The following is a 57671-nucleotide window of genomic DNA, read 5'->3' as shown; positions in this document are numbered from 1 at the left end:
CACCTGCGCGTTCAGTTCGTGCGTGTTCATCGTGCTGCCCTTGCCGAGCAGGCCGACGTTCACCGGGAACTCGTCCAGCGCCTCGAAGACGCGGCGGATGTGCCAGGCGCCCGGGGTCACGGTGGTGGCCTTGCTGCCCTCCGCCGGACCCGTGCCGCCGCCGATGAGCGTGGTCACGCCCGAGGCCAGAGCCTCGTGGATCTCGCCGGGGCAGATGAAGTGGACGTGGGTGTCCACGCCGCCGGCGGTCAGGATCTTCCCGTTGCCGGAGATCGCCTCGGTGCTCGGCCCGATCACGAAGCTCGTCGGCGTCACCGGGATCGGCAGCGTGTTCCCGCGGGTGGTGCGGTCCGGCATCTCGAAGAGGTCGCTCGGGATGGGGTCCATGGTCTCGGGGTTGTATGCCTTGCCCAGGGCGACGATGCGTCCGTCCCGGATGCCGATGTCCGCCTTGACCACACCCCACCAGTCGAGGACCAGTGCGCCGGTGATGACGGTGTCCACGGGCCTGTGATCCGTGTCCTCGCCTGTGACGCTCTTGCCGTCGCGGGCCAGGTGCGACATGCCCATCGACTCGCGGATCACCTTGCCGCCGCCGAAGATCATCTCGTTGCCGCTGTAGGACGGGCCGCCGCTCCAGTCGGCCTCGATCTGCAGCGTGAGGTCGGTGTCGGCGAGCCGGACCCGGTCGCGCGTGGTGGGACCGTACAGGGCGGTGTACTCCGCACGCGTCAGCTCGTTGCTCGCCTTGGGCCTGCTCCCGGCCCCGGCTTCCTGGCTGCCGTCGTGCACCTGCGACGTGCTCATGGAACGATCCCTTCGCGCAGTCCGTGAATCTTGCTCAAGTCGCTGGTGCTGCCACCGCCGGCCGTGACGTCTCCGCGGATCTGCACCAGTTCCACGCAGCATTCGTCGCCCGGCTCGAACCGCACCGACGTACCCGCGGCGATGTTGAGCCGCCGGCCCCTCGCCGCCTCGCACTCCCACAGACTGCGATCCTCGGGCACCGCCTGGCCGGGCGGGACCTCGACGCTGACGACCTTCAACCCCGGGTTGACCTCGGCGAAGTGGTAGTGGGAGCCCACCTGCACCGGGCGGTCGGACTCGTTCTTCACCCTGATCCTCGTCCTGCCCGGTCCCGGCAGCACCGTGGCGTCCTGCTGCAGGCTGACACCCTCCGGATCTCCGTCGAGATGCACGTTGAAGCAGATCGGGTCGTAGCGGCGGACGATTTCGTCGGGGTCGCAGTCGCTGGACGGCGTGCCGTCGTCGTCGCAGTCGACGGGTGAGCCCGGCATGCGGGGCGGCTGGGGATGCTCCACCTTGCCCGGGTACACCTCGGGCTCCGCCGCGGCCTCGGGGAGAGGGTCGTGAAGGGTGACCAGCTTGGTGCCGTCGGGGAACGTGGCCTCCACCTGCACGTCCTTGATCATCTCCGGGACGCCGTCCATCACCTCCTCCCGGGTGAGCAGGTGCCGGCCCGAGTCCATGATGTCGCTGACCGTCTTGCCCTCCCGCGCCTGCTCGAAGACGTGCACGGTCAGCAGGGCCATCACTTCCGGATAGTTCAGACGCAGCCCGCGCTCGCGGCGGCGTCGTGCGACATCGGCCGCGACGTGGATCAGCAGGCGCTCCTGCTCATGCGGAGTCAAATGCACGATGTGCCCGTCTCTCTGTTGGTCGTGCAGGTGCAGCGGCCACGTCTGCCGACGCCTCTTCTCCCGTGACGGCAAACCGGGCGCTCTTCGAGCATCGCGGAGCCATCTCACACACAGAGCCAAACCGGGATCACACCACACCATCCGGTGAAAAACGTCGCCGGTTTCAAGTGCTCAGCCAGGACAGGTGCCTTCGCGCATCCGGCGCCGACCGGCCGACACGTTTCAGGCCACGCCCGCGCAGTTCGGCCCACACCTCGATGCTCCAAACGCTGCGGGCCTGCTGCCGATTCGAGGGCATCGGCTCGTCGGCCTACCGGAGGCCGTGCGGAACGGGCCCCCAAATCCGGACGAGTGAAGTGTTGTGCCGTGTCGGCGGCAGTGCCTTCTGCCAGAGTCGGGCATCGTGACCAGTCAGCCGCAGCAGCAGTTGCCCCCCGACGACGCCCCTGCCACCTGCCCCGCTCCCCTCGGGCAGGCGCCGGCGCTGTTGTCCGTGGGGGTGGAGGAGGAGTTCCTTCTCGTCGATCCCGTCAGCAGATCGGTGCGGCCCGAGGGTCCGCAGGTGGCCGCGGCGGCCGCGGCGGCTGCCGGTGGCCTCGAGCACCTCGTCGGCACCGAACTGACGCGCTATCAGCTCGAGGGCCGCACCGAGCCCCATACGCACCTGGGTGAAACGCTCACCGAACTGCGTTCGATACGCGCGGCGTTGGCACACGCGGCGGCCCGGCGGGGGCTGCGCATCGCCTCCAGCGGTTCACCCATCACCGGCCTGGTCGTACCGGTGCCCCTCACACCGGGCCCGAGGTACGCGGAGAGCCTGTCGCTCTTTCGCGCACTGGACGACGAGCAGAGCGCGTGCGCCTGCCACGTGCACGTCGGCGTGGCAGACCCGCGTGAAGCGATCGAGGTGAGCAACCACCTGCGCCCCTGGCTGGCGACACTGACCGCGCTGGCGGCGAACTCCCCGTACTGGGACGGCCGTGACACCGGCTACGCCAGCTGGCGCACCCTCACCTGGGGGCGATGGCCGGTGGCCGGCCCACCCCCCTACTTCGACTCCCTCGCCCACTTCCAGGAACTCGTCGAGGAACTCATCCTCACCCGCACCGTCCTGGACCACGGCGGCCTGTACTGGGACGTCCGCCCCTCTCACCACCTGCCCACCGTCGAGGTGCGCGTCGCCGACGCGGCCCTCACCCCCGAGGACACCATTCTGCTCGCCGCCGTCATCCGCGCCTTGGTCGCCACCGCGCTGAACGCCATCCGCGCCGGCGAACCGGCTCCCCGCCCGTCCCCCGAGATCCTGCGCGCCGCCTCCTGGCGGGCAGCACGCGACGGACTCGCCGGACACGCCCTCGACCCGCTCACCCGTCGCCTGGTCCCCGCGACGGCGCAGGCGGAGCGCATGCTGCGCACCCTGTCCCCCGCCCTGCAACACAGCGGTGACCTCGACCTCGTGCGCAGCCACTGGGAGCGCCTGCGCACGCAGGGAAGCGGAGCGGAGCGGCAGCGTGCCGCCTACCGCCACCGCTCCAGCCTGCATGACGTCGTCGATCACGTCATCGCGGCCACCTGCCCCTCACAGGCGCTCCCCGCATCCGCCTCACCCGGCGCGCCGACCGGACAGGCCGGACCGCAGTGAGTCCGAAGAATGCGCCGGCACGGGCGGGGGCGTGAGCGTGTGTGCCGCCATCGCGGGACCGACCCTCTACGGGGCCCTCGACGCGTTTCTGGAAAACTGCTGAGGGCTGGACCGGCGCCTGCGTCCCTGCGGACGGCGCCTGTCCAGCCCTCAAAGCAGCCAAGACAGCCCATAACCTGACGAAGCACTACCGAGGATCGCCGGCCGGTACAGCCGGCGATCTCTTAAAAGAAGTGCTTGCGTCCACCGACCGCGCGACCGGTCGCACCCAGGATCCACAGAATGGCACCCACCAGAATGAGGATTCCACCGATCGTCGTCAGCAGACCCATGCCGACAAGCAGGCCGATAATCAGCAGAATAAGCCCAAGAATAATCATCTCAACCCCATCGTTAATTCCGGCTCAAGCGCGTGTGCGTTTGAGCTTCGCAAGGGCCCGATTTCGTCCCTTGGCTAGTGGATCCTTACCAGCGCCGAGGGCCAGGACCTCGGTGCGATAGTCCTTGTGCCCGGCGACACCGGGTTCACGCACTGCTTCGAGATTTTGTTCAGTGCGCCATCCCCTCGGGTTCGGACGTTGATGATCGAGACACGGGGCAGTGGCGCGTTTGGGCAGGTCAGGGCCTCAAGGGGAGAGGCCCCCCCGGCCCACCAGCGCTGGGTGACGGCTCGCTTCGGACCTCCCTCTCCTCGTGACACCCCCGGCCCCTACTCGCGATTCGGCCTCACCGGCACCACACGATACGAGGCCTGACACCAGCGACATGCACGTTATGTCGGATGTCGACGGACTGTCCCTTCCGGTCGCGTCTCAACGCTGCGAAGTTCGACCGAGCCGAACCCCGGCTGCCGAGGAAACCAGTCTCGCTCGCAGGATGAGCTTCGGTGCCGTGCGGTAGATTGCGGGCGACGAGAGAAGAGCCCGCATGGGCACCCGCATCCCGCGGTTGCGACGCAAGCCGGCACGCATCCCCTACGCGCCCGACCGAAGCGATTCCTTCGGTGAGGAACGGCACGAGTTTCGGCTCGGCCCCCCGCTCACCAGAGCGTGCAGTGCTCCACTCCAGACCGGGCCCGGGCGGGACAACCGTGCCCTGGAGCTCATCTCACCCCGGCTTCGAGCTCACTCGGTCTCGGAGGAGCGGTGTCCTGCGTTGCGCGTCGGTGGGGATGCTGGTGGTGGCCATGGTCGATGCTGACGAGTAGCTGTGTCGTGTCCGCTGGCGGTGGAGGTGGCGTGTGGGTCGGGATCATGCGGGTCAGGCATCCACGCGGGTGGTGCGCATGCATCAGCGGATCCCGGCTCGGCGGGCACTGCACCGTGCGCGTCTGGTGATCGACGGTGCCTTCGACTTGGTCCGGCTGAAGCTGGACGCGCTGCCGGACGGCATCTATCAGCCGGTGCCGGGGCTGCCGGTGCGCACGGCGAAGCGGGCGGACGGCACCGCGTCGCGGTGGGCGGTGATGAAGCCGCTCGTCGACGATCTGGGCGTGCGGACGGCGCTGGATGTCGGTGCGAATGCCGGCTACTTCCCGATCATGCTCGCCCGCCGGGGGGTGGCGGCCGTGGCACTGGAATCGGAAGCCAAGTACGCGCGTACCGCGGCCACGGCAGTGCGTCGCAACCGGCTGACCAACGTGGCGGTCATGGAACTGGAGTTGCGGCCCGACACGGTCGGCCTGCTGCCGGCGACCGATTGCACGCTGGTGTTGTCGGTGTGGCACCACCTGGTGCGCGGGCAAGGGCTGGAGACGGCCACAGCTCTGCTGCGGGACGTGTGGGCGCGCACCGGGAAGGTGATGTTCTTCGACACCGGTGAAGATGAGATGCCTGCGGAGTTCGGGCTTCCCGCGATGGTGCCCAGCCCGGACGTCTGGCTCGGCACCTACCTGCGGGAGACCTGTTCCGGCAGCCGCGTCGAGCATCTCGGACGGCACCGTGCCTTCGACGCCGCCGGGCTCCCGACGGACCGGGCGCTCTTCGCCGTGACGCGCGAAAAGCTCTGATACGAGTGGCGCCGTGCCGTCACCGCTCGCACAGACCGCGGCTGTGACCCTTGCCGCTGTCGGTGTCGGTGCCGCTGTCGCTGTCCGTCAACCTGCGTCCTTCGGCCGGACGTTGTGCGTGTGCCGGAACAGGTTGTGCGGGTCGTACAGCGTCTTCACGCGGCGAAGTCGCTCGTAGTCCTCGGCCGAGAAGAGTTCCCGTACCTGCTCCTCCGGCACAGGGGCGCCGTCGTTGTAGACGGAGTTGAGGCTGCGGCCGACGGTCCAGGGCTTCAGGGCGTCGTACACCTGCTGGTGGACCGGCCGGGCGGACGTGGACGGCGCGGCCGTGCCGCCGGTCGTCACGCGCAGCATGTACGCGGCCGGTCTGGCGCCGACCGCCCCCCGGCAGGGATGCCGGCGGGTGAAGGCGCCGCCCAGATGGCGGATCTCGACACTGCAGGGGACCTTCGCGTCGGGCCCCGCCACGTCCACGACCGCCCGCAGGGCCGTGGGATCCAGCTCGCGCAGCAGGACGTTGTTGCCGAAGTAGGTGTGCGGGGTGTGCGGATCCTGGTAGATGGTGCCCACCTGCGTGTACGGCATCTCGCGGACGGTGTCGACGAGCCGCGGGCCGAGTGCCCGCAGCGGCGCCACCAGCCGTTCGCCCTCGTCGGCGGGTCCCGTGAACGCGATGCGGATGTGTGCGGCGTAGCGTCCGTGCAGCGGCTCGGGGACGTCGGCCCACGGCGGGCAGGTCATGAGGCAGATCGAGGAGGTCAGTTCCTCGGGGAGGGTCGTCGTCCACGCCCGGTAGGCGTGCAGCAGGTCGAGTGGACGGTCCGCGGCGAAGTGGAGGGCGCCGCCGTAGAGCCGCGTCACCGGTATCAGGGCGGTTTCGACGGCGGTGACGGCGCCGAAGTTGCCTCCGCCGCCGCGCAGGGCCCAGAACAGGTCGGGGTCGGAGTCGGCCGTGACGTGGCGCAGTTCACCGTCCGCGGTGACGATGTCGAGGGCCCGCACGTGGTCGCTGGCGTAACCGGTGCGGCGGCCGAGCAGGCCCACACCGCCCCCGAGGAGGTAGCCGACGACGCCGATGTGCAGGGCCGAGCCGTTGGCCGGGGCCAGGCCGTACGGGGCGGCCTGGTCGACGACCTCCCCCCACAGCACGCCGGCCTGGGCTGTGACCGTGGCGGCGTCGGCGTCCACGGTGACGGCCTTCATCCGATGGGTCGTGATGAGCAGGCCCTCACCGTTGAGGGCGGTGACGATGCCGTGTCCGGTGGACTGCACGGCGACGGGCAGCCTCCGTGCGGCGGCGAAGCGGACCGCGGCGCGTACGTCCTCGGGGCGGGTGGCGCCGACGACGAGAGCGGGACGGTGCCTGAACCCGGCCTGGAATCCGGTCCGTTCCTCGTCGTACTCCCTGCTGCCGGGGAGGAGGACGGGTCCTCTCACCTCGGCGGCCAGGGCGTCGATGTCACCGTTCATCCGTTGTTCCCCTTTCTCGGACGTCCCGGCCGCCGCACCGCCGGTGCCGCCCGGCGGTCCGCCATCGCGTCACCGCAGCGACGAGTTCTCCTGCATCCAGTGGAAGCCGCGGCTGAGCAGGGGGAAGGTGTGCGGGTCGCGGCGGCGCAGGTGCAGGCGGAGGTGGCGGCCGTCGGCCTTGCCCTCCAGGATCAGCACATCGTCGGCGGGGCGCTCGAAGGCGAACGTCACCCGCCAGGTGGGATCGGTCATCCTGGTCAGGGCGAGCGAGCGGGCGTTCATGTCGATCGCCGCCATGCAGGGGTCGAGCGAGTCGTCCATGTGCTGGATGGCCACGACGTCGGCGGAGTCCACGACGACGCGGCGCCAGCGACGGTCGTCGGTGGTCACGGGCGGGTGCTGCTCGCCGTCGACGGAGAAGTCGGTGACGTCCCAGACGCCGTGGAGTTCGGGCTTCTCACGTCCGCCGCCGTGGTTCTTCCAGAACGTGTAGTCGTTGCGCAGCTGGGCGCCGAGGAGCCAGAGGCCGGCCCCGGCCTGGAGGGCGGTGGCGATCCGGTTCGCCCGGCGGGAACGGAAGAGGTCTCCGGACGAGGCCGCGGGCAGCGGACGGCCTGTCAGCGCGGCCTCGGCCAGGCGAGGGGTGTGCGGCGCCAGCAGCAACAGGCTGAGCAGCAGCAACTGGAAGGAGTGCACCTTGACCGGGACGTCGAAGGTCATGTTGAGCAGGAGCACCTGGGCCATCTCCGCCGCGGACAGCAGTGCGCCCAGCGGCGCCGTGCGCGGCAGGACGAGCAGCAGCCCGCCCGCGATCTCGGCACAGCCGAGCACCATCTGATACGGCTTCGAGGATCCCGTCTGCGCCCACAGCAGGCTCATCGGGCTGAGCTCCCCGAGCGGCTCGACGAGCTTGGAGGGCGGCAGCTGGAACTGGAGCGGAACGGCCTTGGCCGCGCCGTAGGAGAACATCTGCCCCGCGAGGCAGAAGCGGGCGGCGAGGCGGAGCCACTCCTGCGGCGTCGCACTCCCCGCCCGGTGGCGCTCCAGCACGGACAAGGCGGGGGTGGCCACCGCGGCGCCGGCGAGCCAGCACAGCTGTCCCGCCCAGGTGTGCGGGTCGTCGCCGCCGTCGAAGCGGTCACCCAGCTCCTTGCCGAGGACCCGGACGGACATCCAGTTCCGCACCGGGCGTATCGCCCAGAGCTTCGCCCAGGCGTCGGCCGCTTCCTGCAGACGCCCCATGCCGCCGCCGCGCAGCGCCAGATAGACCTGCGGGGAGGTCAGGCAGTACAAGCCGGTGTAGACGCAACCGAACCGGTAGGCGGCGCGCGCGGCCCCGGACCGCTCCGGTCGGGCCGGGGAGGTGCCGGTCGACGCGAGCGCACGTCTGGCGGCCCGGCCGGTCGGTGAGGACGCGGCGGTCCGCAGCCACTTGCCTACTCGCACCTTCATCGTTCCTCGCCTTCTCGGGGCCGTCTTCGGTGGGCGCGTTCAGTTGCGGCGGAAACGCCCGAGCCAGGCGTGCACGTCGAGCAGTTCGGACGTGGTCGGGATGACGCCGCGCATGAGGGACTCGTCGATCGACTCGACCGTCCAGGCTTCGGCGAAGCCGTCGCGCAAGTGGTCGGCGGACCGCTTGAGGGTGGGCGACTCGTCGTCGTCCGGGAGCGGCGCCGGTATCTCCTCGATGGCCTCGGCGAGCCGCGCCTGCATCTCCGCGGATCCCCGGTCGCTGATCGAGAGGATGTGCGCCACCGCTCCCGGGCGGCAGGCCCGGTGCAGGGCTGTCGCGTAGGCGCGCAGCCTGTCGCCCTCGAAGGTGTGGGCGAGGCCGGAGTCGATCACGGTGTCGAAACGCTCTTCGTAGCCTGTGAGGTCGAGGGCGTCGGCGACCTCGAAGACGGCGCCGAGTCCGCGCGCTTCGGCCTTGTCCCGGGCGAGGGAGATCGCCGTCGGGGACAGGTCAAGCCCCGTCACTTCATAGCCCAGGCCGGCCAGGTGAAGGGCGTCCTCTCCGGTGCCGCAGCCCGCGTCGAGCACCGCGCCGCGGACGAGGCCCGCCTTCTCCAGTGCCACGTAGGCGGGTTGGGGCGCCCCGATGTCCCACGGCGGGCGCTTGCCGAACGGGCTCTCCCCGCGGTAGACGGCGTCGAACACTTCGGTCATCACCGCGGCTGCGTCGGGTGCGCCAGCAGGTTCAGTCATGGCTGCCATGATTGCGGCGCCTCCCGGCACCTCCCGGGTCTCTTGCGGACTTCTGTCACCGAGTGTTCGCCCGCCGGCGGATGGAGGGCGCGCGCCGGTCCGGCCCCTGAGGGCGACCCGCGTGATCAGGCCGTTAGCCGCGCCGAGGACCGCGCCACAGGGCCGGCCGTCGCCGCACCGAGGCCGCGCCACAGGGCCCGCCTCCGGGCCCACGGTGATCAGTGGGCAGGGCGGGAGTCCGTCTATGGGTGCACGGCACCCAGCAAGGCCGACATGTGGATGGCGTCGGCGGCTGCCGCGCCCGCCGCGGTCGACGCGGTGACCGACTGCTTCCAGCGACTGGTCAGATCCCCGGCGGCGTACAGACCTGGCACGCTGGTGCACTGGGAGTCGTCGACGCCGACGAAGCCGGCGTCGACGACGGTCAGCTTCAGCTCGTCGGCCACCCGCTGCACGACGGGTTGCTGGCGTTGGGGCGGCGTCCACACCAGGGTCTGGCGCTCCAGGACCCGCCCGTCGGCCAACTCGATTCCGTACAGGGCCCCTTGTCGGTGGTGGAGACGGCGTACGGTGCCCGTGACGACGTCTCCTCCCCCGCTGCGCGCGGTCGCGCGGGCGGTCTCCAGGCCGGGCATCGACTCCGGGCAGATCGCGATGGTGTCCTCGCTCCAGGCGCGGAAGGCCACGGCGGACAGTCCCGCGAGGTGCGCGTTGTCGGCGATCGTCGCCCAGCTCCCGCCCGCGTTCTCCTCACCGAGGCAGAACGGGCAGTGGATCACGCTGCGGCCCCAGCACTCCGCGAAGCCGTCCACGTCGGACGGATGGACGTCGACGACACCGGTGGCGAGCAGGACGCTCGCGGACGCGACGCTTCCACCACTGCCGAGGGCGACGCGGAAGCCCCCGCCGGGAGCGGTGGACACGTTGGCGACCTCGTCTTCCAGTCGTTCGACCGTCCTGTACCGGGAGAGTTCCCGCCAGGCGCGGGCGCGGAACTCGGCGGGAGTGACGCCGTCCATGCCGATGTGGCCGTGCACTCCCGCCGACGCGCTGTTGCGCGGTGCGCGCGGGCTGTCCACGACGATCACGGGGTGCCGGTACCTCGCCAGGCCGAGGGCCGCGGTGAGTCCTGCGGGGCCGGCTCCCACGATCACGGTGGTGTGGTCGGCGTGTGAGGACATCGCTCTGATCCCTTCCGTAGGGCGGCATGCGCGGGGTCAGCGCACCGCTCGAGTGGTCCGGCAGCTGCGCGGCGGGCACACCGCGCGGGCTGTCGGCGGGCGGACGCCGTGAGCCCGCATTGTGGTCGCCCGTGAGGTGGTGGAAGGGTGCAGGGAAAGAGGTGCGCCAGACAATCGTGCGGCTGCGCGTAGGCGCCGGCGGGCCGGAAGGGAGCGACTCGCCGCGGGGGAAACCCGGTCGTGCCCCCGCCGGGGTGGCCGGCGGGGGCGGGTGCGGGACCGCTCGGCGTCAGGCGCCGACGTACTGGGCGAGGTGTTCGCCCGTGAGGGTGGAGCGGGCGGCGACCAGGTCGGCCGAAGTGCCTTCGAAGACGACGCGGCCGCCGTCGTGGCCGGCACCGGGGCCGAGGTCGATGATCCAGTCGGCGTGCGCCATGACCGCCTGGTGGTGTTCCACGACGATGACCGTCTTGCCGGAGTCGACCAACCGGTCCAGCAGGCGCAGCAGTTGCTCGACGTCGGCCAGGTGCAGGCCGCTGGTCGGCTCGTCGAGGATGTAGACACTGCCCGTTCCGCCCATGTGCCCGGCGAGCTTCAGCCGTTGCCGCTCACCCCCGGAGAGGGTGGTGAGCGGCTGTCCGAGGCTGAGGTATCCGAGGCCGACCTCGGCGAGCCGGTCGAGCACGGTGCACGCGGCCGGCGTCCGCGCCTCACCGGTGCGGAAGAACTCGGCGGCCTCGGCCACCGGCATGGCGAACACCTCGCTGATGTCCCGGCCACCGACCCGGTACTGCAGCACCGAGGGCTGGAACCGCTTGCCCCCGCAGTCCTCGCAGGTCGTGGCGACACCGGCCATGATCGCCAGGTCGGTGTAGATGACACCGGCGCCCTTGCAGGTGGGGCAGGCTCCCTCGGAGTTGGGGCTGAACAAGGCGGGCTTGACCCCGTTGGCCTTGGCGAACGTCTTGCGGATCGGTTCGAGCATGCCCGTGTAGGTGGCCGGGTTGCTGCGGCGCGAGCCCTTGATGGGCGACTGGTCCACCGTGACGACGCCGTCCCGGCCCGCCACCGAACCGTGGATCAGGGAGCTCTTGCCGGAGCCCGCGACCCCGGTGACCACGGTGAGCACGCCGAGCGGGATGTCCACGTCGACGTCGCGCAGGTTGTGGGCGTCGGCGCCGCGCACCTGAAGCACCCCGGACCGCTCGCGCACGGCCGGCTTCAGCGAGGCCCGGTCGTCCAGATGCCGTCCGGTGACGGTGCCGCTGGCGCGCAGGCCCTCGACCGTGCCCTCGAAGACCACTTCGCCGCCCTTGGTGCCGGCGAGCGGCCCCAGGTCGACGACGTGGTCGGCGATCACGATCGTCTCCGGCTTGTGCTCCACGACCAGGACGGTGTTGCCCTTGTCCCGCAGCCGCAGCAGCAGTTCGTTCATCCGCTGGATGTCGTGCGGGTGCAGTCCGACGGTGGGTTCGTCGAAGACGTAGGTGACGTCGGTGAGCGCTGAGCCCAAGTGGCGGACCATCTTGACGCGTTGGGCCTCACCGCCCGACAGCGTGCTCGAGGAGCGGTCGAGCGAGAGGTAGCCCAGGCCGATCTGCACGAAGGATTCCAGGGTCTGGCCGAGCACCGTGAGCAGGGTCGTGACCGACGGGTCGGTCAGACCGCGGATCCACGCCGCGAGGTCGCTGATCTGCATGGCGCTGGCGTCGGCGATGCTCAGTCCGTCGATCTTCGCGGACCGGGCGGTCTCGCTGAGGCGGGTGCCGTGGCACTCGGCACAGGCGGAGAACGTCACCGCCCGGTCCACGAAGGCGCGGATGTGCGGCTGGAGCGTCTCCTTGTCCTTGGACAGGAACGACTTGCGCACCCGCGCGAGGAGGCCCTCGTAGGTGGTGTTGACGCCCTTGACCTTGACCTTGACCGGGTCTCCGTGCAGGAAGTCGTGCCGTTCCTGCTCCGTGTAGTCGCGGATCGGCTTGTGCGGGTCGAAGAAGCCGGACTCGGTGAACGACTGCACCACCCAGCCGTCGGGCTTCCAGCCGGGGACGATGATCGCCCCGTCCGCGAGGGACTTGGAGTCGTCGAACAACTGGGCGGGGTCGATGTCCGAGACGGAGCCGATGCCTTCGCACGCCAGGCACATGCCGCCGACGACGCTGAAGCCCTTCTCGATCTTCTTGCCGTTGACCACGAGAACACCGGACGCGTCGGCTGAGGCGACATTGAAGGCGAACGCCTTCTGCGTGCCGATGTACGGCTTGGCGAGCCGGCTGAACAGGATGCGCAGCAGGGTGCCCGCGTCGGTGGCGGTGCCGACCGTGGAGCGGAGGCTGGTGCCCATCGGCTGCTGGTCGACGAGGATCGCGGTGGTCAGCCCGTCGAGGACGTCGACCTCCGGCCGCGCCAGGGTGGGCATGAACCCCTGGATGAAGGCGCTGTAGGTCTCGTTGATCAGCCGCTGCGACTCCGCGGCGATCGTGTCGAACACCAGGGAGCTCTTGCCCGAGCCGGAGACTCCGGTGAACACCGTCAGCCGCCGTTTGGGAATCTCCACCTGCACGTTCTTGAGGTTGTTCTCACGTGCTCCGTGCACACGGATCATGTCGTGACTGTCGGCGGCGCACAGCTTCGCGGGCTGGGTCTCCGTCTCCGTACCGGCGGTCATGGTGTCCCTCCCGTTGGGTCGGACGCGGCACGCCTTCGTCATGTGACGTGGTGAGACGTTCCTGGGCGTCCCGGTCATGAGCTCAAGCGTATACCTGCAAATACGGTTGAGACTTTTCCGCCTTCCACCGCGACAATCTGCGTTAGAGTCTCAAACCGTGAAACACCTGCGTCCACACGACCTGGCCCGTGAGCACGGCATCTCCACCCAGGCGGTCCGCAACTACGAGCGGGACGGGTTCATCCCGCTCGCCCGGCGCACGCCGTCCGGCTACCGCACCTACACCGAGGTCCACGCCACGGCCCTGCGCGCCTATCTGGCGCTCGTCCAGGCCTACGGCTACGCCACGGGCGGCGAGATCATGCGGTCGCTCAACACCGGCGACCTCGACGGCGCGCTGACCGCCGTCGACCGCGGCCACGCTCAACTGCTGCGCGACCGCGGCACGCTGGACGCGGTCGGGCGGGCGGTGGAACACCTGACCCGCGACCCGGGGGTCGCCGCACGCGCGTCCGCCGACGGCGAGCCGCTCAGCATCGGCGAACTCGCGCGGCGCCTGGGGGTCACGGCGGCGACCCTGCGGAACTGGGAGGCGGTGGGCATCCTCTCCCCCGCCCGGGAGCCGGTCACCGGCCACCGCTCGTTCGGCGCCACGGACGTGCGCGACGCCGAACTGACCCATCTCCTGCGCCGCGGCGGTTATCCGCTGGAGCACATCCGCACGGTGGTCCGGCAGATCCGCACGGCCGGCGGCACCGAGGCACTGTCGGCCGCGCTCGACGACTGGCGGCGCCGGCTCACCGTCCGCGGTGTGTCCATGCTCGACGCGGCGGCCCGTCTCGGCGGATACGTGGCCCTGCTGGGCATCACCCCGGCGGGACCGGGACCCGCCGAGGAGCCCGCTCCCGGGCCGGAGTCCCCACCGACGGTTTGAGACCTCCCGGCTGCGCGAGTCCGGTCGCTGCACCGACGGCATCGCCACAAGCCTCAACAGGTCTTTCAATGATTCGATGGACAGACATGAGAAAGGACTTGCACGACCTTCCCCTGGCCTCATGCTCCCTGCTGGCGCTCGGCGAACCCACCCACCGCGAGCCCGCCTTCGGGTGGGTGCGCAACGAGCTGTTCGCCCGGCTGGCCGGCCTCGGCTTCCGTTCGATCGCGCTGGAGACCGACCGCGTGGCCGCGCTGCGCGTCGACGACTTCGTCAAGGGCGGTGCCGGGGACCTCGACGAGGTGACGCGGGAGGGCTTCTCGCACGGCTTCGGCAGCATGGAGACCAACCGGCGCCTCGTCGCCTGGATGCGCGACCACAACGCGGGCCTTCCCCCGCAGGAGCAGCTGACCTTCCACGGCTTCGACGTCCCGACCGAGACGACCAGCGCCCCCAGTCCGCGGCGGTGTCTCGAACACGCCCGGGACTATCTGGGGCTCGACCTGGACCTGACCGGGCTGTCCGGAGCGGACGAGCAGTGGAGCCGCACGGAGGCGGTGATGGACCCTGCCATGTCGGTCGGCGCCACTGCCGAGGCCGATCGGCTGCGGTCCCTCGCCGACGACATGCTCACCCTGCTCCACTCCCGTGCCGCCGAGCGGATCTCGCAGACGTCGCGCGCGGAGTGGCTGCGGGCCCGGACACACCTCACCGCGGGCCTCGGTCTGCTGCGCTACCACCGGCAGGCGGCCCTGCGCCTGGAGAAGAACGCCCGGCTGTCGCGGCTGTTCGCCACCCGGGACGCGCTCATGGCGCAGAACCTCCTCGACATCCGCAGCATCGAGGGCCGCCGGGGCGCCACGCTGGTCTTCGCCCACAACACGCACCTGCAGCGCACCCCGAGCAGCTGGAGCCTGGGAGACCTGCACGTCGACTGGCCGGGCGCCGGCACGGTAGTGGCACCGCTGCTGGGCGAGGAGTACGTCTTCGTCGCCGGCAGCCTGGGCCGCAGCGGGGCCCTCGGGCTGGGCGACCCGGAGCCGGGCACCCACGAGAGCGTCCTGCAGGACGGCGTCACCGACTGGGCCCTGTTCCCGACGGGTGCGGTCACCGCCGCGCGGAGCCGGACGGACGTCGGCCCGCAGCAGGGCTACTTCCCGCTCGAGCAGGCCGTCCTGGACACCGCGGACGCCGTCCTGCACGTCCGCGACGGCGACGCCGTCACCGGTCCGGCCGGCCTCCCGGGCGCCCTTGCCGGTGCCGGGAGCGAGCACTGACAGAGACGGGAAGGATTCGCCGGGCTCCCCGGACGCCGGAGACTAGATTCGCCGTCGGTCAGGGAGCCTCCCGAAGGAGCTGAGCGCGCTTGAACACGGTTCCTGCACTGTTCGAGTCGGTCGTCGCCCGACGGGGCCCGGAGCCGGCGCTCATCGACGCGGAGGGCACCCTCCGGTACGCGGAGCTGAACGCCCGGGTCAACCGGCTCGCCCGCAGGCTCATCGCGCACGGTGTCGGTCCCGACTCGCTCGTCGCGGTGGCGATGCCGAAGTCGCGGGAGCTGATCGTGTCGATCTTGGCGGTGCTCAAGGCCGGCGGCGCCTACCTCCCGCTCGACCCGGAGTATCCGGCGGAACGCCTGTCGTTCATGCTGTCCGACGCGCGGCCGGTGCTGCTGCTGCGGTCCTCCTCGGTGCCGCCCCTCGGCGAGGGCCCGGAGGAACTCGTCTGCGACGCCCCGGCGTTCCGTGCCGCGTGCGCGGAACTGCCGGCACACGACGTGGCGCAGCACGAGCGCCGTGCCGCACTGCGCCCCGAACACCTGATGTACGTCATCTACACCTCGGGGTCGACCGGGACGCCCAAGGGTGTCGCCGTGCCGCACAGCGGTGTGCGCGACATGGCGGCCACCCAGAGGGCCGTCCTGCGGGCCGGTCCGGGCGACCGGGTGCTCCAGTGGGCGTCCATCAGTTTCGACGCCGCCTTCTGGGACGTGTCCCTGGCGCTGCTGTCCGGGGCGGCTCTGGTGACGGTGCCCGCCGAAGAGCTGCTGCCGGGCCACCCGTTGGGGAGCACCCTGATCAAGTACGGCATCACCCACGCGGTCCTGCCCCCCGTCGCGCTCAGCGAGACCGACGCCGACGACGTGCTGCCCGGCGGGACGGTCATGTCCACGGGTGACAGCTGTACGCCGACCCTGGTGCGCAAGTGGTCGCGGACGCGGCGGATGTTCAACGGCTACGGTCCGACCGAGGTGACCGTCGGGGCGACGATCGCCGGGCCGGTGAGGGACACCGGTGACATCGCGATCGGCGCACCGTGGGTCGGCAAGGAGGTGCACGTGCTCGACGAGCGCCTGCGCCCGGTGCCGCCCGGCACGGAGGGCGAGTTGTACATCGCGGGCAGCGGGCTGGCGCGCGGCTATCTCAACCGGTCGCCCGCGACCGCGGCGAAGTTCGTGGCCGACCCGTTCGGGCCGCCGGGCACCCGGATGTACCGCACCGGCGACCGGGGCCGCAGAGAACCGGACGGTCAGTTGTTCTTCGCGGGCCGCGCGGACGGCCAGGTGAAGGTGCGCGGCTTCCGCGTCGAACTCGGCGAGATCGAGACGCGGCTCGCCGCCCATCCGGTAGTGGACGTCGCCGTCGCGGTGGTGCGCGGTGAGCTGGCCGACGCGCACGTCGTCGGTTACGTCACCACCACGGCGCCGGTCGACCCGGGCGAGCTGCGCGCCCATGTCGCCGCGTCGCTGCCCGCGCACATGGTGCCCGCGCGGGTCACCGTGCTGGAGCGGTTCCCGACCCTGGCCAACGGCAAGATCGACCGGGGGGCCCTGCCGCGGCCGGACGCGGACGCCGGGGCACCGGCGGACAGCGCGCGGGAGTTCGAGGCGGACGACCCTGCGGCCGTGGTCTGCGCGATCGTGCGGGACGTCCTGCGGGCCCCGGAGGCGACGGCCGCCGACAACTTCTTCGAGCTCGGCGGTCACTCCGTGCAGGCGACCAGGCTGGTGTCCCGGATCCGGGAGCGGTTCGGGATCGCACTGCCGATGCGGACCGTGCTGGAGGCGGCCTCGATCGGCGAGCTCGCGGCGGTCGTCGGGAGCCGCCTGCCCGCCTGACGGCCCGTCAGTGGAAGGCGACGGGCAGACTGGCGTGTCCGTTCAAAAAGTTCGAGTAGATGGGGGCGGGCTCGCCGCACATCTCGATCTCGGTGACGGACTCGGCGAGTGCGCTCAGCAGGGCGCGCAACTCCGCCCGGCCGAGGAACGCGCCGACGCAGAAGTGCGGGCCGTGGCCGAAGGAAAGGTGCTTGTTGGGTGAACGGGCCGGGTCGAACCGGCGGGGCCGGTCGAACACCTCCTCGTCGTTGTTGGCGGAGGTGTTCCACAGCGTGACGATGTCGCCCGCCCGCACCTGCCGGTCGCCTATCCGCAGGTCCCGGGTCGCGGTGCGGGCGAAGTGCATGGCGGGTGTGGCCCAGCGGAGCACCTCCTCGACCGCGGTGTCGAGCGCGGCCCTCCCCTGCCGCACCGCCTGCCACTGGGCGGGGTGTTCGGCGAAGGCCTTGATCGCGCAGATGGCGGAGACGCGGGAGGACTCGTCGCCGCCGAGCACGAGGCTGTAGCAGTTGAGCGCGACCTCTTCGAGCGTCAGCGGGCGGCCTCCCACCTCCGCCGTGGCGATCATGCTGATCACGTCGTCGCCCGGCTCGGCGCGGCGATGGCGGGCGACGTCCATGAAGTAGCCGATGATCTCGTTGCGGGCCTCCAGGGAGTCCAGCCGGTTGGCGTCGGCGTCGTCCGAGGAGAGGGCCAGCTTGTTCCAGCGCAGCAGCTTCTCGCGGTCCGCCTCCGGAACGGACAGCAGATCGCAGATCGTGTTCATCGGGATGTGCTCGGCGACGTCCGCCGCAAAGTCGAACCGCCCCCGCCGGGTGACGGTGCCGATGAGCCGTGCCGTCCGTTCCACCACCTTCTCCTCCACCGCGCCGAGGACGCGCGGGGAGAAGGCGCGCAGCATCAGGTTGCGCAGTTCGCGATGGCGGGGTCTGTCGGTGACCGCGAGCATCTTGCCGCCGGCCGAGTCACCACCGCTCAGGAGGACGTCCAGTACGGTCCCGCGTGCGGAGCTCAGGGAGCGTACGTCGGTGTAGCAGGCCAGCACGTCGGCGTGGCGGGCGACGACCCAGAAGCCGGGGTCCCCGTCGTGCCAGTAGACGGGCCGGTGCTGTCGCACGTCACGCCAGAACGCGTGGGCGTCGTGCTGTACGAAGGTGCTCGCGCGAGTCAGGTCCAGCTCGGTCGGGGTGGTCATGCCGAGATCGTCACATCGCCGGCGTCTGCGGCGGGAAGCTCTTGCGCACGTCTTTCCTCGTGAATGAGAGAGGAAAGATTGCTGATCAGCCGGTTGCTTCCCGTGTCAGGATCAGCTCCCTCGGTCGTCGGGCGCGTCGGACAGTCCGGCCGCGGTCGGCGGACCACCTATGACGAGGAGGCGGCGTCCTGAGTACTCTGACGTATGGGGACTATCTCCACATGGAGACCCTGCTCTCGCTGCAACAGCCGCACGTCCCTCACACCGCCGGCAGCGCGGCCGTTCTGGCCGAGCAGTTCTTCATCATCACGCACCAGGCCTGCGAGCTGTGGCTCAAGCAGCTCGGGGCCGACCTGGACGCCGCTGCGGAGGCGCTCCTGCCTCCGTGTGACCCGCACGATCTGGAGCTGGGCCTGGAGTTCCTGCTGCGGTCCGTCGACGTGTTGCGGGTGCTCCAGCAGCAGTTGCTGGTGCTGGAGAGACTGCCGCTGCGCTATTTCGCCGAGTTCCGCACGTATCTCGACACGGCGAGCGGCGCGCAGTCCGCGCAGTTCCGCGCACTGACGGCGCTCCTCGGCAACAGTCACGACCAGGGCAGCCTCTACGAGGCGTTCGCGGCGGCGGCCGAGTACCACGGGCGGTCGGTGGACGAGGTCTGCCGGCGTGGCGTGGAGACCGGCGTGCTGCATCGGCTCGCGGAAGGGCTGGTGGACCTGGGCAACGGGTACTGGCACTGGAAGGTGGCTCATCTGGCGCTGGTGTCGAAGATGATCGGTGAGCAGAGCGGGACCGGCGGCTCGAGCGGCGTCGACTTCCTCGCCCGCCGGGTCACGCGGCCCTTTCCCGAGCTTCGCCGGCTGCGGGGGAAGGTGCACCACTCGTAACCCTCCCGCCACTGCCGGCGCCGTCGAGGACGGCGTGGGCGGTGGCGACGGGTGGTACGCCGACGCGAGCGGGCGTCGACACGGGCCGTCAGCTGCGGACGGCCATGGCCTCGATGCCCGCGATCAGCAGGTCCAGGGCGAAGGTGAAGTCGCGGTCCAGCATCTCGGCCACCGTGTCGCCGCCGCGCGCCGCCATGATGTCCTTCGACTCGCCGATGACCTCCGCCGTTCCGGGGACTGTGTCCACGAGGGACATGGTGTGCGAGAAGTACTCGTCCGGGGACAGCCCGGTGTTCGCGATCCGGGTGAGGAAATGACTTTCGATCGTGCCGTAGCCGTGCACGAACTGGAAGACGGCCGCGACCGCCCCGGTCACCCCGTGCGCGGGCAGCCCCGCCCGGCGCACGAGCCGCTGGATCGCGCGGGAGAACGCCAGCGAGTTGGGGCCGATGTTGAGGAAGCGTCCGGCGAGCGGTGACAACCACGGGTGGCGCACCAGCAGTGCTCGGTACGCCCCGGCCAGCCGCCGCAGTTGCTCGGGCCAGTCCTCGTCGGTGTGGTCCGCCTCGGTCGGCTGCAATTCGCCGTAGACGGCGTCCAGGGCGAGTTCGAGCAGGTCGTCCTTGGTGTCGACGTACCAGTACAGGGACATCGCGGTGACGTGCAGTTCGGCGGCCAGCCGGCGCATGGAGAACCTGGCGAGTCCCTCGGCGTCCAGGAGCCGCACCGACGCCGCGGTGATCCGCTCCCGGTCGAGCCCGGAGGGCCGCTCGCCGCGCCCCCCGCGCCGGACCTCGCACTTGGCCCAGAGGCTGTTCCCTGCCGACGGGTCGGCCTGCTTCGTCACCGCGCACCTTTCTCCGACGGGATCACTGCTCAGATGCTAGGCCCGCGGGCCGGCCTCGCGAGAGGCGAGGCCGGGCGGCTCCTCGGGCGCGCGGGGACGGACGGCAGGTGTCAGCGGGCCTCGACCTCCAGGGCGTATCCACGGCCCCAGGCGGTGCGGATCACCAGGTCGGTCGACGCCAGGCGGCGGCGCAGCCGCATGATGTGGAGGTCGAGCGAGTTCCTCGTCGGCCTCTGCACGCGTTCCGCGAGCCGTTGCGCGAGTTCGTGCCGGTACACCACCTCACCGAAGTGCTCGATGAGCAGTTCCATCAACTCCGTCTGGACGTTCGAGACGGTGATCGAGTGTGAGCCGAAGGTGAGCGTTCCGGCGGAGTCGAGGGTGGGGATCTGCCGGCTGTCGAGCCGGTTCTGCAGAGCCCGGACCCGGGCGTCGAGATCGTCCCGGGAGATGGGCGCCCGGACCCAGTCCTCGAACGGGTCGTTGCACACGGGCGGACGGGCACCCGCCTCCACCACGAGGAGACGGGGTACACCGTCCCTCCTACATCGGTTGCGAAGGTCCGTCTGGGCCGGCCATCGGACGAACATGACATCACTGGTCGTGCATCGCACAGCGTGCGCCTCCCCGTCGACGCATACAGGTGGTCACGGTCATCGCCGGCCGACGGGATGTTCACGTCGGCCGGACGGGCACCACAGGCAGCGGGCCGCCGTCGGCGGCGCCGCGCTAGCCGTTCGTCGCCTCCCGGAGACTGCGCGGCCGCATGTCGGTCCAGTGCTCCTCCACGTAGGCGAGGCTCTCCTCCCTCGCGGCGGGGCCGAAGACGCTGCGCCATCCGGCGGGCACCTCGGCGAAGGCCGGCCACAGTGAGTGCTGGTCCTCGCCGTTGACCAGCACGTGGAACCGGCCGGTCTCGTCGTCGAACGGGTTGGTGCTCACCTTGTGTCCTCCAGAACTCGTCTCGGCAGGTGCGGGCTCGGACAGGGTCACTGCGACGCCCGCAGCATGCGGTTGATGGTGCGGCTGATCTCGGCCGCGTTCCGTGGCCAGTACATCTCGTTGTGAGCGCAAGGGATGTCGATGCGCTGCACACGGCCGTCGACGTGGTCCTGCCAGAGCACGTCGAGGTCCTCGTCCAGTACCCGCTTGTCGTGGGTCTCCGGGTCGAGAAGCGCGTTGAAGAAGACGACGTCACCTCGGTACCGGGGTGACGTGAACCGCCGCATCTGCTCCATCTGCCCGATGAAGATCGAGGAGGCGGTGGTGACGAGCGACGGATATTCCTCCATCCCCGCCAGGTGTCCCATGTAGTTGGCGAGATAACGGCGCACCATGGATTCGTCCAGCGCTTCCAGGTCGGCGAAGTGGCTGGAGGGCGCGGCGTCCAGCAGTGCCAGCAGTGCCACCTCGTGTCCGCGGCGCTGGAGTTCGGCCGCCATGGCGTGGGCCAGGGTGCCGCCGAAGGACCAGCCCAGCAGGTGGTAGGGGCCGCTCGGCTGGACGCGGAGCACCTGCCCGAGGTAGTCCTCGACCATCTCCTCGATCGAGCCGGCCGGCGCGGTGGTCCCGTCGAAGCCGCGTGCCTGGATGCCGTACAGCGGACGGCCCGGGTCCAGGTGGCGGGCGAAGCCGAGGTAGGGCCAGCTCAGCCCGCCGCCCGGATGCAGCCACCACAGCGGCGGCTGCTGCCCTTCGGTGCGGATCGGCAGCAGGACGGCGAACGGGTCCTCGAAGTGGGCGTCGGTGTCGGTGGTCAGCTGCGCGGCCAGTTCCGCGACCGTCGGGTACTGGAACACCGTGCGGATCGGCACGTCCACGCCCAGTTTCTCGCGGATCTGCCAGGCGAGTCGCGTCAGGCGCAGCGAGTGTCCGCCGCAGGCGAAGAAGTCGTCGTCGATGCCGATGCGGTCCAGGCCCAGCACTTCGGCGAAGAGCGCGGCGAGTTCCTCCTCGCGCGGGGTGCGCGGCGCCCGGTGTTCCCCGCCGACCGGGTCCGGCTCGGGCAGCGCCGCCCGGTCCACCTTGCCGTTCTCGGTGAGCGGCAGCCGGTCCAGGACGACGATCTCGGCGGGCATCATGAAGTCCGGCAGCCGGCCGGCGAGCCGCGCCCGCAGCAGGGAAGGCAGCCGGGAGGCACGGCGGGAGACCGCGGGGACGTTGGCCGGCCGGGCCGAGGGAGCGCCGGCGGACCGGTACAGGCCGTCGCAGCAGACGGCGTCGACGTCGGGCACGACGGCCGCCTCGAAGAAGTCCCCGGCCTGGGGCGACCACGTGCAGTACACCGCGATGCCGCGCCTCGCACCCCACGCCTCCAGTTCGGCGGGGTCGAGGGTGCCGCCCAGTTCGGCGGGAGCGCCCCACTCGGCGGCCTCGCCGGCCAGGCGGGCGTTGGGGACGCGGGTCAGGCGGAGCCGGCCGCCGTGCCGGGCCAGCGCGGCGTCCAGGTCGTCGAGTTCGCGGACCTCCGACGCCCACACCGCCTCGGGCAGGTCGCCGAGGTCCAGCGGTTTCGCCGGCGCCTTGTGCAGCACGACCTCGTAGCGGTGGCGGGTCAGCTCGTTGTGGTGGGTGCCCTGCTTGAGACGGATGTCGGCCGCGACGGTGTCCGGGTGGGTCTCGGCGTATCGCGTGAAGAAGCCCGGGTCGACGACGAGTTCCTTCTCGGCGAGCACCGCGCGTTCGACGGCGGCCTGCACGGCGGCGGGGCCGTCGGCGGGCTGCCGGCAGCGGTGCACGGCGGCGGCGAACGTGCGCAGGGTGCGGTGGTTGCGCACGTCGCCCAGGACGATGCGTCCGCCGGGTGCGAGCCGGTCCATCGCGAGGTCGAGTACGCGGCCGAGGTAGTCGGCGTCCGGGAAGTACTGCACGACCGAGTTGAGGATCACCGTGTCGAAGTGCCCGGCGGGCAGGCCCTCCGCGTCGTGGGCGGGCCGGCAGCGCAGGGTCACCTTGTTCGCCAGCCGCCGGTCGGCCCGCGTCTGGGCGCGCAGTCGTTCGATGACGGGCGCCGAGAAGTCGGTGCCCCAGTACTCCTCGGTCTCGGGTGCCAGCGGGCCGAGCAGCAGGCCGGAGCCGACGCCGATCTCCAGCACGCGGCGCGGGCGCAGGGACCGCACCCGCCGCAGCACCGCTTCCCGCCAGGACCGCATCTCCTCCAGCGGGATGGGGAGGCCGGTGTAGGAGCTGTTCCAGCCGGTGAAGTCCTCCCCGACCGTGTCGGTGGCGACCTCCGTCCCGCCGTACATGGTGTCGTAGACCTCGCGCCACTCGTCGACCTGTTCGGTGGCGTCACGGTCGGTGGACGCGGTGTCGCCGGGCACCACGTAGGCGATCATGCGGCGTTCGCCGAGCCGGTCGCGGCGCACGGTGACCACCGCGTTCGCCACGCCTTCCTGCTCGCGCAGCACCGCCTCCAGCTCGCCCGGCTCGACGCGGAAGCCCCGCAGCTTGAGCTGGTCGTCGCTGCGGCTGACGTAGTGCAGGCGGCCGGCTCGGTCCCAGCGCACGAGGTCGCCGGTGCGGTAGACGCGTCCTCCGGGCCTCGAGGAGGGGTCGGGCACGAACCGGGTGGCGGTCAGGCCGGGACGGCCGGCGTAGCCACGGGCCACCCCGTCGCCACCGATGTACAACTCGCCCACCACACCGGGCGGTACGGGCCGCAACCGCTCGTCCAGGACGAGGAGCCGGCTGCCGTCCATCGGGGTGCCGATGGGCAGCGGGCCGGCGCCCTGCTCCGGGGAGGTCATCCGGTACCGGGAGGCGAACGTGGTGGTCTCGGTGGGGCCGTAGCCGTTGACCACCGTGAGGCCGGGGCACGCCTCGAGGACCGCGCGGACGGCGCTCGGCGACAGGACGTCCCCGCCCGCCCACACTTCCTGGACGGCGCCGAAGCACTCGGCGTGCTGTTCGGCCATCACGGCGAACAGTCCGGCGGTCAGCCACAGGGCAGTCACCTCCCGCTCGGCGATCAGCCGGGCGAGTTCCGCGGTGTCCGGCCGGCCGGCGCGGGCCACCACGGCCGTGCCACCGCCGAGCAGCGGCACCCACATCTCGTACGTCGACGCGTCGAAGGTGTGCGGTGAGTGGACCAGCACGCGGCGGTGGGCGCCGGTGCGGAAGCAGCCGTCGAGCGCCAGGTCGACGACGTTGCGGTGGGTCACCTCCACGCCCTTGGGCCTGCCGGTGGAACCCGAGGTGTACATCACGTAGGCGACGGCGTGCTCGCCGACGCCCTCCACCTCGGGCGGCGAGTCGGGCAGTCCGGAGAGGACCACCTCGGCGAGCGCCTCGTCCACGGTGAGGGCCGGAGCGAGGTCGGTGAGGAGGAAGTCGATGCGCTCGGGCGGATAGGCGGGGTCGACGGGCGCGTAGGCGGCGCCGGTCTTGAGGACGCCGAGTACGGCGGCGATCAGCAGCGGCGAGCGTTCCATCACGAGCGCGACGCGGTCGGCCGGGCGTACGCCCCGGGCGCGGAAGTGGTGGGCGAGCCGGTTGGCCCAGCGGTCCAGTTCCGCGTAGGTCCAGGTGTGTGGGGAGTCCGCGGCGACCAGCGCGATGGCGTCCGGCGTCGCGGCGGCCGCGGCGGCGAACCGTTCGGTGACGGTACCGGCCCGGAACCCGGCGTCCCGGGACGGGCCGCCCCAGGCCTCCAGCGCCGCGCGTTCGGCCTCAGTCAGGACACCGACGGATCCGATGGGCGTGTCCGGAGCCGCGACCGCCTGGCGCAGGAAGTGCTGCCAGCGGTCGAGCAGCGTCGTCACCGTCTCCTCGTCGAAGAGTTCGGTGGCGTACTCCGCGAACCCCTCGATCCGGGGCGGCGCGCCGTCCTCGTCGCGTTCGGTGACGCTGATGAACAGGTCGAAGCGGGCGGTGCCGAGGGAGAACGGCTCCTCGGTGACGGTCAGGCCGGTCAGGTGGAACTCCGGCCGCGTGTTGTTCTGCAGCGCCAGGCACACCTGGAAGAGCGGGTGATGGGCGGGTGAGCGGGCGGGGTTGAGCACCTCGACGAGGTGCTCGAACGGGATGTCCTGGTGGTCGTAGGCCGCGAGGCTGTCCTCGCGGACCCGGCCCACGAGTTCGGCGAAGGTGGGGTCACCGGAGGTGTCGGCGCGCAGCACCCAGGTGTTGACGAAGAAGCCGACCAGTCGGTTGAGCGCCTCGTCGGTGCGTCCGGCGATGGGTGAGCCGATGGGCACGTCGGTTCCCGAGCCGAGCCTCGTGAGCAGCGCGGCGAGGGCCGCCTGGAGCACCATCGACACCGTGGCGCCCGAATCCCGGGCCAGGCGGCGCACGCCGTCGGTCAGCTCGGGGTCCAGGGCGAGGGGTACGAGGTCGCCGGCGTAGGAGGCGACGGCGGGCCGTGGCCGGTCGGTGGGGGGTGTGACGGTCTCGGGCAGGCCGGCCAGCCGGGTCGTCCAGTAGTCCAGTTGCCGCCGGTAGAGGCTGTCCGGGTTGTCGCTGTCGCCCAGCAGGTCCCGCTGCCACAGGGTGTAGTCGGCGTACTGCACGGACAGCGGTTCCCATGCGGGCGTCCGGCCGGCCTGGCGGGTCTCGTACGCGGTGGTGAGGTCCTCGGCGAGCGGGAGGGCGGACCAGCCGTCGGCGGCGATGTGGTGCGCGCCGATGAGGAACACCGCCTCCCGGGGGCCGGTCCGCAACAGCCAGGTGCGCAGGGGGATCTCGGTCGCCAGGTCGAACGGGCGGCGCGCCGCCTCGCGCAGGAGGCCGGGAAGTTCGGCCTCGGTGACCTCGCGTTCCTCCCAGGGGACCTCGACCGCGGCCGGCGGCAGGATCCGCTGGTACGGCTGTCCGTCCGCCTCGCCGAAGACGGTACGCAGCGATTCGTGCCGCTCGACGACGTCGTGGACGGCACGGCGCAGGGCGGCCGCGTCGAGGTCGCCGCGCATCCGCAGGGCGAGCGCGATGTTGTAGGTGGCCGAGGGGCCCTCGAAACGGTGGATGAACCACAGCCGTTGCTGGGCGTAGGACAGGGGCAGCCGTTCGGGCCGGGTCCGGGGCCGCAAGGCCGGGCGAAGATCGTCCGCAGCGGTCAGGTGGGCCGCGAGTTCGGCGACGGTGGGCGACTGGAAGACGGCCCGGATGGGGATCTCCACGCCGTGCTCCGCGCGGATGCGGCTGACGAGCCGGGTGGCCAGGAGCGAGTGGCCGCCGATGGTGAAGAAGTTGTCGTCCACGCCGACCCGGTCGAGGCCGAGGACCGCGGCGAACAGCGCGCACAGCGACTCCTCCTCCGGCGTGCCGGGGGCCCGGCCGCCGCCGGCGGTGTAGTCGGGCGCGGGCAGGGCACGCCGGTCGGGCTTGCCGTTGTCGGTCAGCGGCACGGCGGCGATGGGGACGACGGCCGCCGGGATCATGTACTCGGGCAGTGTCTCCCGCAGGTGGCCGCGCAGTGCGGGCAGCAGTGCGCCGACGGCGGCGGCGACCGCGGGGTCGCTCGCCGGGGCGCGTCCGTCGGTGGCCGGCAGGTAGGTGCCGGTGAGGGGAGTGCGTGCCGCCGGGCCGTCCAGCAGCACGACGACGTCGAGCAGGTCGACCGCGTCGGCCGACCAGGTGGGTACCGCGTCCCAGCCGTGCCGGGCGGCCCAGGCGCGGATCTCGGCGGGATCGAGCGGCGGCAGCCCGGGTTCGGCGGTGTCGTCCAGGGCGAGGGCACGGGCCGCTGCGGCCTCGGCGGTGAGGCGGGCGTTCGGGATGCCGGTGATGCGCACCGCCGCCTCGGGCCGGTCGCCCAACCGGTCGGCGAGGCGGCCCAGGTCGCCTTCCCAGACCAGGGACGGGGCCTCGTCGAGCCGGCGCGGGGCGTGCGCCGGTTCGGTGCCGGGCTTGTGCAGCACGACCTCGTAGCGGTGGCGGGTCAGCTCGTTGTGGTGGGCACCGTCCTTGATCCGGATGTCGGTTCCGGCCGCCCCCGCGTCCTGCGCCCAGCGCAGGAACCACTCCGGGTCGAGCACCAGTTCCTTCTCCAGCAGCACGGCCTGGTCGACGGTGGTGCGCAGGACGGCCGGTGGCGCGTCGGGGTGCCTCGCGCTCTGTACGCCTGTCTGGAGCGTGCGCAGCGAGGCCGCCCGCCTGATGTCGCCGAGCACGATCCGGCCGCCGGGCGCGAGCAGGCGCCAGGCTCCGTCCAGCACCCGGGCGAGGTAGCGCTCGTCGGGGAAGTACTGCACGACCGAGTTGAGCACGACGGTGTCGAATCCGCCCGGGGGCAGTCCGGTGAGGTCGTCGGCGGCCTGATGGCGCAGCCGGACCCGGTCGGCCAGTCCGGCCCGGGTCACCTGGTCGCCGAGCCGGTCGATCGCGGCCCGGGACAGGTCCGTGGCCCAGTACTCCCGGACGCCGCCGGCGATGTGCGCGAGCAGCAGGCCGGTGCCGGCGCCGAGTTCGAGGACGCGCTCGGGTGACCAGCGCATGACACCCGCCACGGCGGCGTCACGCCAGGCCCGCATCTCCTCGAGGGGGATCGGCTCGCCGGTGGCGGAGTCGTTCCAGCCGGTGAAGTCCTCACCGAAACCGTGTCCGCCGTCGTCGGAGTAGGCCTGGTCGTAGACCTCCTGCCACTCCCCCACCTGCTCCTGCGTCCCACCGGCGGACGGCAGGGCAGCGGTGTCGGGGACGACGTAGGCGACCAGGCGCAGGTCGCCGGGCTGGTCCTCGCGGGCGGTGACGATGGCCTGGCGGACGGCCGGGTGCCGGACCAGTGCGTGCTCGATCTCGCCGGGCTCGACGCGGAAACCGCGCAACTTGACCTGGTTGTCGGCGCGGCCGAGGAAGCAGATGTTCCCGTCCGGGAAGAAGGCGGCCCGGTCGCCGGTGCGGTACAGCCTGTCGCCCTCACGGGCGCTGAACGGGTCACGGACGAAACGTTCCGCCGTCAGCTCGGGCCGGTTGACGTAGCCGACGCAGAGGCAGTCGCCGCCGATGTACAGGTCGCCCTCCACGCCGACCGGGCAGGGCTCCATGTCCTCGTCGAGCACGTAGTAGCGGGCGTTGTCGATGGGGCGGCCGTAGGGGATGCTGCGCCACGACGGGTCGATCTCCCCGACCCGGTAGTAGTTGGACCACACCGTCGCCTCGGTGGCGCCGCCGAGGCTGATGATCTCCGCGCCGGTGAACACGCGGCGGACCTCGTCGGGCAGCGACAGCGGGGTGTAATCGCCGGAGAGGAACACCAGGCGCAGGTCGCCGGCGCCCTCGTACCCGCCGTCCTCGGTGAGCAGGGACGCCACCTGGTTGAGGGTGGTGGGCACCGAGTCCCAGAAGGTGATCGGCTCGGTGAGCAGCACGTCCAGCAGGAGGTGCGGATCGCGCTGCTGCACGGCGTCCGCCAGGTAGACGCCGCCGCCGCAGCCGAGCAGGCCGAAGATGTCGAAGACGGAGAGGTCGAAGCCGAGTGAGGTGACGCACAGGACGACGTCGTCGGGGCCGAACGCGAAGGTGCGGTAGCACCAGTCCAGCAGGTTGTGCACCGGGCGGTGGGTGACCGACACGCCCTTCGGCTTCCCGGTGCTGCCGGAGGTGAAGATGATGTACGCCGTGTTGTCCGGCCCCGCGACCGGTTCCGGGTCGTGGTCGGCGCCGGTGGACCGGGCCCCGGCGGGTTCGACGAACTCGACATGGTCCGGCAGGGCCCAGCGCTCGGTGTCGGGCGTGGACAGCACGAGGGCGCACCCGGCGTCCTCCAGCATGCCGGCCACGCGGTCGGCCGGCAGCGTGGGTTCCAGCGGCAGGTAGGCGCCGCCCGCCTTGAGCACACCGAGGACTGCGGCGATCATGGCGGGCCCGCGGGGCACGCCGACGCCGACCACCGTCTCGGGGCCGACCCCGCGTTCCTTGAGGTCCCAGGCGACGCGGTTGGCCCACCGGTTCAGCTCGCCGTAGCTCATGGTGCCGGTGGCCCAGCGCAGGGCGGTGGCGTCCGGGCGTCGTGCGGCCTGCTCCTCGAAGAGCAGGTGGACCGGCCCGGGGCAGGGGACGGGGCGTGCGGTGTCGTTCCATTCGACGAGGATCCGGTGGCGCTCGGCGGGGTCGAGCGAGCCGGCGGACGTGCCGGCCCCGTCCGTGACCGCGGTGCCGACGGAGGTCGCCGGGTCGGCCACAACCTCCTCGACGACGGCCACGAAGCGTGCCGCGACGTCCTCCACCGTGGAGCGGTCGAAGAGGTCGGTGGCGTACTCGATCTCCCCGACGACCGAGCCGGTCACGTCGTCCGGCGCCAGGTTGAAGAACAGGTCGAACTTGGCGCTGCCCGTGGGCAGCGGTTCCATCGTCACGGTGAGACCCGGCAGGTCCAGGTGCGGCGGGGTGTTGTTCTGCCACGCCAGCACGACCTGGAACAAGGGGTGATGCGCGGTCGACCGCTCCGGCCGCAGGATTTCCACGAGCCTCTCGAACGGCACGTCCTGGTGATCGTAGGCGGCAATCGCCTTCTTCCGGACCTGTTCGAGGACCCAGGCGAAACTCCGGTCCGCGCTCACCTGCACGCGTAGGGTCCACGTGTTGACAAAGAAGCCCACCAGTTCATTCAGCGCCTCCTCCGTACGGCCCGCGATCGGCGAGCCGACGGTCACATCCTTGCCTCCCCCCAGCCGGTGCAGCAACACCACCAAAGCGGCCTGCAGCACGATCGCCGTCGTCACACCATTGGATTGCGCCAATCTCTCCACGGCACCGCGCAGTTCCGCCGGTAAACCGACCGGGACCGAATCGCCGCGAAAAGTCGCCACCTCGGGGCGGGGCCGGTCCAGGGGCAGGGGAAGAGGCTTGGACACGCCGGCCAGTTCCTCACCCCAATAGGCGCTCTGCACCGAGACGATGCTGTCCGGATCCTTTTCGTCGCCCAGCATTTCCTGCTGCCACAACGCGTAGTCCGAGTACTGCACGGGCAGTTCGGGCCAGTCCGGTTCCGAGCCGGTGACCCGGGCCCGGTACGCCGTCGACACGTCACGTGCGAGCGGGGCCAGGGAACCGCCGTCGCCGGCGATGTGGTGGAGCACCAGGACGACCAGGTACTCCTCGTCGCCGCTCTGCAGGACACAGCCGCGCAGCGGCACGTCCGCCGACAGGTCGAACCAGCTGCCGCTCACCGACTCCACCACGCCGGGCACCCGCTCGGGGGCCACCCGGCCCCAGTCCTGCCACGGAGGGTCGATGTCGGCCGGGTCGAGAACGCGCTGGTACGGCTGGCCGTCGCTCTCCGCGAACACCGTTCGCAGGACTTCGTGGCGCACCATCACGTCACGGAACGCCGCCCGCAGCGCGACGGTGTCGAGCGGGCCGTGGCAGCGCAGGAGCAGTGGGATGTTGTACGTGGAGGAGGGGCCTTCGAAGCGGTTGATGAACCACATGCGCCGCTGCGCGTACGACAGGGGGGTCATGGTTTTCTCCTACCTTTCGGTCATTCTCCGCAGCGGCATTCGAGTGGAGGCCGACATCTCGTCCCAGCGGGCGGTCAGTTCGGCGACGGTCGGCGCGGTGAAGAGGATGCTCATCGGGATTTCCACGCCCAATTCCGCGCGCACCCGGGCCACCAGCCGGGTGGCCATCAGCGAATGGCCGCCCAGAAGGAAGAAGTCGTCGTCCAGGCCGACGCGTTCGGCGCCCAGAACCTCGGCGAACAACGCGCACAACGTCTCTTCCCGGGGTGTCCGGGGAGGCCGGTACTCGTCCCCGGCGAACTCCGGGCGGGGCAGGGCGGAACGGTCCAGCTTGCCGTTGGGCGTCAGGGGCAGTTCGGCCAGGGTCACGAACGCGGACGGGATCATGTAGGCCGGAAGCCGCTGCCCCACCGCGTCCCGCAGCAGCGCCGTGGTGGGTTCGGCACCCGCCTCCGGCACCACGTACGCCACCAGCCGGCGGTCCCCCGGGCGGTCCTCCCGGGCGATGACGGCAGCCCGGCGCACCGCGGGATGGCGGGTCAGGGTGTGCTCGACCTCGGCGGGCTCGATCCGGTGACCGCGCAGTTTGATCTGGTGGTCGGAGCGGCCGAGGTACTCGACCTCGCCCGTGGCCGTCCAGCGGGCGAGGTCCCCGCTGCGGTACATCCGGGCGCCCGGCGGACCGAACGGGCAGGCCACGAACCGCTCCGCGGTCATGCCCGGCCTGTTGTGGTATCCGCGGGCCAGGCCCTCGCCGGCGATCCAGAGGTCGCCGGTGGCGCCGGGCGGTACCGGGCGCAGTGCCCGGTCCAGTACGAGGATCCGGGTGCCGGCGACGGGGCCGCCGACGGAGGGAGGCATGCCGCGGCGGCCGGGGAGCACACGGGCGGCGGTGGCGTAGACGGTGGTCTCGGTCGGGCCGTAGAGGTTGGTGACCTCCTCGGCGTGCCGGGACAGGGTTTCGGCGAGCCCCAGCGGCAGGGCCTCGCCGGTGGAGATCACCCTGAGCCCCGCCAGACAGGCGGGCGCGTGGGTGACCAGGCTCTGCCAGAGCGCCGGGGTGGCCTGCATGACGGTGACACGGGACTGTTCGACGAGGTCCAGCAGGGCCGTCGGCTGGGTGATGTCGTCCTTGCCGGCCAGGACGACCCGGCCACCGGTGAGCAGGGGCAGGAACAGTTCCAGTGCGGCGATGTCGAACGCGACGGTGGCGCAGGCCAGCAGCCGGTCGTCCGGCGTGAGGGCGAAACGCTTCTGCATTCCGGTCAGCAGGGTCGCCAGCGCGCCGTGCCGGACCACCACGCCCTTGGGTGTGCCGGTGGAACCGGACGTGTAGATGACGTAGGCGGCGTGGTCGGCGCCGAGCGGTACGCGCGGGCCGCGGGCGGGGTGCGGGGACCGGTCGGACAGGTCCACCGAGGCCAGCCGCTTCTCGTCGAGGACCAGGACCGGTGCGCTGTCCTCGACCACGGCCCGCACCCGTGCGGCCGGGTACTCCGGGTCCACCGGCACGTACGTGCCGCCGGCCTTCCACACGGCCAGCAGGGCCACCACCAGGTCGGTCGAGCGGGGCAGGAGCACCACGACCCGGGACTCCGGGCCCACCCCCTGCCCGGCCAGCCAGTGCGCCAGCCGGCCGGTCCGCTCCTCCAGCTCCCGGTAGGTCAGCCGGTGCCCGCGGAACTCGACAGCTGCGGTGTCGGGCGTCCGGGCCGCCTGTGCCGCGATCAGTTCGGGAACGGTCCGCTCGGGGGGTGTGACCGCGGTGTCGTTCCAGCCGTGCAGCACCTGTTCGCGCTCGGCGTCGGACAGCACGTCGAGCGCGCCGGCGGTGGGCCGCGATCCGGTGGCGAACTGCCGCAGGATCCGCACCAGCCGGTCGGCGAGCGCCTCCACGGCGGTCCGCCCGAAGACGTTGCGGCGGTACTGGAAGGAGATCCGCAACAGCGGGTCGGCCGCCGCGATGACGGTCAGCGGATAGTGGGGCGGGGCGTACGGGCGGATGCCCGCCACCACCGGTCGCGCCGATCCGGATCGCGTCGAGGCATCCGGGGCCTGACCGGTCCGGTCGACCGGGAACGACTCGAACACCACCAGCGTGTCGAACAGTTCGTTCAGCCCGGTCGCCCGCTGAATGTCGGCGAGTCCCACGTGGTGGTGGTCCAGCAGTCCGGCCTGGGCGTGCTGGAGCCGTTCGAGCACTTTCGGAACCGGGTCGGCCGGCGTCCACCGTACGCGCACCGGCACCGTGTTGATGAGCAGGCCGATCGTGGTGGCCGCCCCGGGCAGCCCGGTGGGCCGGCCGGCGACCGTGGCGCCGAACAGCACGTCCTCGCTGCCGGTGAGCTGGGCCAGCACCATGGCCCACGCGCCTTGCACCAGGGTGTTGGTGGTGACGCCCCACTCCGCGGCGCGGCGCGCCAGGCCGGTGGTGTCCTCCCCGGTCAGCGGCACGTCGATCTGCCCGCTGCCGCTGTCGGCCGGCCGGGCACCGGGTGTCGTGGGCGCCAGCAGGGTCGGCTGCGTCACCCCCGCGAGTTCCCGGGCCCAGGCGCGGGCGGAGTGTGCCGCGTCCTGCCGTGCGAGCCAGCTCAGGAAGTCCCGGTACCCGTGCGAGCGCGCCGCGTGTCCGGTGTCGCCGGACGTGTACAGGTCCATCAGTTCATGTCCGATGAGCGGCACGGACCAGCCGTCGAGCAGTACGTGATGGGCGGTGAGGGCCAGTTCGGCGTGGCGCGGGCCGAGGGTGACGAGGGTCAGGCGCAGCAGCGGCGGACTGTCCGGGTGGAATCGGGCGTCGCGCTCCGCGGCGAGGATCTCCTCCAGCCGCCCGGGTGCGTCGTCCTCGCCGGTGAGGTCGAGGTGCCGCCAGGGCAGCGGGACGTCGTCCACGACGATCTGCACGTGTTCACCGGTGGCGCTCGGCTGGAACGCCACCCGCAGGTTCGGGTGCCGGTCGAGCAGGGCCTGGCCCGCCGCCCGCAGGCGCCCGGGGTCGATGGCGCCCTCGAGCCGGAACACGAACTGCGTCTGGTACGCCTCGGACGCGCTGCTCGCGAGCATCGTGTGGTAGAGCAGCCCGTCCTGCAACGGCGTGAGCGGCCACACGTCGCTGACGCGTCCGAAGCGTCCTTGCCAGTCGTCCAGTGTCTCCTGACCGACCGTGACCAGCGGGACGTCGGACGGGGTCAGGCCCCGTCCGCCGGCTGCGACGAGGTCCCGCAGGCCGGTCAGGGCGGCACACCAGGTCCGGGACAGGGCGCGGACCTCGTCGGCGGTCAGCACTCCGGTGGCGTAGGTGAACAGGGCGGTGAGGCGGGCGTCGTCGCCGGTCCCGGTCACCAGGGCGTTCAGTTCCAGCGCGCTGGGGGCCGGCATGTCCGCGGCCGGTGCGGCGACCAGCTCGGCACACTCGGGTGCCGGGGTCCAGCCGGCGCCTCGGGCGGGGTCCTGGCCGGGCACCGGCTCCGGGCGTTCGAAGGTGAAGCGCCCCAGGAAGTTGAAGCCGATGTCGTCCGCCGGGTAGGGACGCAGCAGCTCGGTGGTGTCGCCGTTGACGTAGCGCAGCAGGGTGTAGCCGATGCCGCCGTCGGGCAGGACCCGCCGCTGCTCCTTCACCCGCTTCAGGGCGTCGCCGGCGGCTGCCGCTCCGGTGATCGCGGCGTCGACGTCGATCCCGGAGACGTCGAGGCGTACGGGGGTGACCGTGGTGAACCAGCCGACCGTGCGGGACAGGTCGGCGCCCGGCACCAGCTCCTCCTGCCGGCCGTGCCCCTCCAGCCGGACGACCGTCGCGCCGTCGGTGAGGCCCCGGCCGTGCCGGGCCAGCGCGAGGACGAGGGCGGTGAGCAGGACGTCGTCGGCGCCGCTGCCGTAGGCCGCGGGTACGGAGGTCAGGATGGCGTCCGTGAGCTCGGCGGGGAGTTCCACCCGGACGGTGCGGGTGGTGGAGGTGACGTCCCGGCCGGGGTCGAGCGGCCGCGAACCCACGGGTGTGACGGGGGCCGCCAGCAGGTCGCGCCACCGCGCCACCTCCACCACCCGCTCGGGGCGGGCCGCTTCCGCGGCCAGGGCGTGCAGCCAGCCTCGCAAGGAGGTGCCCACTCGCGGCAGCACGGGAGTTCGGCCCTCCCGGACCTGGTGCCAGGCCGCGGCCAGGTCGGGCAGCAGTACCCGCCAGGACATGCCGTCGACGACCAGGTGGTGGGCCGCGACCAGCAGCCGCCCGGGCCCGCCCGCGCTCCCCCGGAACCACACCAGCCGCAGCATCCGCCCGGCGCGGGCGTCGATGTGCCGCACGGCTTCGGCGGCGCGGGCACGCAGCAGGGTCTGCCACGCCTCGCCGCCCCAGTCCCCCGTGCAGTCGACCCGGTCGATGAGGGCTCCGGCGTCCACCGCGCCGGGTGGCTGCACCAGCAGGCCGTCGTCCGTGAGTCGTGAACGCAGGACGTCGTGCCCGTCCAGCAGGCAGCGCAGGGCCTCGGTGAGGTCGTGCAGGTCCACGGCCTCGGGCAGCTCCAGCACCAGCCATTGGGCGAGGCGGTCCAGTCCCGGGCCCCGCTCGGCGTAGAGCCGGGCCATGGGGGGCAGCGGCAGCAGGCCGACGCCCCCGCCCTCCGGTTCGGCGAGGGCGGCCGGGGCGGTGGTGCGGGCCGCCGCCTGTGCCAGCGCGGCGACCGTACGGCAGTCGAAGACGGTGCGCGGGCTGAGGGCGAGGCCGCCGGCGCGGGCGCGGGCCACCACCTGGATCGCCCGGATGCTGTCACCGCCCAGAGCGAAGAAGTCGTCGTCCACCCCGATGTCGCTCAGACCGAGCACCTCGGCGAAGGCGGCGGCCAGGAGGCTCTCCTCCTCGGTCGCGGGCGGACGGTGGGCGCGGCGGATGATCTCCGGCTCGGGCAGCCCGGCCCGGTCGAGTTTGCCGTTCGCGGTCATCGGCAGGCGGTCCAGCGCGACGAAGGCCGCGGGCACGAGGTGGGCGGGCAGCCGGGCAGCGACGAAGGCCCGCAGCTCGGCGAGGTCCACACCGGCGTGGAGGTCCCAGTCGGTGCCGGCCGGGCGGCTTGCGTCCGCGGTCACCGGGACGATGTAGGCGACGAGTCGGGCGGCCGCGTCCGCGCCCCGGCCGGGCCGGGCGACGACCGCCGCCCTCAGCACCGCGGGATGGCCGGTCAGCGTGTCCTCGATCTCCTGGGGCTCGACCCGGAAGCCGCGGATCTTCACCTGGTGGTCGGCGCGACCGGCGAACTCCAGCTCGCCCTGGGCGTTCCACCGCGCCAGGTCACCGGTGCGGTACATGCGCCGTCCGGGTTCCCCGAAGGGGCAGGCCACGAAGCGCTCCGCGGTCAGGCCACGGCGGTCGTGGTAGCCCCGGGCGAGTCCGGCGCCCGCGATGTAGAGGTCGCCGAAGACGCCGGGCGGCAGCGGTCGCAGCCGGCTGTCGAGGACGTAGAGCGCGGTGTTCCAGATCGGGGTCCCGATCGCAACGGTGCGCGCCCCGGGCCGGTACTCCCAGGCGGTGACGTCCACGGCCGCCTCGGTCGGCCCGTACAGGTTGTGCAGCGGCACACCGAACGTCCGGTGGAAGCGCGCGGCCAGTTCGGCCGGCAGCGCCTCTCCGCTGCACACGACTCGGCGCAGACCCGTGCACGAGGCGGCCACCTCGTCGGTGACGAACTCCGCGAGCATCGACGGGACGAAGTGCGCCGTCGTGACGCCGGCCCGTCGGATCAGCTCGGCGAGGTAGTCCGGGTCGCGGTGCCCGTCCGGTCGGGCGATCACCAGGGTCGCGCCGGTGATCAGCGGCCAGAAGAACTCCCAGACGGACACGTCGAACGAGGCGGAGGTCTTCTGCAGGACCCGGTCGGTGCCGTCGAGACGGAAGCGGTCCTGCATCCAGAGCAGCCGGTTGACGATCGCGGCGTGTGTGACGACGACGCCCTTGGGCCGTCCGGTCGATCCCGACGTGTAGATCATGTAGGCGGGGTGGTCGACACCGTGTGCGGCGGGGGTGACGGGCCCTTCGGTGGGCGGGACGTCGTCGACCAGGATCACGGGGACGTCCGTCGGGGGCAGCCGGTCCGCCGTGTCCTTGGCCGTCAGCAGCAGGGCGGGCCGGGCGTCGGCGAGCATGAAGGCGACCCGGGCGGTCGGGTAGTCCGGGTCGACGGGCAGGTAGGCGGCGCCCGCCTTGAGGACCGCGACCAGCGCGACGACCAGTTCCGGGGAGCGGGGCACCGCGACGGCCACGCACCGCTCGGGTCCGGCGCCGCGCTCGGTGAGCAGGCGTGCGAGCCGGCCGGACCTCTCGGCCAGTTCCCGGTAGGTCGTCGGCGACCCTTCCCACATCAGCGCGACGGCGTCCGGGGTGGCGCGGGCCTGCTGCTCCAGCAGTTGGGTCAGGGTCGCCCGCGGTGTCGGCACGGTGGGGCCGGCGTACTCGGTGAGCAGCGCGTGCTGCTCGGAGGGGTGCAGCGCGGTGACGGTCCCGACCGGGGCGTGCGGGTCGGCCAGGGCCCTTTTGAGGAACGTCGTGAACCGGTCGGCGAGTCCGGCGATGTCCTGGTCGTCGTACTCGGTGCGCGGCGCGTCGAACCGCACGTACAGGTCGCTGCCGGACCGTCCGTCGGTGTAGACGCAGATCATCACCTCGTCGATCACGCCGAAGGTGCCACCGGCGAAGCGGGCGGTGGCGCCTGCCAGGTCGAGTGCCTCGACGGCGGGGAGGACGTTGACCACGGCGCCGAACGGGCTGCGCGCGTCCGCGGGGTGGCCGGTCGCCCGTTTGATCAGGGAGATGTCGTGCCGGGCGTGCCGCAGGACACGGCGCCGCTCCCGGCCGAGGGCCTCGGCCAGTTCCACGAAGTCGGCCGCGGGGTCCACCCGCGAGCCCAGCGGCACCCGGTTGGAGAGCAGGCCGAGGGAGCGGCGCAGCGCGCCGACACGGTGATTGACGGTGATGGTCAGCAGCGGCTCGGCCAGACCGCACATGTGCCCCAGGAACGCGGTGGCTGCCGAGGAGATCAGATCCGGCACCGAGGTCCCGGCCGCGCGGGAGGCGCGCTCCCAGTCGGCGAGTTCGGCGGCCGGGACCGTCGTGGTACGGGTGGACATCCCCTGCGGCGCGGTGAGGCCGTCCCAGTGTCCGGGCTCGCCGCCGGTGGCGCCCGCGGGCGGACGGACACCGGCGGGCAGACGGGCGGCGGGCAGGTCACCGGCGAGGTAGTCGGGCCAGAACCGCTCGGCGTCGGCGAACCGCTTCGACGTCCGGTAGGCGGCGTCCTTCTCCGCCGCGTCCCGCGGCGGGTTCGGCGCGCCGGCCGGCACCGGCGAACCGGCGCGCAGCGCTCGGTAGATCTCGGCGATCCGCCCCGACAGCAGGGTGAGGACACCGAACGCGTCGGTGAGGATGTGGTGGAAGACGAGCACGAGCAGGTGACGTCCGGGGCCCAGCCGGAGGGAGCCCGCCCGCAGCAGCGCGTCCTCGGCGAGGTCGAAGGGCCGGCGCACGAGCTCGGCGACGACCGCGCGGGCCGCGTCGGCGGGGTCGTCGGCGTCGCCGACGTCGAGACGGAACGGCTCCCATCCCGAGAGGTCCCGGGCGACCGGCCGCAGCACGTCGTCGTCCCGGCGGAAGTTCACCTGCAGCGCGTCGGCCTCCGCCACCGCCGCGCGCAGCGCGTCGGCGAGCAGGGCGGTGTCCAGGTCGCCGTCGATGTCCCAGAGGGTCGCCACGTTGTTCGGTACGTCGGGGCTGAACTCCTGTGCCAGCCACATGGCTTCCTGCGCTGACGTGACGCCGGTACAACCCATCCAGATGCCCCCAGCACAGTGGTTTCCCGGTCAACGGCCCCTTGCCGTGCCCGATGTTTGTCGTGGTCCAGGTGGTCGAACAACCGCGATGAAAGATGTTGGCCAGAGATCGAAAAGGAATTGGCCATCACCCGAAACGTCCGCGCCACTCGGCGCCTTTCGGCGCCACCGGGCGCCACTATCGGTGCGGCTCCTCGGCCGACTCGGCCCGGCTCCGGTTGTCGTGGCCGCTGGTACGGACTACCTGAGCAACCGTCAGTTCGTAGGAGGTGTACCAGTGTTCGCGGCCCATGCGCTGCGCCACCCGGTGCTCGGGGTCGCACCGCCATTTGTCGAGTGTCTCCCCGTCGCGCCACATCATGACGGCGAGACGTTCTCCGTCCTCCCCGGTGTAGTGCTTCACCTCCACCGGATCGGACCCGGCGATCGCGCGGACCCGCTCCTGCATCCGCTCCTCGGTCGCCTCGTACTCCTCGCCGGCCTGCTCGGACAGGTGCGACTTGAACAGGATCACGAACATCCGGAGTCCTCCAGGGTTGCTGTGGTCGGGGCGTGGACGGGGACGCAGGCACGCAGCCGGTCGTCGGACACCGACACCAGTCCGGTGCCGTGCCGGGCCAGCAGATCCGCCACGAGCCGGTCCAGACGCCGGTCGTCGCGCAGCACGGAGGCGTAACCCTCCTCGGTGAAGGCGCACCGCTCGTACAGCGGAACGAACCGGTCGGGGAAGAGGGCCGTCAGCCGCCCGCGCAGCACATCCGCTGCGCTCTCCTCGCGCGGAGGGTCGGCCATGGTGAAGTAGTGCCGGTAGGAGAGTTCGGAGATCGCGTGGGCGTCCTCGGTGCGCGACCTCTCGTAGGCGGCCAGGCCCGCCGACCGGTCGGTGGAGGCGTCGAGGCAGTCGACGAGGACCCGGGCGTCCTCGAAGCCGCAGTTCATGCCGTGCCCCATGAAGGGGGCCATCGCGTGACAGGAGTCGCCGAGCAGCGCGAAGGTGTCCCGCCAGACCCACCGGTCGCAGTGGACGGCCGTCAGAGTGGAGACCGCCTTGGTGGCGAGTTGTTCCTCGATGTCGGGGACGATGCCGGTCAGCTCGGGAAAGTGGGCGGCGAACATCGCGGACAGGTCCTGGCCGCCGCGGGCCGCCGCGTAGGACGGGGCGGGGCCGTCGAGGCGCATGAACAAGGAGCCCGACAGCTTCCCCGACGGCAGGGGGTGGGCGGCGAACATGGCCTGACCACTGGGCCAGTAGTGCGTGATGTCCGGCTCCAGCCGGCCGGCCGGCACGTCGATCTCCTGGTACGCCAGGTCCAGTGTGCGCACCTCGATGCGGGCGCCGCGTGCCTGGAGGGCGGCCCGGGTGGCGGAGTGCGCACCGTCGCAGCCGAGGATGCGACGGCACGTCAGCCGGCGGGAGCCGTGCCGGTCCTCCACCTGCACCGCGGGCCGGTCCAGGTCCACGGACCGCACGTGCTGCCCGAAGCGGATGCTCACACCGGGGGTGGCCTCGGCCGCGTCCAGCAGGATCCGGTGCAGCCTCCGGCGCTCCACCGCCCAGATGGGTCGGCCGTCCCGGCTGTAGGGAGTCATCCGCGTCCGGCCGTCGGGCAGGTGTCCGCACCGTCCGTGCAGGGGAACACATATCCGGCGTACGGCGTCCGCGACGCCGAGGTCCGACAGGGCGCGCCAGCCGCGTGCCGACAGCATCACGACGAGGGACCGGCGCTGCCGGCCGGGGTCGACCCTGGGGTCCGCCCGCTTCTCCAGGACGGTGACCGGTCCGAACCGGGGGGCGAGGTAGCACGCCGCCACCGCGCCGACCAGACCGGCACCCACGATGACGGTCTCCGGGTCGCGGTCCGTGCGGGTGGTGCCGTTCTCGGCCGTGGAGTGCGTGCCGTCGCCGCCCGTGCGGCCCGTGCCGGTGCCGTGCATGCTGTTCCCGCCCCTCGTCGGTTGCTCCGCCCGTGATGCGCGGGCGTCCGTGCGTCCGCGCCCGGTCATGGCCGCCGCAGTTCCGCCAGGACCGCGGTGCCCACCTCCTTCGTGCCGAGAGGTCCGCCGAGATCGGGGGTGACCCGGCCGGCCGCCACAGCCGCGGCGACCGCCCGGCGGACGGCGTCCGCCTCCTCGTTCCGGCCCAGGTGCTCGGCCAGCAGGGCCACGGAGAGAATCGCGCCGAACGGGTTGGCGATGCCGCTGCCCGCGATGTCCGGGGCGCTGCCGTGCACGGGCTCGAACAGGGCTCGTCCCGTTGCCGGATTGAGGTTGGCGGACGCCGCGACGCCCAGGCCGCCGGCGAGCGCGGCCGTGAGGTCGCTGAGGATGTCGCCGTAGGAGTTGTTGGTGACGATGACGTCGAAGCCGGTCGGGTCGGTGGCCAGTCGCAGAGCGGCGGTGTCCACGTAGAGGTGGGACGTCTCGATGTGGGGGTGCCGTGCCACCGCCTCGCCCCAGCACCGCTGCCACAACTGCCCGCCGTTGCGGACGGCGTTGGCCTTGTCGACGAGGCACACCGACCTGCGGGCCACGGAGAAGGCGAACTCCAGCACACGTGACACGCCGTGGCGGGTGCTGAGGTCCACGTCCACGGCGATCTCCTCGGGGGTCCCGGTGCGCATTCCGCCGCCGATGCCGCTGTAGAGCCCCTCGGTGTTCTCCCTGACGATCACGCAGTCGATGGCCCGGCGGGCCGGGTCGCGCAGCGGACTGAGCCTGTCGTGCCAGAGCCTGGCGGGCCGGTAGTTGACGTACAGGTCCAGTTCGAGACGCAGGGTGGTGAGGACGGCTCGCACGTACGGTGTGTCGCTGAGCCGGGGATCGCCGACCGCGCCGAGGAGCGCCGCCCGGCTGGATCTGATCCGGTCCAGGTCGGAGCCTGTCAGGGCCACCCCGGTGCGCAGGTACGTGTCCGCGTTGACGTGGTCGAGGATGTCGGTGCGCGTCCCGAGGCCGAGCGCGTCGAGGACGTCCAGGGCCGGCCCGATCACCTCCGGGCCGATGCCGTCACCGGGGATCACGGCGATGGTGGTCACGGCCGTCTCACTTCCGTCCCTGGCCGAGCACGTCCGCGACGAGTTCCGCGATGCCGGCCGTCACGTGGAAGTGCCCGCCCGGCCGCACGGTTTCGGTGAAGCCGCCGGTGGTGACGGCCGCCCATCCCGCCAACTGGTCCTGCTCCACCAGGGGGTCGCCCTCGCCGTGGTAGCAGCGCACGGGGCAGGAGAGCGGACGGGTGCCGGGGCGGGGGCGGTAGGTCGCGTGGGCCCGCAGGTCCGAGCGGATGACGGGCAGGAGCAGGTCGCGCAGTTCGGCGTTCCCGGCGATGGCGGGTTCGATGCCGCCCAGTGCGCACAGGGTCGTCCAGAACTCGTCGTCGGGTGCCTGGTGGGTGTCTCGGTTGTTCATCCGGCCGGGTGGCAGGGCTGCGGAGACACACAGGGCCCGGGGTCCCTCGCCGGCGTCCCTCAACAGCAGGGCGGTCTCGTAGGCGACCAGGGCGCCCAGGCTGTGCCCGAAGAGGATGTGCTCGCCCGGCGGCAGACGCCGCAGCTCGGACGCGACGGAGTCGGCCATCGCCGTCACGTCGTCCACCGGGGGCTCCCCGAAGCGGTCACCGCGGCCCGGGTACTGGACGGCCATCAGGGACACACCGGGCGGCACCGCGGCGGCCCACCCGCCGAAGGCGGTCCCCGAGCCCCCGGAGTGCGGAAAGCACACCACCCGCAGGCCGAGCGGGTCACCGGTGGCCATCGACCGCACCCATCCGCGCTCCCGTTTCCCGCTCATCCTGTTGCCCTCCCGGCGGCCGTCGTCCCGTCCGCACCATGGTTGCCACTCGCCGAGGATTCGCACGGCCCACGACAGATGTCGGCAAGAGACCAGGGGGCGGCGGGCCGCGACGCCGACGATGCCAAGGGAGCCGACGCGGCATGACGCGCGACCGGCGGCCGGCGGCAGGGCCGGTACGGCTGGGGCGTCCTCGTGGAGCCACCCGGACCGCCACGCTGCCTCGATCGTCACCTCGATCCACGCCTCGATCGACCTCTGGAAGGGAACGCGATCATGCTTGACGGTTTTGTGCGCTGGCCCGAGCACCTCGTGACAGAACTGCGCCGGGCCGGAGTCTGGCTCGGCCGGCCGCTCGGTGACCTGCTGCACGAGTCGTGCGAGCGGAACGCCGAGCGGGTCGCTGTGGTGTGCGGCGAACGCCGCATGACCTACGCGGAGTTGGCCCGGCGGGCGGATCGGCTGGCGGGCGGCCTGATCGAACTGGGCATCAGGCCCCTGGACCGGGTGGTGGTGCAACTGCCCAACATCCCCGAGTTCGTCGTTCTGGTCTTCGCCCTGATGCGGGCCGGTGCGATCCCGGTGCTGGCGCTGCCCGGTCACCGCAGGGCCGAGATCGCGCACCTGTGCGCACACTCCGGAGCTGTCGCCTATGTGGTGAAGGACGAGTTCGGCGGGTTCGACTTCCGCACGATCGCCCGGGAGATCCCGTCGGTCCCGCGGGTGCTCGTCAGCGGCGACGCCCAGGAGTTCACCTCGCTGGAGTCACTGGACGCCCAGGACGTCACGCTGCCCCGGGTGGACGCGTCCGACCCCGCGCTGTTTCTGCTCTCCGGAGGCACCACCGGGCTGCCGAAGCTGATTCCGCGGACCCATGACGACTACGAGTACGTCATGCGGGCCAGCGCGCAGGCGATGCAGGTGGGCGCGGAGGTGGTGTACCTCGCCGTCAACCCGGTCGCGCACCAGGCGGCCCTGGCCTGCCCGGGCGTCTTCGGCAGTCTCCTGCTGGGCGGCAAGGCGGTCCTCACGTCGAGTGTGCGGCCCGACGACGTCTTCGCGCTGATGCGCCGCGAGGAGGTCACGGTGACCACGGTCGTGCCCTCGGTGCTGCGGCTGTGGGCCGACGCCGGGCGACCGCCCGGGGAGCTGTCCCGCCTGCTGATACAGGTGGGCAGCGCACCGCTCGACCCGGCCCTGGCGCGCCGTGCGGCGAAGACGCTGGGATGCACGGTGCAGCGGTGGTACGGCATCAGCGAAGGGCTCCTGACCCACACCCGGCTCGACGACCCGGAGGAGGTGGCCGTCAGCACGGACGGCCGGCCCATGTCGCCGGATGACGAGGTGCGCGTCGTCGACGAGTCGGGAAACCCCCTGCCCGACGGGGAGGCGGGCGAGATGCAGGTCCGGGGCCCCTACACGATCCGCGGGTACTATCGCGCCCCCGAGGAGAACGCCCGCTCGTTCACGCCGGACGGCTTCTTCCGCACCGGCGACCTCGTCCGACGCCGCCGGGACGGCAACATCGAGATCGTCGGCCGGATCAAGGACGTCATCAACCGGGCCGGCGAGAAGGTCTCCGCGGAGGAGGTGGAACGGCAACTGCGCACGCACCCCGCGGTCCAGGACGCGGCCGTCATCGGCGTGCCGGACACCGTGCTCGGCGAACGGACCTACGCCTTCGTCGTCCTCGACGAGGCGGACATCCGCCCGTCCGCCATGAAGGAGTTCCTGCGCGGTCGTGGGCTGGCCACGTACAAGATCCCCGACCGGCTGATCCCGATGCCGCGGCTTCCGCGCACACCGATGGGGAAGGTCGACAAGAAGGCGCTGCGCGAGTCGGCACCGGTTGTGGAGTGACCCGTCGCCGCAGCGCTGCTGGGTGACGAGACGATCGCCGCAGGGCTCATCGGCTTGAGCCGGAGCGGTGGGCAAGCGGCGGAGGGGATAAGAGCGCGTAGTGCACGGAAGCTGCCTCCGAACGAGTGGACTCCGGTCCGGCCCGGTCGTGAGGGAGTGCCGGGGGTGGGGCGGGTGGTGATGATCCTCGGGTCCGCGATCCCCCCTCCCCGGAAGAGGCACCTCCATGCGACGTGCTCGACGTACTCCGTCCCGCCGGATGTTCGGCGCGGGGCTGGCCGCCCTGGCGGCCACGCCCATCGCTGCCGGCCGTGCGGCGGGTGTCGCTCGGCACGACGCCGACGACTGTCCGCCGCAGGGCCTCAGGCGTGAGCTGACCGCCAGGCTGGACGGGACCATCGAGGACGCCCGGCGGCAGGCGGGCATCCCCGGTGCCGTCGTCGGCCTGTGGATGCCGGGCCGGGGCGGCTACGTCCGTGCGTTCGGGGTGGCCGACACCGCGTCGGGTGAACCGATGGCGGTGGACTCCTACGTCCGGATCGGCAGCGAGACCAAGACCTTCACCGTCACCGCGCTGCTCGTGCTCGTGGACGACGGCCGGATCGGGCTGGACGACCCGATCTCGCGGTACGTCAAGGGTGTGCCCGACGGGCACCGCATCACGCTCCGGCACCTCGCCGGGATGCGCAGCGGCCTGTTCCCGTACACCGCCGACCCCGACTTCATCCACGAGTTGCTGACCCACCCGCAGCGCTCCTTCACCCCGCGTCAGGTCCTCAGGTACGGCTTCCGGCACGCGAACACCTTCCCGCCGGGGCGGGAGTTCCAGTACTCCAACACCAACCTCGTCCTGCTGGGGCTGGTGATCGAGAAGGTCAGCGGACGGCGGCTCGCCGACTTCATCCACGAGCGCGTGCTGCGCCCCGCCGCACTGCACCACACCCTGTTCCCGGAGGGCAGCGAGTTCCCCGAGCCGCATCCGCACGGCTACACGAACCAGACAGTGAGCGGAGAGGTGGCGGACGCCACCGACTGGAACCCCAGCTGGGCGTGGGCGGCCGGAGCGATGATCTCCAATCTGCACGACCTGCGCCGCTGGGCCCCGATCCTCGCCACGGGCCGGCTGCTGAGCCCCGAGACCCAGGCGCAGCGGCTCAGGACGCTGCCGACGGGTTACCCCGGGACGACGTACGGACTCGGCATCTTCGAGACCAACGGATGGATCGGGCACAACGGCTCGATCCCGGGGTACGAGACCGTGACGGTGTATCTGCCGCCGCGGCGGGCCACCCTGGTCATCATGATCAACACGGATGTCACGGTCGAGGGGCAGGAGCCGTCCACGCTGCTCGCCCGTGCGGTCACGTCCGTCGCCACCCCGGACCACGTGTACGACGGTTCGGTGGTCAACCGCTGACAGCTTCGTGCCCGGCAGTGGGTGAAGCGTCGAAGCCTTCGGCGTGGTCACGTGTCCTGCTGCCGGGTTCTGCGAGGGCGCCGGGTGGGTCGACGACCACGGCCAGGTCGGCCACCGCGCTACGGGGCTGATGCTGCAGCCGCGTTCGCCGGGGCTCACCGGATCGGTCCCGGGTCAGGGGGTTCAGAAGGACAGGTGGTCGGGGGTGATCCGGCGCTCGCGCACCCGCAACTGGCCCCCGCACACGACCAGCACGTCCTCGACGACCGCGCTGGCTCCCACAGACGCCACTGGATGCCAGGGACGTACCCGGGTCACCAACGTGTTGTAGCGGGCATGGAGCACACCACCGGGCAGCTCCTCCACCCACAGCGCGTCCAGCCAGTACCGGCAACGCACCGGTTCACCCCCCGAGCGCCGCTCGTACGCGCCGGCCAGCGCGGCAGCGATCGCAGCACGACCCTGGACCCGCGGCACGATGGGCGCGCACACCAGCACTCCGTCCTCGGTGAACGACGCCGCCACCTCACCCGGACGCGACTCCTGCAGCAACACGGCCTGACGCGCATAGAACTGCTGCACCCGCGCATACGTCAGCACACTCACCCCGCCATCCGCAGCCTCATCCGGCTTCGACGCGAGGGTGGTTGAGGGTGTCGGTGCGGCTGTGGTGAGGTGGAGCCCGGTAGCGGGCAGGGTGGCGGATTCATCGGTAGGGATCGTCATCTCTTCGCTCCTCATGCCTCAGACCAGATCGTCCCGGGTCACGACACGACGGCGCGTGCGCCACTTGCCGCGCACCCGCACCAGCACGTCCCGCATCACGCAGACCCGCACCACCCGGCAACTGCCGTCACGCCCCGTGCCGTACACCAGCGCGTAGCAGCGGGTATGCAACTCGTCCGCGCGGCCCGGCTGGATGTCGAGCATGCCGACGAAGTGCCGCAGCCGGTCACCGCTGCGCTCCTGCACAGCCCGGCTGCGCCGCACGCTCGCAGCCAGCCCCGCCCGGCCCCGCAGCGGGGCGTCCAGGGTCGGAACATCGAAGACGGCGTCCTCGGTGAACGTCGCCGCCCAGCGCTCGGCCTCATGCGCGTCGAACAGCTGCATCTGACGGGCGTAGAACTGCAGCACCTGTCCGTACAACTCGCCGAACGCGGCCTGTGGAGCGGTTTGTTGGGGGCGGATCAGAGTGTCGGTCGTCATGGCGGCATCACTCCGTTTCTTCGACTGCCCACACTGTCCCCTCCACCGATCGAGCACTCTTCGAACCTTCCTCAAGCGATCCGGCAGAGCGTGAAAGGCCCAGTCGGACGCAGAGGATCCCGGCCGTGCCCAAGCCGCCCGCCCGGCCCTCTCGCCGACTGCCCCGCTGTTTCGCCACCTCCCCGCCGTCAGGAGCAGACCATGGTGACCTTCGTCAACAAGCTGACCGTGCACGGCGACATGGACGCCTTCCTCGCCGTGAAGGACCGGCTGACGGCCTACATGTCGGCTCAGCCCGGATACGTCAGCCACCAGACGCTGCGCCAGGCCGGACAGCCGAACGTGTATCTGGAACTGGCCGTCTGGCAGGACGCCACCGCCCACGGCAAGGCCGTACAGAACGAGGAGTTCCAGTCCATCGTGCACCGTCTGCGTCCGCTGGCCACCCCGGAGCCGGGCCTGTACGAGACGGTCGAGGCGAGCGCGTGATGTTCGGCCCCAGCAGGCCCCAAGCCGTCGTCGTGGGTGCCGGCCCCGCCGGTCTGACCGTCGCCCATGAACTGGCCCGCCGTGGTGTCACCGTGTGCCTGGTGGATGCAGCCGAGGCACCGGCCACCACGAGTCACACCGTGGCCGTGCACCCGCGTACGCTCGAGGTGTTCGCGCAGATGGGAGTGGTCGAGGACGTCCTCGCCCGCGGCCGCACCTGCGAGGCCTTCACCGTGCAGGCCGGCACACGCTCCCCGGTGCGGCTGGTGGCCGACTACTCGCCGCTGCCGACGTCCTACCCGTACACGGTGGCGGCCACACAGCACGACATCGAAGCCGTACTACGACTGGCCCTGGCCCGCCTCGGCGTGCCCATCGAATGGGACACCCGTCCGGGCCGCGTCGAGCAGGATCACGATCGGGTACTGCTGCGCCTTCACCACCAAGGACGCACGCAGGTGGTGGAGACCTCCTGGCTCATCCGCTGCGACGACCCGTCCCCCACCGTGCGCGAGTATCCGGGCAACGACCCGACCGGCCCGGACGGCGAGTTCACGCCCGGCACACTGTCCTGGACCGCAACCCGCGGGCACACCGTGACCATGTTGCTCGACCCGTCCGACACCCTCCCGGGCGACGAGCAGGCAGCGCCGGAACGCCTCACACCGACCACACGCCGCGACGCACCTGCGCCGGCGCGCCCAGGCGCAGCCGCGCCCCTGCAACAGGGCCGGCTACTCACCGTCGGAGCCGCCACCCAGCCACACCTCCCGCACAGCGGGCCGGGCGGCATCAACTCCGGCGTACAGGACGCACACAACCTCGCCTGGAAGCTCGCCCAGGTCACCCATGGCCACGCCGCACCCTCCCTGCTGGACACCTACCGGCATGAACGCCAACCCCTCCGGTGCCCCGCTGCCACCCGCCTGACCACTGTGAAGAGCCTCCTCGCCCGCACCACGCTGGCGGCCGCCCTGCACGCCGCACGCCTCGTGCGCCCCCTGCGCTCACTGCTCCGACGGATCCTCCTCAACGACTTGTCGGGACTCGGCATCCGCTATGCGGACTCCCCACTGACCACGCACGACACCCACCACTACATCTGCGCGATCGGCCCCTTCGTGGCGGCCGGTACCCTTCCCGCCCCGCACACCCGCCCACGCCCCGGCGAGCGACTCACCCACGCCCCCGTTCACCACCCGCACTCACCCGCCCACCGCGCCCTGCACCGACAACTACGGGACCCTCGCTGGACCCTGCTCCTCGCCGCAGGCGGCCCCCACACCGATGACACACCCGAGAACGTCGCGCTCAACGCTGCTCTGCAGTACGGCCCCTGGCTTTCCGTCAGGACGCTGACCCCGACCCACACCAACGGCCCCCACCCCCTGCACGACCCGCACCACCATCTCCGTCACGCCCTCGGCCTCGCCCCCGGCAACTGGCTCCTGATCCGCCCCGACGCCTATGTCGCGGCCCGGGGCTCACACCTGACCCGGCACAGCCTCCAACAAGCCCTCACCCCGCTCAAACCCACCACCCCCCTCCTCAGCCAAGCCCCCGACGACCTGCGCGCCCTTCCCCAACCCGACCCGAAGAAGCACTGACCACGCCGACTGTCCCCCGGAGTCGCGCAGGCCGGCGCGGTCAACAACCCGCCGCGACGGCGTGTGACGTCATGGCCGGGAGGGTGGATCGCGAGACGGCCCACGGGCGACGCGGCAGCGGCAACAGCAACAGCAACAGCAACCGTCGCTCGCGTGACTCGCCCTCGTTAGGCTGTGCTTCGAGGACCAGGGAGAAGGCATGGAACCTTGCGCGGAGTGCGGTGCACCGATGAAGCCCCGGTCTTGTGACGAGTTGTTCGACGACTTGCTCGCATTGGACCATTCGCGGCAAGCACCGTGGGGGCCGCTTCACGGAGTCTCGGTCGCTTGCTTCCTGCTCCAACATCCCAGCCGGCTTCCCTCCGACGACGGCACGATGGCTTGGGCTCTCCTGCGCGCGTACCTCGACGGCGGCCTCGACGAAGTGACCCAGCTCGTGAGTCGAGCTGGTCGTGGCAACTCCCATCGTGTGAAGGGCAGGCCTCCCCAAGTCACCTCGGACTCGACGCCGCCGCACGGGGACGCGCCGCAATCTCGCTTCTCCGTCACGATCGAGGACGTCGGCGTCGACGGAACGTTCCCGGCCGCACAGTTCGCGGAACGCGTCGAGGCTTGGGCTGCCGCAACTGTCGCCGCATGGAGCCGTGACACGTGATCGGGGCCAAGGCCGACTGACGTCGAACAGGACGAAGCTGTCTCCGTCCGGTCCGATGGATCCACGCCTAGGTGAAGCAGAACCTTCATCAACTCGCATGCTGAAACGACATCGAGGACGACGGCGCCCCAACCACACTCGTCCAGTCACACCTCCCACTGACCGGACGTGCCGAGTCAGAGCCGGAACAACACACCACGCCAGGTCCAGCCGGCGCCGAGGACGGCCTGGCGCAGGGGGTCCTTCATCTCACGGGTCTCGAAGCGAAACGTCTCGACCCTGCGCTCGCGACCGTCGGACCCGAGCTCCTTCCCCCATACCCGGTACACCGCGTTCGCCGGCCCGCGTGAGCGCTGCCCGCGGACGGACTCGGTCAGCGAGACTTCCCACTGCTCGTCCAGGGCCCGCACTTCGTGCTTCGCCGCGTCCAGGCGCATCCGGGTCCAAAGCCGCACGCGCAGTTGGGGAATCCGACACTCGGCCACCAGGTCGCCCTCCTTAAGCGTCCCATTGCGCACGACGAAGGGGACGCCCGGACCGTTGAGCGCCAACAACGCCCGCCGGACCTCCAGAGACGTACGCGGCTCTGCGCCTTCGTCGGGGCGTCGAGTTCCGAAGTAGTCGTCCAGAAAGCTCATGGGTGCTGATCCTTGGTGACAGTCGGGGCATGCGCTCTCGCGGAGACGGAGGCCGCTACAAGCCGAGAGGCGGCCCATCAGTGCTCGAGGACCACGGTCGCCACCGGCACCGTCAGGAGCAGGCTGAGTCCGACCAGCGGCAGCCGGTCCAGCCACAGGACGGCGGCGAATTCGCGCAGTGTCGCGGCAAGCCAGTAGGCGGGGGAGGTCGGCGCGCCCACGACGTCCACGGGCACCCCGACGCGGCGGGCCAGCAGGGTCGTGCGGTACACGTGGAAGCCGCTGGTGACCACCACAGCGCGGTGTCCTGGGGTGTTGCCGTCCATGAGGGCCGTGCTGAAACGGAGGTTCTGCCCGGTGTTGACGGAGCGGTCTTCCCGCACGATCCGGTCGGCGGGCACCCTGTGTCCGCGCAGATAGGCGGCCATCGCGTCCGCCTCGGAGCGGACCTCGTCGTCGCCCTGGCCGCCCGAGACGACGAACACCACACCAGGCGTTTCCGGTGTGCGGGCGGCGTCGATCGCGAGGGCGCGGTCCAGCCTGCGGGTCAGCAGCGGGCCGGGCCGGTCCCCGTCGAGCCCGGCACCCAGGACGACGACATGGGTGGTTCCCGGCTGGGCGGTGTTACGGCCGTGGACGATCACGTAGCCAGCGAAGACGAGGAAGAGCAGAGTGAGGTATCCCGCTGCCGCGTTCACCGCGACCACGAGGGCACCGAGCACCTCGCCGCCGACGGAGAGGTGGACCGCGTCGAGGCCGGGCACCGCCAGCAGCGCGCAGCCGACTGCCGCGGTGGCCAGCAGGGCCGGCTGCGGTCCGTAGCGCCGGATCAGGAGGACGCCATCGGTCAGAAGCAGCAGACCCAGCGCGAGCGCCACGGAGATGGCGACCACGGCGAGTACGGTGGCAAGGGTCGGGTGGGGCGCCGTACTGCGACCGGCCACGCCCAGTCCGGCCGAAGTCGCCGCGAGGCAGAACAGGACTGCGGTGGAGAATCGGTGCGGTGCCAGCAAGGCATTGACGACGCCGCCGGCGGCAAACACCACCGCGGCAACGTACTCGGGATACTCCGGCATGTGCCGCACCACTCCACTCCCCTGCACGTGTCCCACCGCCCGCGCCGGTACGGACGGCTGCCGACCATCCTCCCAGACCAGTTGTGGTGCGCCGAGGGCGGGCTGGTCCGTAGCACCCTTCAGCAGCCGGCGCCTCTCAGCAACCGGTGCCTCTCAGCAACCGGTGCTTCCGCTAGCTGGGCGCTGCGCCTGCGGGTGTCCCAGGATGCCGCGCGGCAGGTAGCCGGACCGGACGCTCAAGTCCCATCCGTGCACCAAAGTGGCCAGCGTGGCCAAGGCGAGGACACCGACCGGCAGCAGAGTCCGTGGAGCGGGCTCCGGTCCCGCACCTGCCCGGTGCTCGACGAGTCGGGCCACGAGAGCCTTCTCGAAGGTGTCCTGGTCATGGTCGAGGAGGACGCGAAGAAGACGGTGGTCCGCTGTCAGGGGTCCGGCCGCGTCCAGGCGCCGGGCAGCGTCTGCGCGCTCATCGGGCTCCGGCATGCGCAGGGTCGCGGTAGGCCAGTGACGGGGCTGATGGCCGCTCGCTTCGGCCAGGTACAGGCACAGCGCGTCCATGGCGGCAAGATCCGCCGGCTCCGACGTCGATGTCAGCTTCGAGTACGGCACACCGGCGCGGATCGCGGGCGCGAAGTCGTCCCGCAAGAGCAGACCGATCACCCGCTGCCACTCCCCCACCAGGCCGCTGACCACGCACAGGGCGAACGCGTCGAGCCACGTCTGGGCCGTGGGCGCCTGCTCGACGACGCCTCCGAAGTCGATGTCCTCGCTGCTGAGCTGCCTTTCGATGAGCGGGAAGAAGATCTCCTGATCGCCGTTCGGGAAGCAGCCGATGCTCAGCGCCCCGAGGGAGCACTCGGCAGCGGTCCTCAGTGCCACACGTGACGACTCGTCGAGCGCGGGGTCCGCCCCGGCGCACGCGGCAACGTGGTCGAGGAGTTCGTCGCGCATCTCCAGCAACTTCTCCGGGGACGGGTCGTCGTAGCGCATCCAGTGCCACCGGCCCCTGGCCCGCCGGACGATGTCGTCCGCTGCCTGGCCTATGAGCCGCGCGCTGACCTCGTGGCACGTCACGTCCTGCACGGATGTCTTCCCCTCGTGATCTTGTCGATCGGACGCGTCACGCTACCAACGGGCTCGGACAGTGCCCGTGGGCGTAGCCGCGTGAGCCTGGCGCCACCTTGGGACTGACGGGGCCGCCTTGGGACTGACGGGGCGTCACATACGCACGCCCTGCCCACCCGGTTCTCACTACTACGGTAGGACGTATGAGCCAAACTCCCGTCGCCCCCGTCGCCCCCGTCGACCCCGTCGCGCACAACCGCCTCGCCTGGGACCGCGAGGTGGAGGAGGGCAACGAGTGGTCACGCCCGGTCGGCCCCGAGGTGATCGCGAAGGCGCGGGCCGGTCAGTGGTCCATCGTCCTGATCGGGTACGAGCCGGTCGACCCGGCTTGGTTCCCGCCGGAGATCGCCGGTCGCGACGTGCTCTGCCTCGCCTCGGGCGGCGGGCAGCAGGGTCCGGTGCTGGCCGCAGCGGGCGCACGGGTGACCGTCTTCGACAACTCGCCCCGCCAACTGGCGCAGGACGAGGCGGTCGCGGAGCGGGAAGGGCTCGACCTGCGCACCGTGCTCGGCGACGCGCGTGATCTGAGCCCGTTCCCGGACGCCTCGTTCGACCTCGTCGTCCACCCGGTCTCCAACCTGTTCATCCCGGAGCTGGCGCCGGTCTGGCGCGAGTGCCACCGCGTGCTGCGCCCCGGCGGGACGTTGCTGTCCGGCTTCCTCAACCCTGACGTCTACCTCTTCGACGCCGAGTCCTTGGAGGCGCGCGGCGAACTGGTGGTGCGGCACCGTCTGCCCTACAGCGATCTCACCCACCTGGAGCCCGCCGAGCGTGAGCGGCTGTGGGGCCTCGACGCGCCGGTGGAGTACAGCCACACCCTCGCCGAACAGATCGGCGGGCAGATCGCGGCGGGCTTCGCCATCACCGGCTTCACCGAGGCCCCGCACCACTCTGAGGCCACCGCCGGCTGGCTCCCCGGCTACTTCGCCACGAAGGCGGTGAAGGCCGGCGGCAGTCACTGAGCCCCCTTCGCCGGCCGGGCCGAGCAAGACGCCGCTGCGCGGCGCCCGGCGGGGGTTGTTATGACCGCTGTCATGATGGATGCTGCCTCTCGGCGCACGTCACAGCCGAACCCGACGAGCCGGGAGGACAAGGTGAGGGACAACGCCGCACGGGCGATGTGGGAGAGGTACGAGCCGGTCCATCAGCTGGTCTACTTCGCCCCCGAGGTGCGCGAGGCGATGGACGGCCTGGGGATGCGTGGCTACTGGATGGGCTACTTCGCTCTGCGCGCGGCACCTCTCGGTCCCGTTCCCGCCCCCGTCGTCACGAGCTGCTTCTACGTGTTCCACCCCGACCGGGCAGCGAGCGCCCTGCCGGAAGCCTGGAGTCTGGCCGGGCCGCAGCAGGTGATCGAGGCACGCGAACGGGCCGTGGACGCCGCGATGACCAGCCTCTACGGTCCGGACGTCATCGGCTCCGCCCAGCTGGCCGAGGCCGCCGACCTCGCATGGGAGGCCGCCCGCGCCGCGGACACGGCGGGTCGCGTGCTCGGCGCCGCCAACCAGGCCTTGCCACGGCCGGCTCGGCCGCACGTCCGGCTCTGGCAGGCCGCGACCACCTTGCGCGAGCACCGTGGAGACGGCCATGTCACCGTGCTGGTCGGCCGTGGTCTGGGGCCGGTCGAGGCGCTGGTGCTCAAGAGCGCGACGGGCGAGACCGACGGCGAGTTCCAGCGACGCATCCGCCGGTGGGACTCCGAGGCATGGCGGGCGGCCCAGGACGAGCTGCGCCGGCGCGGCTGGATCGACGAGGAGGAGCGCCTCACCGCGGCGGGAGCGGCCGCCCACGCGCAGATGGAGGCGGACACGGACGCCGCGGCGGCTGTGCCGTGGCAGGCCCTGGGTGCCGAGGCCACCGCCCGCCTCGCCCACCTGCTCGAACCGCTCGCACGAGGCGTCCTGGACTCCGGTCTCGTGCCGTCCGCCAACCCGGTCGGCCTGACGGACGGCACGTGGCGCTCCGCTGGATGACCTCGCCCCCCTGACCCTGGTCCTCACCCTGACGCTGACCGTCACCCTGACGCTGGCCCTGGCCGACCCTGGCCCTCACCCTCGTCTGACCCCGCTCGCAGTGCACCGGCCGCAGCGCCCCCTTCCGCGATGCGCGACCGTGCCTGCCCGCGCGGAACACCTCGGGCATAGACCGGCGTCAGCAGTGCCCGGCACCGGAGTAGGCAGCCCTGCACGTCACACAGGCGGGGGCCGTCAGACGGAGGCTCTGGCGACGAACTCCGCCTTGACGTGCACCGTCTTGTGAATGCTCCGGCCGTTCAGGCGCTCCGTGAGCAACCGCGCGGCCGCTCTGCCGACTTCGGCCGCGGGATAGCGGATGGTGGTCAGCCGGGGGCGCACGAGCGAAGCGAACGACGCGTCGTCGTGGCCGATCAGCGCCACGTCCCCGGGGATGTCGATGCCCAGTTCGTGGGCCTTGTCCAATGCGCCGACCGCGATCACGTCATTGCCGCAGAAGACGGCGTTCGGGCGGTACCGGCGGCTCATGAGTTCGCCGAAGCCGGCCGCTCCCGCCTCCCGTGTGTGCTCGCCCCGGACCACCAGCTCGTGCGGCAGGGACATGCCGTACTGCAACGCCAGCGTCCTGAGGTGCTCGAGACGGGGATCGCCGCCCGTGGCGTCCCGCGGGCCCGCGATCATGGCTATCCGGCGGCGCTGGGCCGCGACGACCTTCTCGAGCGCATGGCGCGTGGCCGTACGCGCGTCCGGCGTCACCAGGTCGATCGGGCCGAAGGAGACATCGGCACTGACGACGACGGGCATGCCGGCGTCGACGACGGGCTCGAGGTCCTGCGACGTGAGACGGAAGGGAGTGATCACGACACCTGCGAATCGCTGCTGCACGGCTTCCGCCAGCAACGCCCGCTCCTCGTCCCGGCGTGCCTGTGTGTCGCACACGACGACGTGCAGCCCGAGACCGCGCAGTTCCTCCTGCAGGGTGGCGGCGAGCTGCGCGAAGAAGGGGTTGGCGATGTCGGGCACGATCAGCGCCACGAGGCTGGAGCGCCCGGTACGCAGACTGCGCGCCGTGGCGTTGACGGTGAAGCCGAGCTCGGCGATGGCCGCTTCGACCGCGGCCCTCTTCTCCGGCGCCACCGGCCGCTTGCCGGACAGGACGTAGGAAACGGTGGCGGAGGAGACGCCGGCGGCACGCGCGACGTCGGCCATGGTGACCCGCTCTCGCACAGCTCAGACTCCCTTCCGTGATCACCCTACTGCACACCCCCGCACGTGGAGAGCGCTCTCACACCCGGAAGCGGGCCGGCCCTTCCGGGGTGTGGCTCGCAGGCCGAGGTGTCTACGACTCCCGCACGCGGCGCAGGCGGATCAGCGCGCTGGCACAGTCGCCCGGCGGCAGGTCGGGCAGGGGCAGGCCGAAGCCGGTCAAGGTGGCACCCGACCATTCACGTCCGGTGTCCTCGTCGCGATAGCGGTCACCGTCGTGCAGTCCGCGCAGTCGCAACGGCGCCGGCGCGGGGGCGAAGGCCGTACTGGGACGCCAGATCAGCACGACGGCCCGGTCACCGTCCTCGCTGAGGTACTGCACGGCCGTGAGCGGCCCCTCCCCCGGAGGCAGGAGGCGATACTGCCTCCCGTGCTGGACGACGGGACGGATGTCCTTGTAGTCCCGGACCAGGTTCGCCGCCTCGGCGCGTTCGGAGTCGGTCCAGCGTGTCAGATCGCCTCCGATGCCGAGGACACCTGCCATGGCGCTGTGGAAGCGGAAGCGCAGCGGGACGGTGCGGCCGGTGAGCGGGTTCGGGCTGTCGGTGACCCATGCGGACATGACCGCGGCGGGGTAGAGCTGGCTGAAGCCGTGCTGGATGGTGAGGCGGTCCACGGCGTCGGTGTGGTCGGAGGTCCACACCTGGTCGGTGCGGGCGAGGATGCCCGCGTCGATGCGACCGCCGCCGCCGGCGCAGGCTTCGATGCGCAGGCGCGGGAAGTCGAGACGCAGCTGGTCCAGTACGCGGTACAGGCCGCGAGCGTGGCTCACGTGGACGTGGCGGGCCTGGGGGCCCGCGGTGTGCGCGCCGGCTTCGGTGAAGGGCCGGTTGAAGTCCCACTTCAGGTAGTCGACCGTGTTCTCGGCGACGAGCTCGCCCAGCCGGCCGAGAGCCCACTCGGTCACGTCCGAGCGCGAGAAGTCGAGGACGAGCTGGTGGCGGAGCTCGGTGGGAGTGCGGTCGGGCACGTGCAGGACCCAGTCGGGGTGGCGCCGGTACAGGTCGCTGTCCGCGTTGACCATCTCGGGTTCCACCCACAGGCCGAACTCCATGCCGAGCCGGTGCACCTCGTCGGCCAGGGGGCGCAGCCCGCGCGGGAATCGCAGCGGGTGGGGCGTCCAGTCGCCGAGGCCGGCCCGGTCGTGGTCACGTCCGCGGAACCAGCCGTCGTCGAGGACGAACAGTTCGGCGCCCAGGTCGGCGGCATGGCGGGCCAGGGCGATCTGGTTGTCCTCGCTCACCTCGAAGGAGGTCGCCTCCCAGGAGTTGTAGAGCACGGGCCGCAGCTCCTCGGGGTGCGGCAGGACGTGCCGACGCAGATGACGGTGGAAGGCGCGGCTCGCGCTGCCGAAACCGTCGGCGGTGTACAGCCCGAGACTGACCGGGGTGCGGTGGCTCTCGCCCGGGGCAAGCCGGAGTTCCACTCCCTCGTGCCCCTCCCCCGCCAGCACGCCGGCCCGGCCGGCGGCGGTGCGCTGGGCGGTGAGGCGCCAACTTCCGCTGGCCGCGAGCGCGACGACCCACACCTCCCCCTGCTCCTCGCCTGCGTGCCCGTCGTCCAGCGCCACCCAGGGGTTGGCGTGGTGGCCGGTGTGGCCGCGCCTGCTGCCCAGGACGGTCTCGCCCACCGGCAGTCCGGACCGTTGCAGGCGCCCCTCGGCGGACCAGCCGCCGTGCACCGCGCTGATGCGCCAGTGCGGCCGCTGGGGAACGGGCCAGTGCGCCGAGGAGTAGCGCAGCAGCAGGATGTCCCCGTCGTCGGCGGTGCCCGTGTGGTGCACCTCCGCCCACCGTTCGAGTACGTCCCCGTGCGGGGGGACGCGGTAGTGCAGGTGCCAGGCCAGGGGGCGGGCACGGTCCCGGAAGTGGATCACCAGGTGGTCGTCGGCGGCCGGGACCAGGGCCTCCAGCACCGCCTCGACGGGGCTGGAGCCGTCCGCGAAGCGGACCTCCAGGGCGGGTACGCCGAAGCGGGCACCGCCCTGAACGGGGTAGTCCTCCACCCCGTCCCAGCGGCCGGCGAAGCTGTCGTCGTGCTCCGACCACAGGGGCAGGGCGATAGCGTCGGCGAGAGGCAGCGGAGCGCCCCAGTGGACCTGGCGGACCGTGCCGGTGTCACGGTCCGCCTTCAGCACGTAGGTGCTGTGTGCGGTGTGCAGCAGCACGGTGCCGCTCGCCTCGTCCATCTCCACCGGCGGGGCCGGCACGGGGTGTCTCGTCGTCACGGGGACGCTCCTTGCGGGTTCTGACGGGGTGTGACGGGAGGTCAGGCCGGGGCGGCGGTCAGGTCCTCGCGGATCACGACCACGCCGCCGGGTGGCACCACGGCCCGGCCGTCGCTCGTCTCGGCGCCGGCGAGGCCGGTGCCGTCGACGCGCAGGCGGACCGTGTCCGGCGTGTGGTTGATCAGGAAGAGGTAGGCGTGCTCGTCGCCGGTCCGGCGTACGGCTTCCAGGCCGGGCGGAGCCTCGACGGTGGGATGGGCCCCGGCCTCCTCGCACACGGCGCGGACCACCGTGCGCAGGGCGGGTATCGGCAGGCGGGCG

At 71.7% G+C, this 57671-nt stretch carries 38 protein-coding genes and 2 pseudogenes (2 of these 40 only partly in view); 13 read left to right on the top strand and 27 right to left on the bottom strand.

Annotated features, from left to right (window positions below; translation table 11 throughout):
- The 3 genes and pseudogenes from ACZ4M5_RS30185 to ACZ4M5_RS30175 all read right to left on the bottom strand — a co-directional run.
- Positions 1-807, bottom strand: partial view of an urease subunit alpha gene (locus ACZ4M5_RS30185; protein ID WP_467741468.1) — the start only. 1236 nt of this gene lie to the left of the window's left edge; 807 of the gene's 2043 nt are visible here — the first part of the coding sequence; its start codon is at positions 805-807; its stop codon lies off the left edge, out of view.
- Positions 804-1145, bottom strand: a pseudogene (locus tag ACZ4M5_RS30180) (urease subunit beta); the annotation flags it as partial. The pseudogene ACZ4M5_RS30180 and the gene ACZ4M5_RS30185, both read right to left, overlap by 4 nt.
- Before the next feature lie 216 nt (positions 1146-1361).
- A pseudogene (locus ACZ4M5_RS30175) lies at positions 1362-1658 on the bottom strand (urease subunit gamma); the annotation flags it as partial.
- A gap of 406 nt (positions 1659-2064) precedes the next feature.
- On the opposite strand from ACZ4M5_RS30175, the gene ACZ4M5_RS30170 reads away from it, so the two are divergent.
- Positions 2065-3303, top strand: a complete 1239-nt coding sequence (locus tag ACZ4M5_RS30170) for a carboxylate-amine ligase (protein ID WP_467741466.1) — start codon at positions 2065-2067, stop codon at positions 3301-3303.
- A 224-nt stretch (positions 3304-3527) separates the two neighbouring features.
- On the opposite strand, the gene ACZ4M5_RS30165 is transcribed toward ACZ4M5_RS30170, so the two are convergent.
- Positions 3528-3683, bottom strand: a complete 156-nt coding sequence (locus ACZ4M5_RS30165) for a hypothetical protein (RefSeq protein ID WP_010059700.1) — start codon at positions 3681-3683, stop codon at positions 3528-3530.
- Between the two features lie 905 nt (positions 3684-4588).
- On the opposite strand from ACZ4M5_RS30165, the gene ACZ4M5_RS30160 reads away from it, so the two are divergent.
- Positions 4589-5311 (top strand): methyltransferase domain-containing protein, encoded by a 723-nt coding sequence (locus tag ACZ4M5_RS30160; RefSeq protein WP_467741464.1) that lies wholly within the window; start codon positions 4589-4591, stop codon positions 5309-5311.
- Between the two features lie 87 nt (positions 5312-5398).
- Here the strand turns inward: ACZ4M5_RS30160 and ACZ4M5_RS30155 are convergent, their stop codons facing one another.
- The 5 genes from ACZ4M5_RS30155 to ACZ4M5_RS30135 form a co-directional block, all read right to left on the bottom strand.
- A complete protein-coding gene (locus ACZ4M5_RS30155; RefSeq protein ID WP_467741462.1) occupies positions 5399-6781 on the bottom strand; it encodes an FAD-binding oxidoreductase in 1383 nt (460 codons plus the stop codon).
- Positions 6782-6850: 69 nt separating this feature from the next.
- Positions 6851-8233, bottom strand: a complete 1383-nt coding sequence (locus ACZ4M5_RS30150) for a hypothetical protein (RefSeq protein WP_467741460.1) — start codon at positions 8231-8233, stop codon at positions 6851-6853.
- Positions 8234-8272: 39 nt separating this feature from the next.
- Complete coding sequence (locus ACZ4M5_RS30145) at positions 8273-8986, bottom strand: class I SAM-dependent methyltransferase (protein ID WP_467741458.1); 714 nt, start codon at positions 8984-8986, stop codon at positions 8273-8275.
- 242 nt (positions 8987-9228) lie between these two features.
- Positions 9229-10167, bottom strand: coding sequence for an NAD(P)/FAD-dependent oxidoreductase (locus ACZ4M5_RS30140; protein WP_467741456.1), 939 nt, complete (start codon positions 10165-10167; stop codon positions 9229-9231).
- A gap of 289 nt (positions 10168-10456) precedes the next feature.
- Positions 10457-12835 carry an ATP-binding cassette domain-containing protein gene (locus tag ACZ4M5_RS30135; RefSeq protein WP_467741454.1) on the bottom strand — a complete coding sequence of 793 codons (2379 nt, stop codon included), beginning with the start codon at positions 12833-12835 and terminating at the stop codon, positions 10457-10459.
- A 157-nt stretch (positions 12836-12992) separates the two neighbouring features.
- On the opposite strand from ACZ4M5_RS30135, the gene ACZ4M5_RS30130 reads away from it, so the two are divergent.
- The 3 genes from ACZ4M5_RS30130 to ACZ4M5_RS30120 all read left to right on the top strand — a co-directional run bounded on the left by ACZ4M5_RS30130 (position 12993) and on the right by ACZ4M5_RS30120 (position 16887).
- The gene (locus ACZ4M5_RS30130) at positions 12993-13769 is read left to right on the top strand and encodes a TioE family transcriptional regulator (protein WP_467741452.1); all 777 of its coding nucleotides are present in this window, start codon (positions 12993-12995) and stop codon (positions 13767-13769) included.
- A 68-nt stretch (positions 13770-13837) separates the two neighbouring features.
- The gene (ecm14, locus tag ACZ4M5_RS30125; protein ID WP_467741450.1) at positions 13838-15046 is read left to right on the top strand and encodes an N-formyl-beta-hydroxy-L-kynurenine formamidase Ecm14; all 1209 of its coding nucleotides are present in this window, start codon (positions 13838-13840) and stop codon (positions 15044-15046) included.
- 89 nt (positions 15047-15135) lie between these two features.
- Positions 15136-16887 (top strand): non-ribosomal peptide synthetase, encoded by a 1752-nt coding sequence (locus ACZ4M5_RS30120; RefSeq protein ID WP_467741448.1) that lies wholly within the window; start codon positions 15136-15138, stop codon positions 16885-16887.
- A 7-nt stretch (positions 16888-16894) separates the two neighbouring features.
- On the opposite strand, the gene ACZ4M5_RS30115 is transcribed toward ACZ4M5_RS30120, so the two are convergent.
- Complete coding sequence (locus ACZ4M5_RS30115) at positions 16895-18082, bottom strand: cytochrome P450 (protein WP_467741446.1); 1188 nt, start codon at positions 18080-18082, stop codon at positions 16895-16897.
- Positions 18083-18270: 188 nt separating this feature from the next.
- On the opposite strand from ACZ4M5_RS30115, the gene ACZ4M5_RS30110 reads away from it, so the two are divergent.
- Positions 18271-18966, top strand: coding sequence for a tryptophan 2,3-dioxygenase family protein (locus ACZ4M5_RS30110; RefSeq protein WP_467741514.1), 696 nt, complete (start codon positions 18271-18273; stop codon positions 18964-18966).
- Positions 18967-19054: 88 nt separating this feature from the next.
- Here the strand turns inward: ACZ4M5_RS30110 and ACZ4M5_RS30105 are convergent, their stop codons facing one another.
- The 9 genes from ACZ4M5_RS30105 to ACZ4M5_RS30065 form a co-directional block, all read right to left on the bottom strand.
- Positions 19055-19813 carry a TetR/AcrR family transcriptional regulator gene (locus ACZ4M5_RS30105; RefSeq protein WP_467741444.1) on the bottom strand — a complete coding sequence of 253 codons (759 nt, stop codon included), beginning with the start codon at positions 19811-19813 and terminating at the stop codon, positions 19055-19057.
- A 110-nt stretch (positions 19814-19923) separates the two neighbouring features.
- Positions 19924-20331, bottom strand: coding sequence for a winged helix-turn-helix domain-containing protein (locus ACZ4M5_RS30100; protein ID WP_369193288.1), 408 nt, complete (start codon positions 20329-20331; stop codon positions 19924-19926).
- A 211-nt stretch (positions 20332-20542) separates the two neighbouring features.
- On the bottom strand, positions 20543-20755 hold the full coding sequence (locus ACZ4M5_RS30095) for an MbtH family protein (RefSeq protein ID WP_467741441.1): 213 nt from the start codon (positions 20753-20755) through the stop codon (positions 20543-20545).
- A gap of 47 nt (positions 20756-20802) precedes the next feature.
- A complete protein-coding gene (locus ACZ4M5_RS30090) occupies positions 20803-30210 on the bottom strand; it encodes an amino acid adenylation domain-containing protein (protein ID WP_467741439.1) in 9408 nt (3135 codons plus the stop codon).
- A gap of 9 nt (positions 30211-30219) precedes the next feature.
- Entirely contained in the window at positions 30220-38022 is a 7803-nt protein-coding gene (locus ACZ4M5_RS30085; RefSeq protein ID WP_467741437.1) for an amino acid adenylation domain-containing protein, read from the bottom strand.
- Between the two features lie 178 nt (positions 38023-38200).
- Positions 38201-38542, bottom strand: coding sequence for an antibiotic biosynthesis monooxygenase family protein (locus ACZ4M5_RS30080; RefSeq protein WP_467741435.1), 342 nt, complete (start codon positions 38540-38542; stop codon positions 38201-38203).
- Positions 38533-39957 carry an FAD-dependent oxidoreductase gene (locus ACZ4M5_RS30075; protein ID WP_467741433.1) on the bottom strand — a complete coding sequence of 475 codons (1425 nt, stop codon included), beginning with the start codon at positions 39955-39957 and terminating at the stop codon, positions 38533-38535. Before ACZ4M5_RS30075 ends, ACZ4M5_RS30080 begins: the two co-directional genes overlap by 10 nt.
- A 65-nt stretch (positions 39958-40022) precedes the next feature.
- Entirely contained in the window at positions 40023-41057 is a 1035-nt protein-coding gene (locus ACZ4M5_RS30070) for an isocitrate/isopropylmalate dehydrogenase family protein (RefSeq protein WP_467741431.1), read from the bottom strand.
- Positions 41058-41064: 7 nt separating this feature from the next.
- A complete protein-coding gene (locus ACZ4M5_RS30065) occupies positions 41065-41811 on the bottom strand; it encodes a thioesterase II family protein (protein ID WP_467741429.1) in 747 nt (248 codons plus the stop codon).
- A 276-nt stretch (positions 41812-42087) separates the two neighbouring features.
- Between ACZ4M5_RS30065 and ACZ4M5_RS30060 the strand changes: the two genes are divergently transcribed.
- Complete coding sequence (locus ACZ4M5_RS30060; protein WP_467741427.1) at positions 42088-43671, top strand: (2,3-dihydroxybenzoyl)adenylate synthase; 1584 nt, start codon at positions 42088-42090, stop codon at positions 43669-43671.
- 226 nt (positions 43672-43897) lie between these two features.
- Positions 43898-45088, top strand: coding sequence for a serine hydrolase domain-containing protein (locus tag ACZ4M5_RS30055; protein ID WP_467741425.1), 1191 nt, complete (start codon positions 43898-43900; stop codon positions 45086-45088).
- A gap of 183 nt (positions 45089-45271) precedes the next feature.
- On the opposite strand, the gene ACZ4M5_RS30050 is transcribed toward ACZ4M5_RS30055, so the two are convergent.
- Entirely contained in the window at positions 45272-45814 is a 543-nt protein-coding gene (locus ACZ4M5_RS30050) for a nuclear transport factor 2 family protein (protein WP_467741423.1), read from the bottom strand.
- Between the two features lie 18 nt (positions 45815-45832).
- The gene (locus ACZ4M5_RS30045) at positions 45833-46294 is read right to left on the bottom strand and encodes a nuclear transport factor 2 family protein (protein WP_467741421.1); all 462 of its coding nucleotides are present in this window, start codon (positions 46292-46294) and stop codon (positions 45833-45835) included.
- Between the two features lie 201 nt (positions 46295-46495).
- Here ACZ4M5_RS30045 and ACZ4M5_RS30040 point away from each other — a divergent pair, with 201 nt between their 5' ends.
- The 3 genes from ACZ4M5_RS30040 to ACZ4M5_RS30030 all read left to right on the top strand — a co-directional run bounded on the left by ACZ4M5_RS30040 (position 46496) and on the right by ACZ4M5_RS30030 (position 49045).
- On the top strand, positions 46496-46783 hold the full coding sequence (locus tag ACZ4M5_RS30040; protein WP_467741419.1) for an antibiotic biosynthesis monooxygenase family protein: 288 nt from the start codon (positions 46496-46498) through the stop codon (positions 46781-46783).
- Entirely contained in the window at positions 46783-48390 is a 1608-nt protein-coding gene (locus ACZ4M5_RS30035; protein ID WP_467741417.1) for an FAD-dependent oxidoreductase, read from the top strand. Before ACZ4M5_RS30040 ends, ACZ4M5_RS30035 begins: the two co-directional genes overlap by 1 nt.
- A 199-nt stretch (positions 48391-48589) precedes the next feature.
- Positions 48590-49045, top strand: coding sequence for a DUF5946 family protein (locus ACZ4M5_RS30030; RefSeq protein ID WP_467741415.1), 456 nt, complete (start codon positions 48590-48592; stop codon positions 49043-49045).
- 176 nt (positions 49046-49221) lie between these two features.
- On the opposite strand, the gene ACZ4M5_RS30025 is transcribed toward ACZ4M5_RS30030, so the two are convergent.
- From ACZ4M5_RS30025 to ACZ4M5_RS30015, 3 genes are all read right to left on the bottom strand, one after another.
- On the bottom strand, positions 49222-49683 hold the full coding sequence (locus tag ACZ4M5_RS30025) for a hypothetical protein (protein WP_467741413.1): 462 nt from the start codon (positions 49681-49683) through the stop codon (positions 49222-49224).
- Between the two features lie 77 nt (positions 49684-49760).
- On the bottom strand, positions 49761-50759 hold the full coding sequence (locus tag ACZ4M5_RS30020) for a YdcF family protein (protein ID WP_467741411.1): 999 nt from the start codon (positions 50757-50759) through the stop codon (positions 49761-49763).
- Positions 50760-50912: 153 nt separating this feature from the next.
- Positions 50913-51842 (bottom strand): immunity 49 family protein, encoded by a 930-nt coding sequence (locus tag ACZ4M5_RS30015; protein ID WP_467741409.1) that lies wholly within the window; start codon positions 51840-51842, stop codon positions 50913-50915.
- A gap of 185 nt (positions 51843-52027) precedes the next feature.
- Between ACZ4M5_RS30015 and ACZ4M5_RS30010 the strand changes: the two genes are divergently transcribed.
- The gene (locus ACZ4M5_RS30010) at positions 52028-52846 is read left to right on the top strand and encodes a class I SAM-dependent methyltransferase (RefSeq protein ID WP_467741407.1); all 819 of its coding nucleotides are present in this window, start codon (positions 52028-52030) and stop codon (positions 52844-52846) included.
- 132 nt (positions 52847-52978) lie between these two features.
- Positions 52979-53857 (top strand): SCO6745 family protein, encoded by an 879-nt coding sequence (locus ACZ4M5_RS30005; RefSeq protein WP_467741405.1) that lies wholly within the window; start codon positions 52979-52981, stop codon positions 53855-53857.
- A gap of 234 nt (positions 53858-54091) precedes the next feature.
- Here the strand turns inward: ACZ4M5_RS30005 and ACZ4M5_RS30000 are convergent, their stop codons facing one another.
- From ACZ4M5_RS30000 to ACZ4M5_RS29990, 3 genes are all read right to left on the bottom strand, one after another.
- Positions 54092-55084: a LacI family DNA-binding transcriptional regulator gene (locus tag ACZ4M5_RS30000; RefSeq protein WP_467741403.1), complete on the bottom strand. Its 993-nt coding sequence runs from the start codon at positions 55082-55084 to the stop codon at positions 54092-54094.
- Positions 55085-55196: 112 nt separating this feature from the next.
- Positions 55197-57350: an alpha-galactosidase gene (locus ACZ4M5_RS29995; protein WP_467741401.1), complete on the bottom strand. Its 2154-nt coding sequence runs from the start codon at positions 57348-57350 to the stop codon at positions 55197-55199.
- A 41-nt stretch (positions 57351-57391) separates the two neighbouring features.
- Positions 57392-57671: the end of a beta-galactosidase gene (locus ACZ4M5_RS29990; RefSeq protein WP_467741399.1), read on the bottom strand. Its footprint extends 1754 nt past the window's final position; 280 of the gene's 2034 nt are visible here — the last part of the coding sequence; the start codon falls outside the window, past its right edge; its stop codon occupies positions 57392-57394.

It is taken from the genome of Streptomyces sp. NPDC026246, assembly GCF_055567995.1.
Note: the sequence above shows the minus strand (reverse complement) of the source record. Positions and strands in the feature narration are given on the sequence as shown.

Bases quoted from the DNA above. Each gene is read 5' to 3' on its own strand.
- ACZ4M5_RS30145 (WP_467741458.1), bottom strand. From the start codon at position 8,986: ATGACTGAACCTGCTGGCGCACCCGACGCAGCCGCGGTGATGACCGAA.
- ACZ4M5_RS30045 (WP_467741421.1), bottom strand. From the start codon at position 46,294: ATGACGACCGACACTCTGATCCGCCCCCAACAAACCGCTCCACAGGCC.
- ACZ4M5_RS30020 (WP_467741411.1), bottom strand. From the start codon at position 50,759: ATGCCGGAGTATCCCGAGTACGTTGCCGCGGTGGTGTTTGCCGCCGGC.
- ACZ4M5_RS30010 (WP_467741407.1), top strand. From the start codon at position 52,028: ATGAGCCAAACTCCCGTCGCCCCCGTCGCCCCCGTCGACCCCGTCGCG.
- ACZ4M5_RS30160 (WP_467741464.1), top strand. From the start codon at position 4,589: ATGCATCAGCGGATCCCGGCTCGGCGGGCACTGCACCGTGCGCGTCTG.
- ACZ4M5_RS30025 (WP_467741413.1), bottom strand. From the start codon at position 49,683: ATGAGCTTTCTGGACGACTACTTCGGAACTCGACGCCCCGACGAAGGC.
- ACZ4M5_RS30135 (WP_467741454.1), bottom strand. From the start codon at position 12,835: ATGACCGCCGGTACGGAGACGGAGACCCAGCCCGCGAAGCTGTGCGCC.
- ACZ4M5_RS30060 (WP_467741427.1), top strand. From the start codon at position 42,088: ATGCTTGACGGTTTTGTGCGCTGGCCCGAGCACCTCGTGACAGAACTG.
- ACZ4M5_RS30150 (WP_467741460.1), bottom strand. From the start codon at position 8,233: ATGAAGGTGCGAGTAGGCAAGTGGCTGCGGACCGCCGCGTCCTCACCG.
- ACZ4M5_RS30080 (WP_467741435.1), bottom strand. From the start codon at position 38,542: ATGTTCGTGATCCTGTTCAAGTCGCACCTGTCCGAGCAGGCCGGCGAG.
- ACZ4M5_RS30090 (WP_467741439.1), bottom strand. From the start codon at position 30,210: ATGACCCCCCTGTCGTACGCGCAGCGGCGCATGTGGTTCATCAACCGC.
- ACZ4M5_RS30115 (WP_467741446.1), bottom strand. From the start codon at position 18,082: ATGACCACCCCGACCGAGCTGGACCTGACTCGCGCGAGCACCTTCGTA.
- ACZ4M5_RS30065 (WP_467741429.1), bottom strand. From the start codon at position 41,811: ATGAGCGGGAAACGGGAGCGCGGATGGGTGCGGTCGATGGCCACCGGT.
- ACZ4M5_RS30165 (WP_010059700.1), bottom strand. From the start codon at position 3,683: ATGATTATTCTTGGGCTTATTCTGCTGATTATCGGCCTGCTTGTCGGC.
- ACZ4M5_RS30035 (WP_467741417.1), top strand. From the start codon at position 46,783: ATGTTCGGCCCCAGCAGGCCCCAAGCCGTCGTCGTGGGTGCCGGCCCC.
- ACZ4M5_RS30040 (WP_467741419.1), top strand. From the start codon at position 46,496: ATGGTGACCTTCGTCAACAAGCTGACCGTGCACGGCGACATGGACGCC.
- ACZ4M5_RS30075 (WP_467741433.1), bottom strand. From the start codon at position 39,957: ATGCACGGCACCGGCACGGGCCGCACGGGCGGCGACGGCACGCACTCC.
- ACZ4M5_RS30140 (WP_467741456.1), bottom strand. From the start codon at position 10,167: ATGTCCTCACACGCCGACCACACCACCGTGATCGTGGGAGCCGGCCCC.
- ACZ4M5_RS30155 (WP_467741462.1), bottom strand. From the start codon at position 6,781: ATGAACGGTGACATCGACGCCCTGGCCGCCGAGGTGAGAGGACCCGTC.
- ecm14 (WP_467741450.1), top strand. From the start codon at position 13,838: ATGATTCGATGGACAGACATGAGAAAGGACTTGCACGACCTTCCCCTG.
- ACZ4M5_RS30055 (WP_467741425.1), top strand. From the start codon at position 43,898: ATGCGACGTGCTCGACGTACTCCGTCCCGCCGGATGTTCGGCGCGGGG.
- ACZ4M5_RS30050 (WP_467741423.1), bottom strand. From the start codon at position 45,814: ATGACGATCCCTACCGATGAATCCGCCACCCTGCCCGCTACCGGGCTC.
- ACZ4M5_RS30030 (WP_467741415.1), top strand. From the start codon at position 48,590: ATGGAACCTTGCGCGGAGTGCGGTGCACCGATGAAGCCCCGGTCTTGT.
- ACZ4M5_RS30085 (WP_467741437.1), bottom strand. From the start codon at position 38,022: ATGGGTTGTACCGGCGTCACGTCAGCGCAGGAAGCCATGTGGCTGGCA.